Source organism: Ruegeria sp. BHSB056, assembly GCF_059613305.1.
Genome location: NZ_JBXWSG010000020.1, coordinates 1 through 51,286, shown reverse-complemented (window position 1 = coordinate 51,286; position 51,286 = coordinate 1). Strand labels below are relative to the sequence as shown.

The following is a 51,286-nucleotide window of genomic DNA, read 5'->3' as shown; positions in this document are numbered from 1 at the left end:
CGGCTTTATGATCAGTGCCGAGGGGCGCATGCTTTATGTTTCAGGTGATACCGACATCATGGCCGACATGGACTGGATGGGGGATTACTACAAACCTGATATCGGCATCCTGTCAGCGGGCGGGCATTTCACCATGGATATGAAAGCTGCCGCCTACGCCGCCAAAAGATACTTCAACTTCAAGACGATAATTCCCTGCCACTACAAGACCTTCCCGATTCTTGAGCAATCCGCTCAGGCGCTGGCAGGTGCTTTGCCGGGTGTAGACGTCATCGAACCGCAGGTTATGCAGGCGATAAAGCTGTAGGGATGATATGACCAGCGACATTGTCCCTTCACCGGAACTGATCGCAGTTGTTCGGCGATGGAATCAAGCCGTTCATGATAAGGATCGGGCTGTGCTGGTCAACATGCTGTCATCCTCGGAACACCTGCGGTATCAGGGCTCGGCGGATGAAGAGGCATGGTCCGGGCAGGTGTTTCGCCGTGGCTTCACGGATCACACCAAGGAAATCCCGGACTATGACTGGCAGGAACATTCGCTGGAAGCCTTTGAATGTGGGGATGTGGGCTGGGCATTTTGCGAAGCAACGCTGACCTTTCATTCGAACGACAATTCAGCCTGGCACCGCTTTACATTTGTTCTGCATCTGGAAGACGGCGTCTGGAAAATGGTGCAGCTGCATGTGTCTAACCCGACCTCGAACATGGAAAAGATCGGCATCGAGCATTCGGTGTTGAATGCACTGATCGAAGCCGCAAAACAGGAGTTCACACAGGATCAGACCGAGGGAACCGCTTCGGTCATGTTCACTGACATTGTCGGGTCGTCAGATATCACCCGGCACTTGGGTGACAAAAAATGGGCCCAGCTTATTTCCGGTCATTTTGATCTGGCTGAACACCTTATCCAAGCCCATCAGGGACGGCTGGTCAAATCCCTTGGGGATGGCACGATGTCGATCTTCCCGACGGTCCAGGATGCGATTCAGGCAGCAATCGAGCTGCAAAGAAAGAACGCATTGGCAAATTCCGAAACACCTCTGGGTCTGCGGATTGGAATTCATACCGGCGACGTCATACAGAAAGATGAGGATTTCTTCGGGTCCGTCGTCAATAAGGCCGCGCGCGTGACAGACGTAAGTGGCCCGAATGAAATTCATGTCACCGACGTGACCAGATTGCTGGTCAGCCCGGAGGGCGGTCTGAGATTTAGCTCGCCAAAATCGGTCGCACTGAAAGGGTTCGGCGGGCAGCAGACAGTGTATCGCCTGGACTGGAACTGACAGTGGCCGTCCTGTCAAATCCCGGTCATTTTTCTATTCGTTTTTCCGCGAAAAAATCCAGCAGCAAGTTTTCACATTCTTTGGCGGCAATGCCGTCATAGACCTCGGGCTTGTGATGTGCTTGCGGGTGGGAAAAAACCCGCGCGCCATGGGCCACGCCGCCGGATTTGGGATCAGAAGCCCCATAGTAAACGCGCCGGATGCGCGCGGCCGCCAGTGCCGCTGCACACATGGCGCAGGGTTCCAGTGTCACATAGATATCATATCCGGGCAGTCTTTCAGATCCGGCATTGGCACAGGCCGCACGCAAAGCCAGGATTTCTGCATGCGCAGTAGGATCGTTCAACTCACGCGTCCGGTTTCCTGCCTCCGCCACAACAGAGCCATCCGGCCCTACAATGACCGCGCCAACGGGCACTTCGCCGCGATCCGCTGCTGCGCGCGCCTCACGCAGTGCCTGTTCCATATGCGATTTGAATACCATGCCCCTGACTGCATCAGAAACCTGCCTTTCGCAAGCGCGCGGGATAGGGTATGGCCCAGACATGAACAAGACCCCTCCTCCCGGCGACCGGATCGCCAAAGTCCTGGCCCGCGCTGGCGTCGCGTCGCGGCGCGAGGCCGAGCGCATGATCGAAGCTGGCCGCGTGGCCGTGAATGGCAAGACCATCGACAGCCCCGCCCTGAACGTGACGGCGAAAGACAAGATCGTGGTCGACGGCAAACCGGTCTCGGAACCGGAACCCTCGCGTTTGTGGCTGTATCACAAGCCTGCTGGGCTGGTTACGACAACCCGCGACGAAAAAGGGCGCGATACGATTTTCGACAAGCTGCCCGAAGACATGCCTCGGGTGATGAGCGTTGGTCGGCTTGACCTGAATTCCGAAGGTCTGCTGCTGCTGACTAATGATGGTGCTATCAAGCGCAAGCTCGAACTGCCCGCGACCGGCTGGTTGCGCAAATACCGTGTGCGGGTAAACGGCCGCCCGAAAGACGAAGATTTCGAACCGTTGCGCAAAGGGCTGGTGATTGAGGGAGAGCGGTTCCAGCCGATGACCGTCACGCTGGATCGCCAGCAAGGGGCCAATGCCTGGCTGACCATCGGTCTGCGCGAAGGAAAGAACCGAGAAATCCGTCGGGCCATGGAAGATATCGGTTTTAATGTGAACCGTTTGTTGCGGGTTTCTTACGGCCCGTTCCAATTGGGCAATCTGAAGCCGGGCGAAGTCGAAGAAATCCGCCGCCGCGTTATGCGCGATCAACTTGGGCTGGATTCGGATGCCAAACCCGAAGCGGCCCCCAAACGCCCGACGCGACCACAAAGAAAACGCCCGCCCATCGGCAAGAATCCCCGCAAGTGATGCAGGTTCGGCAACCTTCCCCCTAGCGCCAAGCCTGCGTATCCCCTAAATTTTCTGTGATTGCTGCTAATTGGGGAGCGTGATGTCCGGAAGCGGAGTGCAAAAATTCGCCTACGCCGTATTGCTGGCGCTCTTGTTTGGCGTGTGCACAGGCGTGCTTGGGGGCTTGTAACGCATGGCAAAGCGATTTGGCGGCAAGTACAGCCCTCAGGATGATACGTCCGGCGACACTCTTCAGCCCCGTGGGCAATTCGATGGCGCGCGGGTCGAACCTGCGGGCGCGCGTGCCAATGTCCTGTTCATACCGGCCATCCCATTGGTATTTCTGTCGCTGAACGACGGCGCGATTGGCATGACCATAGGTCTGATCGCAGCTGGCCTGCTGACGGCAGCTGCGTTCTTGCTGCGCGAAGGTCTGCGGGCCGAAGCCGCGTTTAACGCCCGCAAGACCGCCCGCCGGCCTGCGTTTCCGCGCAAAATCTTTGCCAGCCTTCTGACAGGGCTGGGCGCCGGTCTTGCGTCCTACCGGACCGAGTTTCTGAATGCTGAAGCGGCATCACAAGTCAGCCTGCTTGCCCCTGTCTTGTTCGGCGTGGCAGCAACCGTTCTGCATTCGGCCTCCTTCGGGTTTGATCCGATGAAGGACAAGGGCATGGAAGGAATTGACACCTTTCAGCAAGATCGCGTTGCCAGGGTCGTTGAGGATGCGGAAAACCGTCTTTCCGAGATGACTGACGCCATCAAACGCGCGGGTGATCGCCGGATCGAAGCCCGTTTGGAACGGTTCCAGGACACCGCACGTGACCTTTTCCGAACGGTCGAGGAAGACCCCCGCGATCTGGCGGGCGCGCGGAAATACATGACGGTTTATCTTCAGGGCGCGCGTGATGCGACGGTCAAGTTCGCGGATGTCTATGCCCGGACCCGCGATGCGCAGGCGATGACAGACTACATCGCGCTACTGGATGATCTGGAACAGAATTTCGCCGCGCGTACGCGCAAAATGCTATTGGATGACCGCAGTGATCTGACGGTCGAAATCGACGTGCTGCGCGAAAGACTGCAGCGCGAAGGCGTCCGGTTGGACTGACCGGCCATTATTTGAGCGAGGAACATCCCCATGTCCGATGAGATCAAGAACAAGGCGGCTCAGGCCGAAACACTGGTGCAGGAAGTCACCGCAGTTGCCCTGCCCGAACCAAAGGCCGAGGTAATCTCGCTTGAAGAAGCCGACGAACCTGTGAGTGCCGAGATTCGTAAGCGCATGGACGAGATCGACATGAGCAACACCAATTCGATTGTTGCTTTCGGGTCTTCCGCTCAGGCCGAATTGCAGGAAATCAGTCAAGCCATGCTTGCGGATGTGCGCAACAAGGATGTTGGCCCGGCAGGCGACAGCCTACGCAATATCGTGACCACCATCCGCGGTTTTTCAGTCAGTGAACTGGATGTGCGCCGCGAGCGCAGCTGGTGGGAAAGGCTGCTGGGCAGGGCCGCGCCATTTGCGAAATTTACCGCTCAGTTCGAAGAAGTTCAGGGGCAGATCGACCGCATAACCGACGATCTTCTGGGGCATGAGCATACACTGCTCAAGGACATCAAATCGCTGGACCTGCTTTATGAAAAAACTCTGGGTTTCTACGATGAACTGGCGCTGTACATCGCAGCGGGTGAAGAAAAGCTGACCGAGTTGGACAGCCATGACATCCCCGAAAGGGAAGCCGCCGTTCAGGCCGCGCCAGAAGAAGAACAGGTGATGAAAGCGCAGGAACTGCGGGACATGCGCGCCGCGCGTGACGATCTGGAGCGCCGCGTGCACGATCTGAAACTGACGCGTCAGGTCACGATGCAGTCGCTGCCGTCGATCCGGCTGGTGCAGGAGAACGACAAGTCGCTGGTCACGAAGATCAACTCGACCCTGGTGAACACCGTGCCCCTGTGGGAAACCCAGCTGGCACAGGCCGTCACCATTCAACGCAGTGCCGAAGCTGCCGCCGCGGTGCGCGACGCCAACGACTTGACCAACGAGCTTTTGACTTCGAATGCTGCCAATCTGCGTCAGTCGAACAAGATGATCCGCGAGGAAATGGAACGCGGCGTGTTCGATATCGAAGCTGTCAAAAAGGCCAACGCAGACCTGATCGGCACCATCAACGAAAGCCTTGCCATTGCGGATGAAGGAAAAGCCAAACGTGCTGCCGCCGAGGCCGAGTTGCAGAAGATGGAAGCGGAACTGCGCGACACTCTGGCATCCGCCAAGGCGCGACGAGACGGGACCGGCGACAACGCTGGAACCGCTGTCCCCGGCTGAGGCTGAACTGGGCGTGCGGGATATTACATATCTGAAACTGGGGTTGGGGATGGCGGCGTTTTTGGCTTTGGCCAATTGCGAAGAAACACTGACATCCTCGATTGCACCACAAGCGCGCCCGGCGCCTGTTTCTGTTGCGGCGAATGCCTATGTACCGCCATCTGCCGCAAGTCAGGATCTGGCGCGGTTTTACCAGCGTGTCGAACGCGACCTTCTGGTCCGGGGGTTATTGCGGACAGACGGGGGCGGCCCCGATACGCCTTATGACGCCCAGGATCTGGCGCGAAATTTCGAAGCGATTGCGTTCTACAGCGAATATCCGACCCAAAACGTTTCCATCGGTTCCCGCCAGACAGACGGGCAACTCAGCCGGTGGTCGGGGCCGGTGCGCATCCAGACCGAGTTTGGGCCTTCCGTGCTGCCCGCTGTTCGGGAACAGGATGCGGAACGGGTTCAATCCTTTGCCACGCGCCTGGCGAGGCTGACGGATCATCCGATTTCCGTGGTCTCCCGAAACGCTAACTTCCACGTCTTTTTCGCGGGCAAGGACGACAGCACCTATGTGGTGTCCCGACTGAAACAGCTGATCCCGAATATCAGTCAGGCTTCGCTAGAGCTGGTCGCAAATCCGAGATCGAATTTCGATTGTTTTGTTTTTGCCTCGGCGACAACGGCGTCTCCGTACAAATATGTGCGCGCCGTTGCGTTGATCCGGGCCGAGCTGACCGAACTGGTCCGCCGCAGCTGTATCCACGAAGAAATCGCACAGGGGCTGGGATTGTCGAACGACAGCCCGGCAGCGCGCCCATCGATCTTCAATGATGATGACGAGTTTGCCCTGCTGACGAGCCATGACGAAAAACTGCTGACAATGCTTTATGATAAGCGGCTGGAGCCCGGCGTGACAGTCGATCAGGCCCGCCCCATCGTGCATGTCATTGCCCGGGAAATGATGGGGCAGCCGCTCTGACACCAAGGACAGGAGAACCCAAATGGGAATATTCGATTTTCTGACCGGAGAATTCATTGACGTCATCCATTGGGTAGACGACACTCGCGACACCATGGTCTGGCGGTTCGAGCGTGAAGGCCATGAAATCAAATACGGTGCCAAGCTGACGGTGCGCGAAGGTCAGGCGGCCGTATTTGTGCATGAAGGGCAGTTGGCGGATGTGTTCACGCCAGGTCTCTATATGCTTGAGACCAACAACATGCCGATCCTGACCACGTTGCAGCACTGGGATCATGGCTTTCAGTCGCCGTTCAAGTCCGAGATCTACTTCGTCAACACGACCCGGTTCAACGACCTGAAATGGGGGACCAAGAACCCGATCATGCTGCGCGACCCCGAGTTTGGGCCGACCCGCATTCGTGCCTATGGCACCTATACCGTGCGCGTAAAAGACCCGGCCAGGTTCCTTGTGGAAATCGTTGGAACCGACGGCGAATTCACCATGAACGAGATCAGCTTTCAGGTCCGCAACATCATCGTGCAGGAGTTCAGCCGCGTTATTTCGGGATCTGGCATTCCCGTATTGGACATGGCGGCGAACACGGCTGATCTGGGCAAACTGATCGCGGCCGAAGTTTCCCCGGTGCTGGAAGGCTATGGGTTGGAAATGCCAGAATTCTACATCGAGAATATTTCGCTTCCGCCAGCGGTCGAGGCCGCATTGGACAAGCGGACCTCGATGGGATTGGCCGGAGATCTGGGTAAATTCACACAGTATTCCGCGGCGGAGGCGATGACGGCTGCGGCCAGCAACCCCAACCAAGGCGGTGGCATGGGCGCAGGTCTTGGCATGGGAATGGGCATGGCAATGGCACAGCAGATGTCAAACATCGCAGCAGGCCAGCCAAGCGGCCCGTGGGGAGCACCCGCCCCCGCTGCCCCGCGACCGGCAGCCTATGTGGCCCCGCCGCCGCCACCGGTCGAGCATGTTTGGCATATCGCCGTAGATGGGCAGACCAGCGGCCCGTTTTCCAAAGCTAGGATGGGCAGAATGGTCAGCGAGGGCGATCTGACGCGCGACACCTATGTCTGGACCGCGGGCCAGGACGGCTGGAAGAAGGCCGGAGACGTGCAGGAACTGGCGCAGTTGTTCACCATTCTCCCTCCGCCGCCGCCGGGGGCCTGACCAAAACGCGATACTCCTCCATCTGTCCTGACACTATTGGGTAATGTATGACACACGCCCCTGACCTTGCAGAGCACCGCTTCCCCTGCCAGCAATGCGGCGCAGATTACCGGTTCAGCCCTGGCGATGGTACGCTGACATGTGATCATTGTGGTCATTCCGAACCCATCGGATCGGGTCCCTGGCAAGGTGCCAGCCTGCGCGAACTGGATTTTGACGCGGCCATTGCGGATCGTCTGCCTGACAGCGAGCTGGAACAGACCCGCGTTCTGTCCTGTCCGAACTGCGCGGCGCAGGTTGAATTCGACCCCAATACGCACGCTGCGGAATGCCCGTTCTGTGCCACGCCGGTGGTAACCGACACTGGTGTGAACCGGCATATCAAACCGAAGGGCGTTCTGCCTTTTGCTTTCGACGAGCGCGAGGCGCATAAGGCGATGAGCGATTGGCTGGGGCGGTTATGGTTCGCGCCAAACGGGTTGAAGGATTATGCCCGCAAGGGCCGCAAGATGCAGGGCATCTATGTGCCTTACTGGACCTTTGATGCCGACACCAAGTCCACCTACCGTGGTGAGCGCGGCGTGATTTATTATGAAACCCGCACCGTGATACGGGACGGTAAACGGGTTCAGCAACAGGTGCCAAAAGTGCGCTGGTCGCCCAAATCAGGTCGTGTTGCGCGGTTTTTTGATGACGTTCTGGTGCTGGCCTCGCAGTCGCTGCCCAAGGCTTACACTGACGCGTTACAGCCTTGGGATCTGCCGGCACTTGAACCTTACCAGCCAGAATACCTCGCCGGGTTTCGCGCCGAGGCGTATACGGTTGAACTCAATGAGGGCTATACCGAGGCCCGCGCGCATATGGCGCGCGTGATCGAACGGGATGTTCGTTTCGATATTGGGGGCGACAAGCAGCGTATCCACACGGTAGACACCGAGGTACGAGACGTCACGTTCAAGCATATTCTGCTGCCGATCTGGATGGCGGCTTACAAATATCGCGGGCAGACCTATCGATTTGTGGTGAACGGTCGAACCGGGCGGGTTCAGGGGGAACGTCCCTGGTCAGCCATCAAGATCACGATTGCCGTTGTTCTGGGCCTGCTTGTTGCCGGGGTTGTCGGGTATCTGGCAGCCAACGGGCAGCAATAGCAACTGCTTGTACATCTCGCGCGGCATGATCATCCTGAGGGTCGGAACATAACAACGAGGCGCTAGTGTCATTCGCAGAACTGAATAACCTTCTGGAGAAACGCCAATCCTGCCGGGCCTTCCTGCCCGACCCTGTACCAAAGGAGCAGATCGAACAAATCGTGGCCAGCGCGGCCCGGGTCCCAAGCTGGTGTAACGCGCAGCCGTGGCAATTGGTGATCACAAGCGGCGCAGAGACCGACAGGTTCCGCGCGGCGATGCAAAACGAAGCTGAAACAGGCGCACCGGCCCCCGATCTTCCGTTTCCCGCGTCATATTCAGGCGTCTATCAAGACCGCCGCCGCGCGTGCGGTTGGGCGCTCTATGAAGCAGTCGGTGTGGAACGCGGGGACCGGGCAGGATCGGCCCAACAAATGATGCGCAATTTCGCTCTGTTCGATGCACCGCATTGCGCCATCGTCTCAAGCCCGGCGGAACTTGGGCCATATGGCGCAATGGATTGCGGAGGGTTTGTTACGGCTTTTTCGTTGGCAGCGCAGGCGTTGGGAGTGGCAACCATTCCTCAGGCCGCATTAGCCGCGTATGGCCCTTTCCTGCACAGATATTTTCGGATCCCGGAAGACCGCCTGATCCTGTGCGCGATTTCCTTTGGGTATTCGGACAGAAAGCACCCCGCAAATAACTTTCGCACAGATCGTGCCGCGCTGGGTGACTTTGTCGACTGGCGCGGCTAAACCATCGCTCAGGCAAGATAATCGCCAAGAGGGGGGAACCACGTGCGCGCGTTGCTGCAAAGAGTTTCGCAAGCCAAAGTATCGGTCGATGGCAACGTCATTGGCGCATCCGGTCCGGGGCTTTTGATTCTTGTCTGCGCCATGCAGGGGGACGATGAGGCTCAGGCTGAAAAACTGGCCCGGAAAACCGCCAGACTCAGGATCTTCAAGGACGACGCGGGCAAGATGAACCGCTCGCTTCTGGATGTAAAAGGGTCAGCCTTGGTGATCAGCCAGTTTACATTGGCGGCAGATACAACAAGCGGTAACAGGCCGGGGTTTTCAACTGCAGCACCGCCCGAACTGGGCGAGCATCTGTATAACACCTTCGCAGACCACCTTGCTGCGCAAGGTGTAGCGGTGGAAACTGGACAATTCGGGGCCGACATGGCCGTTGAACTTGTCAACGACGGACCGGTCACAATCTGGGTGGAGACTTGATGGATACTGAAAAGCAAGCCGTTCAACTTTGGCGCGCCGGAGTTGAGGCCGTTGACGGATACACCGCCACCGAGGCCGCCCTGCACGACATCCCGAAACCGGATCGTATTCTGGCCGTTGGCAAGCCTGCCGCCGCCATGGCACGGGCGGCGTTGGAGCAGTTCGGCGCGGTGCCCACGCTTGTCGTGACCAAGGACGATCACGGTCGGGACTTGCCTGACACTGTCGAGGTGATCGAAGCCTCGCACCCGGTTCCGGACAACCGCAGCCTTGCAGGCGGGCGCGCTCTGCGTGCTGCGCTGGAGCAGATGGAACCCGGATCACATGTGCTGCTTCTGGTGTCGGGTGGCGCGTCTTCGTTGGCCGAGGACCTTTTGCCCGGAAAATCACTGAGCGATCTTGAAGCGTTGAACCGCAAGTTACTGTCAGAGGGAATGGACATCGGCGCTATGAACGCTGAGCGGCGCAAACTGTCCCGCATCAAAGGCGGGGGTTTACTGTCGCACTTTGCGGGCGCGCGCGCGACCGTTCTGGCCATCTCGGACGTACCGGGCGACGACCTCAATATCATTGGATCGGGTATCGGCGCTTTGCCTTCCAGCCACACATTTGGGGCCACCACTCGGATCGTGGCCTCAAACGCCCATGCCCGCAATGCGGTTGCGCAAGCCGCCGAAGCAACTGGGCTAAAGGTTTGGGCCAATGAAGAGGCGCTGCATGATGACTATCTGAAGGTCGCCGCACATCTTGGCCAACTGCTACGCGGCATGGAGAAGGGCGTGATGGTCTTCGGTGGGGAACCGACTGTGGTCTTGCCGGATCACCCTGGGCGCGGTGGACGAAACCAGGCATTGGCACTTGCACTGGCGCGGGAAATCTCCGGGCAATCAAACCTGACAGTTGTTGTCGGCGGCACGGACGGCACAGACGGACCGACCAATGCGGCAGGGGGAATCATTACCGGTGCAACATGGAACGAAAGCGGTATAGCCGCCCTAAAAAAAGCTGACAGCGGCTCGTTTCTTGAAAAAGCCCAAGCCTTGCTGACAACCGGGCCAACTGGCACCAATGTCATGGACTTGGTTGTCGCAATACGTGGATGATTTGGCGTATTTCATGCCGCCCCGGACCGTAAAGGCTCGGAAACTGGTCTGAAACACGATTGTATCATAGTATTCTTGTGGAAAGGGCCTCGCACCGAACAAGGTTACTTGCGCTTCGGCCTTCGGCATTGAGGAGAAATACCCTTGCCCGGCCCGCTGAAATAAGCCAACGTTGACTCATGCGTCAACAAAAACCCGAAAAGGGTTAAAACCACTCGATAGGGAGAATACTCGATGAACGAACAAATCACGCATATGGCCGGTCAGGTCACAGCCGGAAAAATGACCCGCCGCGAATTCATGGGGAAAGCCGCGGCTTTGGGTGTTTCGGCTGCGATGGCCAGCACAATGTTCGCAGACGCCGCTCGGGCTGCTGGCCCGAAAAAGGGCGGTGATTTGAAATTTGGTCTTCAGGGTGGTGAATCCACTAACTCTCTGGACCCGGCGACCTACGCAAGCTCTGTTCCCTTCCAGAACGGCAAACAATTTGGTGACCAGCTTGTCGAAGTTGCACCGGACGGCTCGATCGAGCCTCGTCTGGCGGAAAGTGTTGAAGGCAGTGCTGATGCCAAAGTTTGGACTTTCAAGCTGCGTCAGGGTGTCGAATTCCACAACGGCAAGACCATGACCAGCGAAGACGTGCTGAAAACCATGCAGCGCCACTCGAACGAAGACTCCAAGTCCGGTGCCCTAGGCATCATGAAGGGCATCGAGTCAATGAAAGCTGACGGTGACAACTTCCAGGTCACCCTGACCGAGGCAAACGCCGACCTGCCTTATCTTATGGCCGACTACCACCTGATCATTCAGCCTGATGGCGGTATGGATAATCCTGGAGCGGGTATCGGAACTGGACCGTACAAACTGGAAGTTGACGAACCCGGCGTGCGTCACTTGTTTACAAAGAACGAGAACCACTGGAATTCTGATTTCGGCAACTTCGACAGTGTCGAAGTCGTCGTCATCAATGACGCAACCGCGCGAACCGCGGCGCTGCAATCCGGACAAGTTCACGCGATCAACCGGGTCGAGCCGAAAGTCGCCGATCTGCTTGGTCGTGCGCCAAATCTAACGGTTCATTCAACCGCTGGCCGCGGTCACTATGTCTTTATCATGCATTGTGATACCGCGCCGTTTGACAACAACGAACTACGCACTGCGTTGAAATACGCCATCAACCGCACAGAACTCGTAGACAAGGTTCTGCGCGGCTATGGCTCGATCGGGAACGATATGCCAATCAACGCGGCCTATCCACTGTTCGACTCAACCATTGAACAGCGTGAGTTCAGCATCGAAAAAGCAGCCGAGCACTACAAAAGGTCCGGCCATGATGGTTCGCCGATCATCCTTCGTGTCGCAGATGGCGCGTTTCCAGGAGCCGTTGATGCCGCTGCCCTGTTCCAGCAGACGGCCGCGCAGGCCGGTATCCCGCTGGAAATCAAGCGCGAACCCAATGATGGCTACTGGTCCGAAGTCTGGAACGTGCAACCCTTCTGCGCTTCTTATTGGGGTGGCCGCCCGGTGCAAGATCAAATGTACTCGACCGCATACCTGTCGACTGCGGACTGGAACGATACACGGTTCAAAGTTCAGGCCTTTGACGACTTGCTGTTCGCGGCACGTGCAGAACTGGATGTCGAGAAACGCAAAGGCATCTATAGCCAGATGGGCCAAATGGTCCGCGACGAAGGCGGCTTGATTTGCCCGATGTTCAACGACTTCGTCGAAGGTATCAGCAACCAGCTGGAAGGTTGGGAAAGCGATCCAACACAAGAGATGATGAACGGCAACGTGTCGCGTAAGATGTGGTTCGCGTAAAACAGGCCACGGATCATGCATCCTATCATCAAACTGGTTTCCCAGCGCCTCGCGCTGGGACTCCTATTGCTGTTTGGCGCTTCGGCTCTGATTTTTGGCCTGACCGAAGCCCTTCCCGGAGACGCAGCGCAAGCCGTCCTGGGGCAGTCCGCAACCCCAGAGGCCCTTGCAAACCTGCGCGAAGAAATGGGCCTGAACCGGCCTGCCCTGACCCGCTATTTCGAATGGCTGGGTGGTATCGTTCAGGGTGATCTGGGTCAGTCCCTGACCAACAAGCTCGACATTGCTGAAAGCATTGGCAAACGGTTGGGCAACACATTGTTTCTGGCATGTGCCGCAGCCGTGGTTTCGGTTCCGCTTGCCATCTTTCTGGGCCTGCTGGCGGTCCGCTACCGCAACCGCTGGCCAGACAAGCTGATCTCTGCCATCACATTGACAACGGTTTCGATCCCCGAATTTCTGATCGGTTACGTGGTGATCTACTATGTCTCGGTAAAGCTGGGCTGGTTTTCCTCGCTTGCGATGATCAATGACTCGATGTCATTCGGGCAAAAACTCAATGCGATCGCGTTGCCCGCATTCGTGCTAACACTGGTGGTTCTGGCGCAGATGATGCGCATGACCCGCGCAGCGATCCTCAACCTGATGCAGTCGGCCTATATCGAAACGGCGGAACTAAAGGGGTTGTCGAACTTTCAGGTCATTGCGCGACATGCCTTTCCGAACGCGATCTCACCCATTGTAAACGTGGTGATGCTAAACTTGGCCTATCTGGTTGTGGGTGTTGTCGTAGTCGAAGTGGTGTTCGTTTATCCCGGCATGGGACAATACCTGGTGGACTCGGTGACCAAGCGTGACGTGCCGGTCGTGCTGGCGTGTGGTGTGGTCTTTGCCGCCGTCTATATCGGGCTGAACATGGTGGCCGATATCGTATCGATCCTGGCCAACCCAAGACTGAGGCATCCGAAATGATGAAGAATATTCCAATTTCGGCGATGATCGGTCTGTTTTTCACAGGTCTCTATTTCTTTGTCGCCTTGGCCGCACCTTTGATTGCACCATACGGTATGGCCGAAGTGGTTGGCGATGTGTGGGAGCCATCAAGCGCCGAACACCTGTTGGGCACCGACAATATCGGTCGGGATCTACTGACACGCATGATCTATGGCGGGCGCACCACCATCTTCATTGCTGCTGCGGCTACGATCCTCAGCTTTGTAACCGGCACGTCGCTGGGTTTGCTGGCTGCGGTTCTGGGCGGTTGGGCCGATCAGGTGCTCAGCCGGGCAGTTGATCTGGTCATGTCGATCCCGACGCTGATCCTGGCGCTGGTCATTCTGGCCATCGTCCCGGTGACGGTCCCGATCCTGATCCTGGTGATGGGGCTTCTGGACGCGACACGTCCGTATCGCCTGTCGCGGTCGGTTGCTGTCGACATCAACGTGATGGATTATGTCGAGGCGGCCAAATTGCGCGGCGAGGGCCGTGCCTGGATCATCTTCCGCGAAATCCTGCCAAACGCCCTGTCACCGCTAGTGGCCGAGTTTGGGCTGCGGTTCATCTTTATGGTTCTCTTCATCTCGACCCTTTCGTTTCTGGGGCTGGGCGTTCAGCCACCGCTGGCCGACTGGGGCGGCATCGTGAAGGAAAACAAGGACGGCATCGTGTATGGCATTGGCGCAGCGCTCTACCCCGCCGTGGCCATCGCGACGCTCGCGATTTCGGTCAACCTTGTGGCTGACTGGATCCTGAACCGAACCACATCGCTGAAAGGAGGCCGGGGATGAGTGATACCCTTCTCAAGGTCCGTGACCTCAAGATCGGTGCGACCGTTTACCCACCGGGTGAGAAACCCCATGACATCGAAATCGTGCACGGGGTCAGCTTTGACCTTGAACGCGGCAAAGTGCTGGGGCTGATCGGAGAATCCGGTGCCGGGAAATCCACCATCGGCCTCGCTTCCATGGCCTACGGCCGGGGTGGTGTTGAAATCACCGGCGGCGAGGTTTGGGTAAATGGGCGCGATATCCTGAAATCATCCCATGGCGATATCCGCAATCTGCGCGGGGGTGAGGTTGCGTATGTGTCGCAATCCGCTGCCGCGTCGTTCAACCCGGCCAAGAAGATCATGGATCAGGTTGTAGAAGCTGCGGTCGAGCACAAGAAGTTTTCGCGAAAAGAGGCCGAAGGCCGCGCGCGGGAACTGTTCGCCAAACTAGGTCTACCCGACCCGGATAATATCGGTGACCGCTACCCGCACCAGGTTTCAGGCGGACAGTTGCAGCGATGCATGACGGCGCTGGCGCTGTGCCCTGAACCCGATCTGGTGGTGTTCGATGAACCCACCACGGCGCTGGATGTGACCACGCAAATCGACGTGCTGATGGCGATCAAAGAAGCCATTCGCGATACCGGTGTTGCTGCTCTCTACATCACGCACGACCTTGCGGTCGTGGCGCAGGTCAGCGACGAAATCATGGTTCTGAGGATGGGAAATACGGTTGAATACGGGTCAACCGATCAGATCATCAACAACCCGCAGGAAGAGTACACGCAGGCTCTGGTCTCGGTTCGTTCGATCGAGCACGAGGAAAAACAGCCCACAGCGGAACCGCTGCTAAGCGTTGACGGTATCACCGCGCGCTACAAGGGGCTGAATTTCGACGTGCTGCACAACGTCAATGTCGAGCTTCATCCAGGTCAGACGCTGGCGGTTGTGGGTGAATCCGGGTCAGGTAAGTCGACACTTGCCCGGGTGATCACTGGCCTGTTGCCGCCCCGCGATGGCGTGATTACGTTTGCCGGGCGCAAACTTTCGCCTGATCTTGCCGGACGATCCCGCGAGGACCTGCGCGAGTTGCAGATGATCTATCAGATGGCTGACGTGGCAATGAACCCGCGACAGACCGTGGGCACGATCATCGGGCGCCCGCTGGAGTTCTACTTCAACATGCGCGGTGCCGAAAAGCGCAAACGGATCGTCGAGCTGCTGGACGAGATCGAGTTGGGAGAGAAGTTCATTGACCGTTATCCGGCCGAGTTGTCCGGTGGCCAGAAGCAACGCGTGTGTATCGCGCGGTCTTTGGCGGCCAAGCCCAAGATGATCATTTGTGACGAGGTGACATCGGCGCTCGACCCGCTGGTGGCGGACGGTATCCTCAAGCTGCTACTGGATTTGCAGAAGATCGAGGATGTGGCCTATCTGTTTATCACCCACGATCTGGCGACGGTTCGGGCGATCAGCGACAGCATCGCGGTGATGTATCAGGGACGCGTGGCGCGCTATGGCCCAAAGAGCCAGGTGCTCAGCCCGCCATTCGACGACTATACAGACCTTCTGCTGAGCTCGGTGCCCGAGATGCATCTGGGTTGGCTGGAGGAGGTCGTTGCCCATCGCAAAATGGAAAGCGCGGGGAACTGATCTCTGCGCCTGTAACATCACTTTGAAGAAATGGATTCCCGGCGTTTTGCATCTTGGCTGACGTCGGGAATTTATTATTTGGGACGCGATTTGGCAGGCGCATGGTTTTAACTCGCGTATCGTCCGCATGAAATACCCAGATCAAGGGGCCGAACCATGGACCGTAAACTACTATTGATCATCCTGGACGGAGTACCATACCGGAATTTCCGCCGGCTGTTTGGCAACCTGGAAGGCTGGGTCGACAGCGGCGAAGCTCGGGTGTGGAAGCACCGCGCAGTGCTGCCTTCAACTTCGGCCAGTTGCTATGCATCGATCCATACGGGCGTAACCCCGCAAGAACACGGTTGCACCGGAAACGGCAACGTTTTTCGCCTGAGCCATAAGGATATCTTTAGCCAGGTACGTGAGGCCGGCGGTGTGACCGGGGCTGTCACACACAGTTTCTGGTCGCAGTTCTTCAACCGTCACCCGTTCGACTATGTCCGCGACGTCGAATATGACGAGCCTGAGAGCCAGACCATCAATCACGGTCGCTTTCACAGCATGACCGGCTACGGCAAAGACAATCAGATGACCCCGTCCGACGTCGATCTATTTGCGACCCTGACCAATCTGTGTCTGCGCTTTGGGTTGGACTATGGCATCCTGCACACCTGCACATTGGACAGCATGGGTCACCGTTTCTATCACGACTGCGGGGAAATGGATCATGCCTGTTTTGTTGCAGACGAGATGCTGGCCCCGTTCATCCCTCGCTGGCGCCAATTGGGGTATGAGGTGATCGTCACCGCCGATCACGGCCAAGACGAGCGCGGACACCACGGAGGGCGCAGCCCCCTGCAACAGGAAACTGCGCTGTATTACTTCGGCGATGCCGACGGGCCTGACATGGAAACCGTAATCGACCAGATCCAGTTGGCCCCGACAATTCTAAGCCGCATGGGTGCGCCCCTTGCAGAGACGATGAAGGCTAAGCCGTTCCTGAAGTAACTGGCTGGCTTCAGTCGTAGGGCCAGATCTCTTGCCCTAGTGCTTCGATTGCGACCGAGATCCGTTCGAAACTGTCTGCCGCACGCCTTACCGAGGTTCGCGCACGCAGGTACCCATGAACAAGGCCGGGTTCGTTGATCCAATGGGCCTGACCACCAGCCGCGCTGATCCGCTCGCAATAGACCTTCCCGTCATCGCGGAGCGGGTCACAGTCAGCGGTAATCACAACAGTAGGCGGCAGTTTCGAAAAATCATCGCCCTGTAGCGGCGCATAAGTCGGATCGCCTTGCGGCTGGGCGTCTGTGTATCGGACTGTTTCATAGAACTTGATATCGTCCAGTGTCAGTAAAGGAGCATGGGCGTGCTCAAGATATGAGCCGCGCGATTGATCTCCGCCAAGGCCGGGGTAGATCAGGACTTGCCCCAGAATATTGTCCAGCCGCCCGCGCGCATGGTGGGCAATAGCTGCTGACAAATTTCCTCCCGCGCTGTCCCCGGCCAGAACAAGCGGGTCGCCATACTCGACCGCCGCCCATTTCACAGCTGTCCAGCAATCCTGGAACTGCGCTGGATGCACATGTTCAGGACACAGCCTGTAGTCGACTGAAACGACGCGGTATCCCGTCTGCGCACAAAACTCGGCACAGACATCATCGTGGCTGTCCAACCCGCCAACGACAAAGCCACCACCATGAAAATAGACAACCGTTCGGGTCGGATGCCCGGCGGTATAATGGCGGACCGGCACGCCATCGGCGTACAGGTCCTGGGTTTCGACACCGGCAGGGCGCGGTTGGCGAAACTGCTTGCACATCGTGTCATAGACCCGACGCTGGTCCTCGATGGACAAATCGACCGCATCATCCGGATAGCTTTCGGCCGTGCGGCGTATGAACGCCCAGGTTTCTTCGTCGATCAGGCGTTCATAGTCCATTGTTCCTCCGGCTTATTTGGACCACTCCCAGGGCCGGGTATATGCGCCCAGCACTTTCGAGACATCGTCTTCCGAAGATCCGTTCGCGTCAAGCTGCGCGACAAGGCCACGCTTTTTATCGTCGATCACAAGAACAACCCGCGCAGCAAGCCCCGCAGCGTCAAGAGCACCGTTGTAAATGCGGGTGATGGCCTGTTTGCGCAGGTCCGGCTTGAACACCTTACCGACGGCAGTTTTCGGCAACTCGTCAAGAATGGTTATATGCTTGGGTTGTGCAGCACGCTCATGCACGTGAACCTTGCAATACTCCAGCAGCTCGTTTTCAGTGACCGACGCTCCATCGACCAATTCTACAAAGGCGCAGGGCACTTCGCCCGAATGCGCGTCCGGCTGACCGATCGCCCCCGCGAAGGCAACTGCATTGTGACCCAGCAGCGCCTCTTCGATTTCAGCAGGATCGATATTGTGACCACCGCGAATGATCAGGTCCTTGGCGCGACCCGTGATCCAAAGGTAGCCGTCTTCGTCAAACCGCCCCAGATCGCCCGTACGCAGGTATTTGTCAAAGTGGTAAAGACCAATGTTCTTGTCAGCCTCAGTATACGTGTTGCCTGCATACACACCGGGGTTCGAGATGCAGATCTCACCAATCTGATCAGTGCCGCACTCTGTCGGTCCATCCGGCCCATCCAGCAGGATTTTGACATCCGTATAGGGGAACGGAATACCGATCGAACCGATCTTTTTCTCGCCATCCACGGGGTTGCACGAGACCAGACAGGTGGCCTCGGTCAGGCCGTAGCCTTCGACGATGGTGACGCCCGTCGCCTCTTCGAAGCGGCGGAACAACTCCACTGGCAGCGGCGCCGAACCCGAAAAGGCGGTTTTCACGCTTGAGATATCGGCATCCACCGGGCGTTGCATCTTGGCTGAAATCGCGGTTGGAACAGTGATGATAAAGCTCACTCTCCAGCGCTCGATCAGCTTCCAGAAATTGTCGAACACACCGTCACCGCGATAACCTGCAGGTGTCGGGAAAATTACATGCGCACCTGACGACACGGCGGCCATCACGATCACATGCACGGCAAAGACGTGGAACATCGGCAGCGGGCACATGATGACGTCATTTTCATCAAACAACAGCGTTTTGCCCAGCCAGCCGTTGTAGATCAGGCCCGAGTATTTATGCTGCGCTACCTTCGGCATCCCGGTGGTCCCACCGGTGTGGAAATAACAAGCAACGCGATCTTCCTTGCTGTCCTCGAATGTCAGCGTCGTCGGTTGCTTGGCAAGTTCCTTGTTGAAGTTTTTGTAATCCGCATGCGCCAGCTTTTCCTTTTCGCCCATCTTGGGGCGCAGGAAGGGAACCAGCCACGACTTGGGCGGCGTCAGGTACCGGTTCAGGTCGATTTCCAGAATGGTGTTGACCTTGGGCGCGTGGCGCACCGCCTCTTCCACTTTCTGGGCAACATCCGTTTTCGGGAAGGACTTTAACGTAACAACCACCTTGGCGCCTGTCTCACGCAGGATCGCCGCAATCTGCTCGGGCTCCAGCAGCGGGTTGATGGGGTTCACGATTCCCGCAACTGCACCGCCCATCATGGTAATCAGCGTTTCGTTACAGTTTGGCAGCACATACGCCACCACGTCTTTTTCACCAACACCCAGCGAGCGGAACAGGTTTGCTGCCTGATTGACCTTACCCAGAAGTTCCGACCAGGTCAGCGATTCAGCCTTGTCTGTAGGCCCGGAAAACAGCTGAAAACTGATGGCGTTGTGGTCGGGAAATTTCTCTGCCGTGCGCGACAGGAGCTGATGGAAGGTGACAGGCAAATCCCGATCCTCCCACGACATCTCCTGTTCTATGCGCGTCTTGTCTTCCAATCCCACAAAGGCCATGTGGTTCCTCCCGTTTTTCTCCCGTGTTTTTGCACGAGCTTGTTGTTCGCATCCAAGATGGAAGCAAAACAACCCTCGCGCAAGCGAGGCCTTAGCTTTGAAAGAGAGGAAACTGTAGAATGACGCTACGGCGAATTCACAAATGCCCGAGCGTCACTCCTATTCTGCGGCTACGCCATCGGTGAACTGCAGTCGTGCGAGGCGCGCATATAGCCCATCTTGGGACACCAGATCATCATGGCTGCCCTGCGCCACGATACGGCCTTCTTCCAGCACAACAATGCGGTCGGCTTTCTTTACGGTGGCCAATCTGTGCGCAACAATCAGGGTCGTGCGACCGGCACGCATCTGATCCACAGCGCCCTGCACTGCGCGTTCACTTTCCGCATCAAGGGCCGAGGTTGCCTCGTCCAGCAGCAGCACGGGTGCGTCGCGCAATATGGCGCGAGCGATTGCGATACGCTGCTTCTGCCCACCCGACAGCATGACCCCCCGCTCGCCGACAAAACTGTCATACCCGTCGGGCAAGGACGCGATAAAGTCATGCGCAATAGCGGCACGGGCTGCGGCTTCTACTTCGGCATCTGTTGCATCCAGACGACCGAAGCGAATATTTTCGCGGGCTGAGGCGGCAAAGATCACCGGATCCTGCGGCACCAAAGACATGTACTTACGGAAATCTGTGCGATCCAGTTCCCGCAGATCATGGCCATCCAGCATCACTCGGCCCGAATTTGGGTCATAGAACCGTTGAATCAATTGAATGATCGTCGTCTTGCCCGCCCCTGACGGCCCGACAAAGGCAACGGTCTCGCCCGGGTTTACCTGAAGCGACAAGTGATCCAGCGCGATTGTATCGGGGCGCGCGGGATAACGGAAACTGACATCTTCGAACCGGATTTCGCCCCGGACGTCCTTTGGCAAAGGAGCGGGTTTGGCGGGGTCCGAAACCGTATCTTCGGCATTCAGCAACTCGACAAGACGCTCGGTGGCTCCGGCGGCGCGCTGAAGCTCGCTCCAAATCTCAGACAGGGCCGCGACTGAACCCGCCATGATGATCGAGTAGATCACGAATTGAATCAGAACGCCTTCGGTCATCACACCGTTGCGTACATCATTTGCGCCCATCCACAGAACGCCAACGATGCCTGAAAAAACCAGAAAGATCACAATCACCGTCAGCACCGCGCGCGTCTGAATCCGGCGCAGCGAAACGGTATAGGACATCTCGGTCATCTCATCGAATTGCTGGCGGCTGGCCTGTTCGTGGGTAAAGGCCTGCACCGTCTGTACCGCCCCCAATGCCTCGCCCGCGTTTCCGGAAGACGCCGCAATCCAATCCTGGTTTTCGCGGCTGATCACGCGCAAACGCCGCCCCAGAATCAATATCGGCACCACCACCACGGGGATAAGCAGCAAGACAAGCCCGGTCAGCTTGGCCGAAGTCAACAGCATCAGAACCAGCCCGCCGACAAACATCAGCATGTTGCGCAGCGCGATGGAAACCGATGAGCCAAGAACCGATTGGATGAGTGTGGTGTCAGTGGTGATCCTGCTCAGCACTTCACCGGTCATGATGCGTTCGTAGAATTCGGGGCTCATGCCGATCACACGATCAAAAACAGCCTTGCGGATATCGGCTACCACACGTTCCCCCAACCGTGTGACCAACGCATATCGGACACCGGTTCCCGCAGCCAGAACAGCGGCAATGCCCAACGCTGCCAAAAAGTACCAGTCCAGCAATTCACCGTCCTGAATGCGGAAATTGTCAACGACCCGCCGCACGGCCAATGGCAGGGTCAACGTCATACTGGCCGTCAGGATCAGCGCCAGTGTCGCCCCGATCATCAATAGCCTGTAGGGTTTCATGAAAGGCCAGAGCGACCCCAGCACCCCGATTTTCCTTGAGCGGGCCCGCTCTTCGCTAGCGCCAGGAGCCGCTGATTGTGCTGGTTTATTGGCGGTCTGTCTTGCCATGTCCGGCCCTTGTGAATTGAACACTACAAAGTGAACGCTTTCTTGGCGCCAGTCGCCGTTCCGGTCAAGCATTCCTGCCAGAAACAGCCAACCATAAGGGCCATTTGACGCAGAAATCAGTGGGGATTGGAGCGGGTAGACGGAATCGAACCGACATAGCCTGCTTGGAAGGCAGGGGCTTTACCATTAAGCTATACCCGCACATGGTTTGCGCTGGTTAAGTCATGCGCCCGGGCGCGTCAAGCGGGAAGTGTGAAAATTAGCGCGGCCAAAAACGTGATATTTCCCGGTGGATGTACGGCCTTCAATCGTGACTGCGAAATATCCGCGTCGAGGAGAAAAACCGCTCGAGTTCCTCGATGCGTTCCTTGCTTTCTTCCCATCGGGCCTCTTGCACTTCAGAGATCAGGGTTTCCGAAATCAGCTGTAGCGCTATTGTTGAATCCCAGCTGGAGGGTGCCTCGACCAGTGCATGAAACGTGTAATTGGCGGTCTTGCCAATCGGTGATCCCCACTGGTCGGTGAACAGGATAACCGTCACGCCGCGGCTGGATGCGACCTGCGCCAGTTTCTCGAGATAGGCCTCGTATCGGCGTATATCAAAAATCACCAGAACCGAGGTTTCATCCATATCAAGCAGGTACTGCGGCCAAACGTTTGCCGAATTGCCCAGCATCGTCACATTGGGTCGAATAATCTGCATGTGATTGAACAGATAATCCGCATTTGAACGCGTGATACGCCCGCCCACGACGTAAAGATGGCGATCCGTGTTTGCCAGAAGCTGGGCAACGGTATCGAACATCTCTTTGTCCAGTCGTTCCAGCGTGTGGCGCATATTTGTCCAAACGGCCTGTGCAAACCGCGTTGTGGGATGTTCCGCCTCGTCATCCACAACCCAGGTATCCCGTTTCGAGATCGGCTTTTTGATCTGTGCCGCCACCTCCTCTCGCAGGGCGTCCTGCAGGGCGGGAAAACCGTCAAAACCCAGCTTGCGTGCCATACGTATGACCGTCGGGGTCGAGACCTGCGCCGCAGCGGCCAGCTTGGTGATCGATTGCAAGCCGGTCATTGGATAATCCTGCAAGAGTACCGAGGCCAGTTGCCGTTCTGACCGTGTCAGATCGTCAAGCTCTTCCTGGATCCGCTGTTTGACAAGTTTCGCAACGGTGGCCATCGGCACCTTCGTTTCTCAAATTTTTTACAGAATATGTTCGTTTGTAATTTTGTCTACAGTAATTTTCTTGACAGGCCTGAGGTTGCTGTAACAAATGCTACTTATGCGCCACGATTCCGAGACACCAATGCTTCTACCAACCGAAGCTCCGGCAGCCCGCGTGCAGAATGCCAGCGGTCGGGCACAGTGCGTTTTGGTATGCGAACATGCTAGCCGACTCATCCCGGCGTCACTGAACGGATTGGGCCTGACTGAAGACGCTGCATTGTCTCATGCAGCATGGGATATTGGTGCATTGGCGCTTTCAGTCGAACTGATGAAGGCTTTGGACGCGCCGCTGGTTCATTCCTGCATCAGCCGACTTGTTTACGACTGCAACCGCTCGCCTGAACGTGCAGATGCAATGCCGCAGGTAAGCGAAGTGTTTTCCATCCCCGGCAACGAAAACCTGACGGACGCTCAACGCGCTCAAAGGGTCCGCGAGGTTTATGAGCCATTCAAACAATTGTTGTCGTCTACTCTGGACGCGCGGGATCGGCCGCCTGTCGTTGTCACGATGCACAGTTTCACTCCCGTCTACAACGGTAAGACCCGATCAGTCGAATTGGGCATTCTTCATGACGAAGACGACCGGGCAGCCCAACTTATGCTGCGCTTCGCCAAGGACTCGGGTCTGAAAGCCGCGTTGAACGAACCTTACTCTGCCACGGATGGCGTCACGCATACGTTGCAGGAACATGCGATCAGTCGAGGGCTTCCGAATGTCATGGTCGAAGTTCGAAACGATCTTATTGACACACCAACGGGAGTAGACCGTATTGCCGGGATTCTGACGCCGATCCTGCAAACGGTAATTGATGCGTATTCGCACACAGAGGCGAAACAATGAGAGCTGGGGTATCGAGATGAAGTTCTTGCGGGGCTACGTGGCGGTCATTGATCGAACGAACCGCTGGATCGGGCGCGTCGTCATGTACGGCATATTCGTCATGATGGGTATTCTGTTCTGGTCTTCGGTCTCGAAAACCTTTTTCGTGCCGTCGCTCTGGACGCTCGAGATGGCTCAGTTCGCCATGGTGGCCTACTACATGCTTGGTGGCCCTTATTCGATCCAGATGGGGTCAAACGTGCGAATGGACCTGCTTTATGGCGAATGGTCTCATCGCCGCAAGGCCTGGACGGATGCCTTCACAGTCGTATTCCTGATCATCTATCTGGTCATCTTGCTGTGGGGGGGATGGGACAGCCTGATGTATTCCTTCCAATATGGTGGTGAGCGCAGCGCGACGATCTGGCGACCCTACCTTTGGCCGGTCAAGCTGATCATGGTTATCGGTATCTTCCTGATGCTGCTGCAAGCCATATCAGAATTGTTCAAAGATATTCTGCGCCTGTGCGGCGACGATATCCCGCGCGAGGTAATCTGATGTCATACGAGATGATTGCCTTGCTGATGTTCGCATCAATGATGCTTATGATGCTGACCGGCCAGCGCGTCTTTGGTGCAATCGGCTGTGTCGCTGTGGTTTCGGCCTTGTTCCTATGGGGGGATCGGGGCGGCTACGATCTGGGTTTTGCCGCTGCGATCAAGGTCATGAAGTGGTACCCGCTGCTGACACTGCCCATGTTCATTTTCATGGGATACATCCTTTCCGAAAGTCGGATCGCAGATGACCTTTACAAGATGTTCCATGTCTGGATGGGCGGCTTGTCCGGTGGTCTGGCTGTCGGAACCATCGGGCTGATGGTTCTGATATCGGCAATGAACGGGTTGTCCGTTGCAGGTATGGCAATCGGCGCTACGATCGCCTTGCCGGAATTGCTGCGCCGGAACTATGACAAGCGCATGGTGACCGGCGTCATTCAGGCCGGATCATCCCTTGGGATTCTGGTGCCACCATCCGTTGTTCTGGTTCTTTATGCGATGATTGCGCGGCAACCCGTCGGCCAGTTATGGCTCGCCGGAGTGATACCCGGGCTGATGATGGCAGCCATGTTCATCATCTACATTATCATCCGTTGCCGCATCAACCCATCGCTCGGCCCGGTCCTGCCCGCGGAAGATCGCGACATTCCGTTGCGAGAAAAGCTGCTGCTGTTGCAAGCCGGATTGTTACCTTTGGGCATTTTCATGGTGATGATGGTCCCTTTTGTTAACGGCTGGACTTCGTTGGTGGAATCTTCCGCCATCGGAGCCACAACGGCCATGCTGGCGGCCTTTCTGAAAGGACGGCTGACACGCACGGTTTTCGAGAATTCTATTCGGCACACCCTGGGCATCTCGTGCATGTTCATGTGGATCATTCTGGCGGCTCTGGCTTTTGGCGCTGTCTTCGACGGGTTGGGTGCGGTCAAGGCAATCGAAAGCCTGTTTACCGAAAAACTGGGTCTTTCCCCGTGGATGATCCTGGTTCTCATGCAGCTCAGCTTTATCCTGATGGGTACGTTTCTGGACGATACTGCCATGCTGGTTATCGTCGCGCCGCTTTACGTTCCGCTGGTGGGTGCGCTTGGATTTGATCTTATCTGGTACGGCGTGCTTTATACGATCACCACGCAGATCGCATATATGACGCCGCCATTCGGCTATAACCTGTTCTTGATGCGCGCGATGGCCCCCCCGGAAATTTCGCTGCGCGATATCTACAGCTCGATCGTTCCTTTTGTTCTGGTGATGGTCTGCGCCTTGGCCATAATCATCATCTTTCCTGAAATCGCGCTATGGCTGCCGAATTATGTCTATGGAAATTAAGTCACAAGACCCCGGAAAGGGGCGAAGTTCAGCAAGACTAAACAGAGGAGAAAGACAATGACTACAAGACGCAGATTTCTAAGCTCCGCCGGTCTGGCGGGGGCCGCCACACTGGCCTCTCCTGCGATCGTCAAAGCGCAATCCGCCATCAAGTGGAGGTTCCAGACCTATGCCGGTGGCGCATTGGGCGAGCATGTGACCAAGCCAGCCATCGATTACATCAACGCCAATGCCAATGGCGAACTTGAGATCGAACTGTTCTATGCGGACCAGATCGTTCCGACAGGCGAACTGTTCCAGGCCCTGCAACGCGGCACGATTGACGGTGTGCATTCGGACGACGATTCCATGGCTTCGCCTACTCCGCTGCGTCAATTCGGTGGTTATTTCCCCTTCGCGACCAAGCATATTCTGGACGTTCCGGTGCTGTTCAACCAATACGGTCTGGCTGATATCTGGCGCTCGGAATATGAGAAGGTTGGTGTGACGTGGCTATCGGCAGCGGGTCAGGACCCCTGCAACTTCAACACCAAAAAGGAAATCAAAAGCCTTGGCGACCTGGATGGGCTGAAGCTCTACACCTTCCCGACGGCCGGGCGTTTTCTGGCCAAGTTTGGTGTTGTACCAGTCAATATCCCCTACGAAGACGCGGAAGTTGCCGTGCAAACCGGTGAGTTGGACGGAATGGCCTGGTCGGGCATCACTGAAGATTACACTGTTGGCTGGGCCAATGTGACCGACTATTTCCTGACTAACAACATCTCAGGCGCGTGGATCGGGTCCTGGTTTGCAAACCAGGAACGCTGGGCCGAGCTGCCCGACCACCTGAAATCTGTTGTGATGGCAGGTGTCGAAGCAGGCCACACCTATCGTAACCAGTGGTATTGGGGCGGCGAAGCGGCCTTGCGCGCGAATGGTGACAAACTGCAGCTGCGACAGGTTCCGGCGGCAGAATGGAAAGAAGTGGAAAATGCCGCTATCGAATTCTGGGACGAGGTCGCACAGGAGGGCGAAATTCACCAGAAGATCGTTGGCATCTTCCGTGAGTATAACTCGGTCATTAACCAGGCCGGCGCTCCTTACACATTCGATTGATATCAAAACAGGGGCGCTGTCATGCGGCGCCCCTACTCAACGCATGAGGTTTGTTTCATGACCGCAACTCTGACTTTCGAAACCCTGAAATCGCTTGTCGCAGACGGCGCGATCGACACAGTATTGGTTTGCATGGTTGACATGCAGGGTCGGTTGATGGGCAAGCGTTTTCATGCAGGTCATTTTGTGGCTGGCGCGTGGGAAGAGACGCATTGCTGTAACTACCTGCTTGCCACGGATCTCGAGATGGCGACGCCGGATGGGTATGCCTCAACCAGTTGGGAGCGGGGTTATGGCGACTATGTGATGAAGCCAGACCTGAGCACATTGCGCCCGGTGCCCTGGCTGGAAGGTACCGCGATGGTCATGTGCGATGTGCTGGATCACCACACCCATGAGGAAGTGCCACATGCGCCGCGCTCGATCCTGAAAAAGCAGGTGAACCGCCTGAAGGCGATGGGGTATGAGGCGATGTGCGCCACCGAACTGGAATTCTTCCTGTTTGCGAAAAGTTTTGATGCAATCCGCAAGGAAGGGTTCCGCGATCTGGAACCGATCTCGGGTTATAACGAAGATTATCACATTCTGCAGACCACCAAGGAAGAGCATGTGATGCGCCCGATCCGGAACCACCTGTGGGATGCGGGCATTCCGGTTGAGAACACCAAAGGTGAGGCCGAGGCCGGGCAGGAAGAACTGAACATCAAATATGCGCCTGCGATGGACACGGCAGAGTATCACTCGATCGCCAAGAACGCGGTGAAAGAGATCGCCTGGCAGCAGGGTCATGCGGCGACCTTCCTGCCAAAATGGCATCATGAAAGGGTGGGCAGCTCGTCTCATGTGCATCAGTCGCTTTGGAAGGATGGGCAACCGGCGTTCTATGACGCGGCGGATGAGCTGGGCATGTCGGCGTTGATGAAAAGCTATATGGCCGGCCTGCTGAAATACGCCGCTGATTACACGTATTTCATGGCACCGTACATCAACAGCTACAAGCGGTTCATGAAGGGCACCTTTGCACCGACACGGATCATCTGGTCGGTGGACAACCGCACGGCCGGGTACCGCCTGTGCGGGGATGGAACCAAGGCGATACGGGTCGAGTGCCGTATACCGGGATCGGATATGAACCCCTATCTGGCGGTTGCAGGGATGCTGGCGGCCGGGATCGCAGGGATCGAAGAAGGGCTGGAGTTGCAGCCGCCGACGAAGGGCGATGTCTATCAGGGCGAGACGGGAATGATCCCCGGCACGCTGCGTGCGGCACGAAACGCCCTGCAAGGTTCGGCCATGTTACGCGCGGCCATGGGCGATGACGTTGTCGATCACTATACCCGCGCGGCTGAGGTCGAAATCGAGGAATTCGAACGCGTGGTAACCGATTGGGAAATTGCCCGCGGCTTTGAGCGGGCTTGAGATGGAGGAAGCGAGGGGCCAGCCCCTCGCGCACCCCGGGATATTTATGGCCAGATGAAGCAGGGATCCTGCTCTCTTTAGAGATGGAGTGGATATGGGGCAGATGTTGCAATGTGTCTCGCCGATTGATGGATCGGTTTATGCGGAACGCGAGGTGCTGTCGCGGGAGGCTGCGTTTGAGGTCGCGGCGCGGGCGCGGGCAGCGCAGGGGGCCTGGGCTGCGCGGTCGTTGCAGGAGCGGATTGATCTGGTGATAGCGGGTGTCGCGGCTGTTGGCGCGATGAATGATGAGATCGTTCCGGAACTGGCCCATATGATGGGCCGCCCAGTGCGCTATGGCGGCGAGTTTGGGGGATTCAACGAACGCGCCAGCCATATGGCAAAGATCGCCGAGACGTCACTGGCCGATATTGCCGTGGGCGAAGACGAGACTTTCAAACGCTATATCAAGCGCATTCCGCATGGGGTGGTCTTTGTGGTTGCACCCTGGAACTATCCTTACATGACGGCGATCAACACGGTGGCGCCCGCGCTGATCGCGGGCAACACGGTTGTTCTGAAACACGCGACCCAGACCCTGTTGGTCGGTGAACGCATGGCGCAGGCGTTCCATTCGGCAGGGGTGCCCGAAGACGTGTTCCAGAATGTGTTCCTCAGCCACGACGTGACCAATGACCTCATCGCGGGCAACGCGTTCGACTTTGTGAACTTCACCGGTTCGGTCGGCGGCGGTCAGGCGATGGAGCGTGCGGCGGCGGGTACCTTTACTGGCGTGGGCACCGAACTGGGCGGCAAGGATCCGGGTTACGTTATGGACGACGCCGATCTGGACGCGGCGGTTGATACGCTGATCGACGGCGCGATGTTCAATTCGGGCCAGTGTTGCTGCGGGATCGAGCGGATTTACGTTCACGAAAGCCTTTACGATGACTTTGTCGCCAAGGCGGTAGAGATCGTGAAGGGTTATAAGCTGGGCAATCCGCTGGACGCCGAAACAACCATAGGTCCTATGGCCAATGTGCGTTTCGCTGACGAGGTGCGCGCGCAGATTGCCGAAGCGGTTGAGGCCGGCGCGGTCGCGCATATCGACCCCTTCCCCGAGGATGATGGCGGCGCGTATCTGACGCCGCAGATCCTGACCAATGTCACCCATGATATGCGGGTGATGCGGGACGAAAGCTTTGGCCCCGTAGTTGGCATCATGAAAGTGTCCTCGGATGCCGAGGCCATCGCGCTGATGAACGACAGCGAGTTTGGTCTGACAGCCAGCCTTTGGACCCGCGATGTGGACCGCGCGGCGCGTGTGGGCGACCAGATCGAGACCGGCACCGTCTTTATGAACCGGGCCGACTATCTGGACCCTGGCCTGTGCTGGACCGGTTGCAAGAATACCGGGCGCGGCGGAGGTCTTTCGGTCATCGGCTATCACAATCTCACCCGTCCAAAATCCTACCACCTGAAGAAGGTCACGGGCTAAGGACGGCCTGCTCGGGGCTGCTCCCCTCGCCCGAGCAGGTCTCAAATCACAAAGGAAACCTGACATGTCACTTGTTGGAAACTGGTCCTATCCGACCGCGATCAAATTTGGTGCCGGGCGCATCAAGGAACTGCCCGCAGCCTGTGCCGCAGCCGGGATGAAGAAACCCCTGCTGGTCACGGACAAGGGGTTGGCCGATCTGCCGATCACATCGGCGACGCTGGATATCATGGAGGCGGCTGGCCTGGGCCGCGGTGTATTCAGTGACGTGGACCCAAACCCGAATGAGAAAAACCTCGACGCGGGCGTTGCGGCATACAAGGCCGGTGGACATGATGGTGTGATTGCCTTTGGCGGCGGCTCGGGGCTGGATCTGGGCAAGATGGTCGCCTTCATGTGCGGCCAGACGCGCCCGGTATGGGACTTTGAGGATATCGGCGACTGGTGGACCCGCGCCGACGCGGATGCAATCGCGCCGATCATTGCGGTTCCAACGACTGCGGGGACCGGGTCCGAGGTTGGCCGCGCCAGCGTCATCACAAATTCCGAGACCCACGCCAAGAAGATCATCTTCCACCCCAAGGTCCTGCCGACGGTGGTGATCTGCGATCCTGAACTGACGGTTGGGATGCCCAAATTCATCACCGCAGGCACCGGTCTGGACGCCTTCGCGCATTGCGTCGAAGCCTATTCGAGCCCGCATTATCACCCGATGAGCCAGGGTATTGCACTGGAAGGTATGCGTTTGGTGAAAGACTATCTGCCGCGCGCCTACGCAGATGGCAGCGACATTGAGGCCCGCGCCCAGATGATGAGCGCGGCGGCCATGGGCGCAACCGCCTTCCAGAAAGGTCTGGGTGCGATCCATGCCATGAGTCACCCGGTCGGCGCGCACTTCAACACCCATCACGGCACCACCAATGCGGTCTGCATGCCTGCTGTGCTGGATTTCAATGCTCCCGCCATAGCAGATCGTTTCCAGCAGGCTGCCGCTTATCTGGGCATCAACGGTGGCTTTGACGGCTTCCGCGCTTTTGTACAGGAATTCAACGACAGCCTTGGCATCCCGCGAAAGCTGGCAGAATTCGGCGTAACCGAGACCTCAATCCCAACCCTCGTCGAAGGCGCAATCATCGACCCTTCATGCGGCGGGAACCCGATTGAGTTGACCAAAGAAAACCTCACTCAGCTGTTCAAAGCAGCGCTATAAAAATGCAAGCGCCCGGCGGGGAACCTGCCGGGCGCGTTAAGAACTGTTCTGAAGAAACCGGATCAATGCCCGGTCAGCACCAGAGTGTTAACGGGCATCAGGATCAGGCGCAAACGCAAACCTGCCGCATGGACCACGCCAATTGTGTCGACCACGTGCAGGAAAGCAGCTTTCCAAAAGCCCAAATCCTCGTGTTCCAGACGGTCATGGTTGTCAGTGTAGACGTTGGCCAGGCAGTTGCTGCCCGGAGGAAGGTCATCGGCCATACCTTCATACAACGGCTCCATATAGACCAGAATCGAGCCGGGATTGGTGTTATTCTGCACATCCCGCAATTCATCTGATGGACGGATCTGACCGGACGGTATGACATCCTGAACCTCGACCACCACAGTTGGAATTACGGTGAATGGCTTGGTCATGCAGCCCAACTCACCGATCATACCTGGTTTGATCACCTGAGCAGACAGCTGGTTGAAAGCAGCCTGAAAACGGTCATGTCCGGTATGCGATGGAACGAGGATGCCAGCAGGACGCAACAACGGGCTCACGTAATCGCCAACCTGCAGGCTAAACTGCTCGACCCGTCCGGTAACACCGGCGACAATCAGCGTTTTGTCCAACTCGGTCTGAGCGGCGTCCAGCTGAGCAATGGCGCTGGCTAGTTGCGCAGGGATCAGCTCTTCGATCTGCTGTTCGACTGCCGCACGTCTGGATTCGGCCGCAACCACCTGCGCCTCACGCTCGGCAACAAGGTTTTCCAGCCGCTCGATCTCGGTCAACCGGACAGCGCTTGAACCTTGGTCGCGCAGGGTCGTATTTCGTTCAAGATCGTCCAGGGACTGCGCCAAAGCCGCCTTGGCACCGGCAACACCGGCATCAGCCTCGGCCAGATCGGTTTCAGCCACTATCAGCGAGGCCTGAACCTGTGCGATCTGTGCATTCGCCGCCTGAACCTGCGCTGTCTGGCTGAAATCTTCGATCCTGAAAATAGGCTGGCCAGCAGTTACCAGTTCATTGTTCTTAACGAAAATTTCCGAAACACGGCCACCTAGCTGCGGCAGGATCGTCACGGTTCGAAAATAGGACGCTGCGGTTTTGCTGGCTGGGTGAAAATAAAACAGCGTGGTGATTACCGTAAGCGCCAGAATGGCACAGGTCGTAAGACCCCAGCGCAACTCGTACCACATGGTGAAAAGGGTGATCTCGTGACCGATACGTTTGCCCTGAACAAACCGGCGGAACAGATAATCGGGCAGCACCGTGATCAGGGCGCAAAGCAGGGTCTCAATCATGTGTTTTGTTCCTGAACGTCGGTGGATTCTGAAACGCCAGGGGTTGGCGCAGGTGCCTCGGGCACCGGTTCCGGAGCAATTGCACGTCCAAGAGAACGAATGGCATCGGCAATGTTTTTAAGCGGGGTTGCAAAATCCGGAAACTGGAACCCTGCGACCAGTACAGCGGCAATCCAGAATATCCCGTTATGAGTAAACAGGGCCAGCAGCGCCAGAATACCCACCAACTGAAATTGCGGATGGTTGTTCTCGTGCGCCATTTTTTCCGGAACCGAATGAAGCGTCAGGTACCCAACACCGATCAGCACCACGAGAATGACAAAGAAGACGACCATAGCCGAAAAAAGGTAATCGCTTCCGTCAGCTGCGACGACGTATCGGGGAATGTGCCCAGTGGCCATTGGATGAAGATCTGCTGCGGTCACCTTGCCCTCCTGTTCGTTTTGATACTTCTTTGACCGGGTTGAAGCCCAAATTCAAGGCTGCATATATTTTGGAGAATCTTCGACATGCCAAATGCTTGACCCAAAAAGCTAAATGAAACCCAGAAAACTTGTGGCGAACCTGCTGCGGAAGGAACACAAATAATGATCGATTTCCTCGTCATCGGGGGCGGAATTGCCGGGTTGAGCGCCGGAGCGCGCTTGTCGGAACATGGAACCGTGATGGTTTTAGAGGCCGAAGACGCCTTGGGGTATCACGCATCGGGTCGCTCGGCAGCCCTGTTTGAAGAAAGCTATGGCCCGCAATCCGTGGTGGCGCTGAACAGGGCTGGGGCCACGTTCCTGCACACACAAAACGGTGGGTACCTAACCCAGCGCGGACTGATGTTGATCGGTTCGTTTGACCAAAGCGAAGTTTTCGAAGCCGACCGCAAAGACCTGAACATGGAAAGAATTCCCATCGATCAGGCGGTTTCGAGCGTTCCGATCCTGAACCCGGCCAAGGTGGGTTTTGCGGCTATCAGCCAAGCTGCTTTTGACATCGATACTGATCGCCTGTTGCAGGATTTCGCGCGAACCATTCGCCAGAACGGGGGAACCGCTGCAACGAAAAGCAAAGTAACCGACATTCGGAAAGAGCGGCATTGGCTGGTCGAGGCCGGGCAGATCTTCGAAGCCCGCAATTTGGTGAATGCGGCCGGTGCATGGGTGGACGAGATTGCCAAGCTTGCCGGGGTACCGCCCATCGGCATCTCTCCTCGCCGCCGTTCAATGGCGCGGCTGCCCGCCCCCGGGGGCCATGATGTATCCGGATGGCCCATGATGTTGGGCACGGGTGAAACATGGTACGCCAAACCGGACGCGGGCAAATTGCTTGTTTCGCCTTGCGAAGCCGACCCCGCACCACCTCAGGACGCCTATGCCGACGACATGGTGTTGGCCGAAGGTCTGGCGCGCTATGAAGAATTGATGACCGAACCAGTAACACGGGTCGAAACGAACTGGGCAGGATTGCGCAGTTTCGCACCGGACGGAACCTTGGTGCTTGGGCCTGACCCGATCGATCCGTCGTTTATCTGGTCTGCGGGTCAAGGCGGGTATGGTTTCCAAACAGCACCGGCAGCTTCGCAGTTGCTGTGTGATCTGGTGGTCGGAAACACGCCGGTGCTGGATCCAGACAGTGTTAAGTCGCTGACCCCAGATAGGTTGAACAGATGATCAAACGCAATCTACCGCCCTCTGCGAGCGTCGCCAACGCGAGTGAGGATGGGAAACTGGTGGCCCCGGCAGCGACGCGAAACTCCGATGCGCTTTGCGCGTTGCTACAAGACTGGGCACCGCGCCGTGGGCACGCGCTGGAGATTGCAAGCGGAACCGGTCAGCATGTCTGTGCGTTTGCTGATTTGCTGCCCGATCTGACGTGGCATCCCACCGAACCTGACCCTGAACGCCGCATTAGCATCGACGCCTATACCAGCGCCTTACCCAACGTGGCAAATGCCGAACATCTGGACGCAACGAATTCGGGCTGGCATGCGCGCTTTCCTTCGCAGGACCTGATCGTCTTGATTAACCTGATACATTTGATCAGTTGGCAGGACACCAGAGCCATTTTCGCCGAAGTCGCGCAGTCCCTAACTGAAAACGGGAGGTTCGTTTTGTACGGCCCATTTAAACGCTCGGGCCAATTGACAAGTGGCGGGGACAAAAAGTTTCACGAGGCTCTGATCGGACAAGATCCCGACATTGGCTACAAGAACGACGAAGATGTCCTTAGCCTGTTCCAGGACGTAGGGTTGCGCGTGCTGAAAACCATCGACATGCCCGCAAACAACCTTGCATTTGTTTCCCAACGCCCGGCCAACTGATCGAGATCAAGGTCAACTTACCACTGCCCGCACATATTCCCGTTATCTTATATGAAAAAGGCACTCAAAATGGCTTGGCAAGAAAAGCTCTCGGCAACACGAACCAGCTTGCGCAACCTCAACGGGGCCATTCCCGACACGTCGCGCGCATTCGGCGCACTTGGGAAGGCTGTGAAGGAAGGCGGAACGCTCGACTATAAAACAAAGGAATTTATTGCGCTGGGTATGTCGGTATCGCTCCGCTGCGAGCCCTGCATTACTCTGCACACCGATGCGTTGGTCAAAGCGGGTGCAACACGCGAAGAGGTGTCCGACGTTTTGGGTATGGCCATTCAGATGGGTGGTGGGCCAGCCATGATGTATGCCGCCAAGGCGTTGGAATGTTTCGACGAACTATCCGCGTAACCAACAGAAAAGGCCCCGGAATTTCCGGGGCCTTTGATTGATCAACCGTCCTTGCGGATGGTTTCGTTTTTCGGATCGTATGGGCTGTCGCAGGTGACAACCGCATCCCACAACTTGTCCTGCATCTTGACCTTCAGCTTGGTGCCTTCGACCGCCAGTTCAGGCTTCACATAGCCCATGCCGATCGACTTCTCGAACGCGACCGAATAACCGCCCGAGGTCAGGCGACCTACACGCTCGCCTTCCGGCGTATACAGCGCCTCGCGGCCCCACGGGTCAGCATCGGCCGGACCGTCGATCAGCAAGGTGCAACACTTGACGCGCACACCGGTCTCTTCCAGCTTGGCCTTGCCGTGGAAGTCTTTCGACAAATCGACAAAGCGCGGCAGGTCGGCTTCCAGCGGGGTCGCGTCGCGGCCCAGTTCGGTGCCAAAGGCGCGATAGGATTTCTCCTGACGCAGCCAGTTCTGGGCACGGGCACCGACCAGCTTCATGCCGTGCTTTTCACCGGCTTTTTCCAACAGGTCGAACAGGTAGTTCTGCATCTCGATCGGATGGTGCAGTTCCCAACCTAGCTCACCGGTATAGGCCACGCGGATCGCGTTGACCGGGCACATGCCCAACTCGATCTGACGCGCCGACAGCCAAGGGAAGCGTTTGTTGGACAGTGCAGTATCCGGGTCGGCGTCCTTGATAACTTCTTTCAGAACGTCACGCGACTTGGGTCCGGCGATGGCGAAGACGCCCCATTGCGTAGTCACGTCCTGGATCTCGATGTAACCGAACTCCTCCATCTTGTCCTCGGCCGCTTTACGCAGGTAATCGGCGTCGTACTCGGTCCATGCACCGGCAGAGACGATGTAGTAGTTGTTCTCGCCATTGCGGACGATGGTGTATTCGGTACGAGTGGTGCCGTGCGCAGTCAGCGCGTAGGTCAGGTTGATGCGACCGACCTTGGGCAGTTTGTTGCAGGTGAACCAATCCAGGAACTGGGTGGCACCGGGGCCTTTGACGACATGCTTGGTGAAGGCCGATGCGTCGATCAGGCCAACGCCTTCGCGGATCGCCTTGGCCTCTTCGACGGCATATTGCCACCAGCCGCCACGACGGAACGAGCGTGCTTCCTTGTCGAAATTCTCGGGCGCGTCCAGCGGGCCGAAATAGTTCGGGCGTTCCCAGCCATTGACCCAGCCGAATTGAGCACCGCGGGCTTTCTGGCGATCATAGGCCGGAACGGTCCGTAGCGGACGGCAGGCTTCACGCTCTTCATCCGGGTGGTGCAGGATGTAGACATGCTCGTAGCATTCTTCATTCTTGCGCGCCGCGAACTCGGTGGTCATCCAGTTGCTGGAATAGCGTTTGGGGTCCAGCGAGGCCATGTCGATCTCGGCTTCGCCATCGACCATCATCTGTGCCAGATAATAACCGGTGCCGCCCGCAGCGGTGATGCCAAAGCTGAAACCCTCGGCCAGCCACATGTTACGCAAACCCGGGGCCGGACCAACCAGCGGGTTGCCATCCGGTGTATAGCAGATCGGGCCGTTGAAATCATCCTTCAGGCCGGATTCGGCACAGGACGGCACGCGCTCGGCCATTGCCATGTACTGCTCGGCGATCCGGTCCAGATCCAGTGGGAACAGGTCGGCGCGGAAGCTGTCCGGAACGCCGAATTCGAACTGCGCAGGGGCGCCGTGTTCGTAGATACCAAGAATCCAGCCACCGCGTTCTTCACGTGCATAGGATTCGTTGTCGGCATCGCGGACAACGGGGTGCTCTGGGTTGCCTGCTTCGCGCCATTTGACCAACTCGGGGTCTTTGTCCATGACGATAAAGGTGTGTTCGACCGGGATTGCGGGCATTTTGATGCCCAGCATCATGGCGGTGCGCTGCGCGTGGTTGCCCGACGCGGTCACAACATGTTCGGCGGTGATTACGACCTGCTCGTCGGAAGGCACCAGGTTGCCGCCCTTTTCGACCATCTTGGTGCAGGTCACTTCCCAGTGCGTGCCGTTCCAGTGAAACGCGTCAGCCTGCATCTTGCGCACGATTTCGACACCACGCTGACGGGCCCCCTTGGCCATCGCCTGAGTCACATCGGCAGGGTTAATATAACCGTCCTCGGTGTGATAGATCGCGCCCTTCAGATCCGATGTCTCGATCAGCGGCCAGCGTTCCTTGATCTGGTCCGGGGTCAGCCATTCGTATTTCACATCACAGGTTTCGGCGGTCGAGGCATAGAGCATGTATTCGTCCATACGCTCTTGCGTCTGTGCCATGCGCAGGTTGCCCACAACCGCGAAGCCTGCATTCAGGCCGGTTTCTTCCTCAAGCGTCTTGTAGAAATCCACCGAATACTTGTGGATATGGGTCGTCGCATAGGACATGTTGAACAGCGGCAACAGGCCCGCGGCGTGCCAGGTGGACCCGGACGTCAGTTCGTCCCTTTCGATCAACATCACATCATCCCAGCCCGCTTTGGCCAGATGATAGGCAATCGAGGTCCCGACGGCGCCGCCGCCTACGACCAATGCTTTGACTTGGGTTTTCATAACCGGGCGTCTCCCCTTGAAATCAGTTGACACCATATGGCGCACTTAAGGGGGAAAGCGCGACATTCATCCGACCAGTGATATGAAAAAAACGACCCGAATATCGAAAGCGGGTCGCAATTCATTCGTCCGGCCGCTGCCCTCAACCACTGGAACGGCAGCGTTTGCTTGTTCCGACTGAGACGCAGACCAATTTGCCGCTTTCGTCCGAGGGACTATTCACCGCCGGTTCCTGTGATGGCGAAGGCTGCGCCTCTGCCGCGAACCAGCCGTCAGAAAGACCAACACGCGAGGACACCGAGGCAAGATATTCTTTCATACCAAAGCCATTTTCCGATGCTTTGGCTTGCTGAACATAGTCCAGCCCTGCAACGGCCAACCCGCAGATGGCTACAAACCCCGCCAGATATTTTGCGCTCATGTCGACCACCTGTCCGTTTTCAGCCCTGCAAAAACAATACTTGTGGGCGTTTTGACGGCACAAAAAGGACCAGAGGGTGAATACGGCTATGTGTCATCCGACAAGATCTTGCCGGGATTCATAATGTTGTCTGGGTCCAGCGCGGCCTTGATCGCAGCCATGTACCGCGTGGCGGCGCCCAGTTCCCTGGTCAGATACGGTCTCTTTCCCTGCCCGATGCCATGTTCACCGGTACATGTGCCTTCCATGGATATCGCCATGTCGTTCAGCCAGCCGACAAACGCCTCGGCCTTGGTAACTTCTTCCACATTTTCCATGTCGATCAGCAGCAGCGTGTGGTAATTGCCGTCCCCCACATGGCCCACGATGGGCGCCAACAAGCCGAGGCCGGCAGCTTTTTTCTGCGTTTCGGTCACACATTCGGCCAAACGCGAGATCGGTACGCAGACATCGGTCGAAATACCCCGCGCACCGGGGCGCAGTTGCAGACACGCCCAATACATATCGTGCCGCGCCTGCCACAGTTTGTTCCGTTCTTCAGTGGTCGACGTTGCCGCAAAGTCTGTGCCACCAAATTCTTCGGCGATCTGACCAAAGGTTTCAGCCTGCTCTACGGCACCACTTTCCGAGCCGTGAAATTCCAGCAACAACAACGGTGTATCCGGCAGACTCAGCCCGGAATAGGCGTTGGCGGCCTGAACCGACAACTCGTCCAGCAACTCGATCCGGGCAACCGGGATGCCATACTGAATCGTCATCATCACCGCACGGCACGCGGCATCGACAGTCGGAAAGGAACACCGGGCCGAACTGATCGCTTCGGGGATACCCTGCAACCGCAATGTCAGCTCGGTGATGATTCCCAGCGTGCCTTCCGCCCCGATCAGAAGACGGGCCAGATCATAGCCGGCCGAAGATTTCTTGGCCCGGTGCCCGGTACGGATGATCTGACCGTCTGGCATCACGGCTTCAAGGCTGAGAACGTTGTCCTTCATCGTCCCATAGCGCACCGCATTGGTGCCCGACGCACGAGTGGCAGCCATCCCACCCAGCGACGCATTCGCCCCGGGATCAATCGGAAAGAACAGGCCCAGATCGCGCAGATGGGTATTCAACGCTTCGCGCGTGACACCGGGCTGCACGACGCAATCCAGATCCTCGGCATGAACTGCAAGCACACTATCCATTTGCGTCAGATCGACCGAGATGCCCCCCGCTGGCGCATTTACATGCCCTTCCAGCGATGTTCCTGTACCGAACGGGATCACTGGCACCCGGTGCGCCGCACAGGTTTTGACGATGTCTGAAACATCCTGCGTCGAATGCGGGAAAACCACGGCATCGGGGACTTGGTTTTCGATCCAGGTCGTGGTGTGCCCATGTTGTTCACGGACAGCGGCACCCGTTTGCAACCTGTCGCCAAAGCGCTGCTTGAGAATGCTAATTACGGTTTCAATACCAGCTTCATTCCTTGGCAATGCGGTTGCCTGCACCATTGTCATCCTCCACTGCCCCAAAAACGTTTCGGGCCTTTCAGCCTATGACTAAAAGGCCCGTTGAAAGCAGGCAATCCCCACAAATACCGAGGGTCTATTCGCCCAGCGCAATTCCTTCGCGGCGCGGGTCGGCACCACCGCTCAGCCCGTCACCGATTTCGATTGCGTGCAGCCCCGAAGTCAGGTCGCGCGCGTTGACTTCGAAACCCAACTGAGCAAGCGCGTCTGTAAATCCTTCTGCCGAAGTCGCAGCCTCGACGTCATATGTTCCGAACCGGTTGACCAAATGAGGCAGGGAAACCGCCTTCTGCACGTCCATTCCCCAATCGGCCCAGGCAATGATGGACTTGGCGACATAGCCGATAATCCGGCTGCCGCCCGGAGACCCGATAGCCAGAACCGGCTCACCATCCTGCAACACGATAGTCGGGCTCATGGATGAGCGCGGACGCTTGCCCGGCTCCAGCCGGTTGGCAATCGGCACGCCGTCGCTGTGTGTCTTGAACGAGAAATCTGTAAGCTCGTTGTTCAGCAGGAACCCGTTTGTCATCAGGCGCGACCCAAAACCATTCTCGATCGTCGTCGTCATCGACAACACATTGCCATAGCTGTCCACGATCGAGATATGCGAGGTTGACGGCAGTTCCAGCGACACGTCGTCTGCCCAAATCAAAGCATGGTCAAATTCCGGTTTACCCGGTGCGACCTCGGACAAGGCCACTTCGCTTTCCAGCAACGCTGCCCGCTGGGTCAAATAACCCGGATCAACCAGCCCCTTGGTGGGCATGGGTATGAAATCGCTATCGGCCATGTACCGCCCACGATCCGCAAAGGCGAGGCGCGAAGCATCGCCGATCAGGCGCCATGCCTCGACGCTCTCAGCGCCCATTGCTGCAAGATCATAGCTGTTCAGCATCCCCAGAATCTGCCCGACGGTCAGGGCACCCGACGACGGCGGACCCATGCCGCAAACCTCGTAGGCGCGGTATTCGGCACAGACCGGTTCACGTTCGATCACCTGGTAGAGCGCCAGATCCACCCCTGCAAGAACGCCGGGATTTCCTGGGGCATTGCGAACAGTTCGCACGATATCCGCAGCGATCTCACCTCCGTAAAAACCGGCAGCGCCATCGCTGGCCAGCACGCGCAATGTTTCGGCATAATCCGGGTTCATCAAACGCTGTCCCTGCTGTAACGGCTGACCATCAGGCAGGAAATATGCAGCTGTTTCGGGAAAGCGCGACATGCGGTCCGCATCGTTTTCTACAAGGCTAGCCAGACGCGGGGAAACAAGAAACCCTTCATCCGCCAATCGGATACCGTCGGCAAACAGTCCGGGCCAAGACGCGCGCCCCCATCTTCGGTGCGCCTCTTCCAGCAGGGCAGGCGTACCCGGTGTACCCACCGACAATCCGCCCACCACCGCATCGAAGAATTTCAGCGGCTCGCCGTTTTCATTCTGAAACAGCGTCGGGGTAGCGGCAAGGGGTGCCGTTTCGCGCCCGTCCAGCGTTGTCATCTGCCCGCTGGCCGCGTCGTACCAAACCAGAAACGCACCCCCGCCCAGACCAGAGGATTGCGGCTCAACCAGCCCCAGCACGACCTGCACGGCAACCATCGCATCCGCGGCAGACCCGCCCGCGCGCAGCACTTTGGCCCCTACCTCCACCGCCAGCGGATTGGCTGCAGCTACCATCCAGTTTTCGGATGTGACCGGAACTCCTTCAAGCTTGGCTTCGAGGGCCGCAATAACCTCGTCGGTCATCGCCTGAACCTGCCCCTCTGTCGCGCCCTCAGGGGCGACGGCGTCGGCTGTTTCCTGCGCGAACCCCGGTGTCGAAATAGTAAGTGCGGTAGTAAGCAGCAGTGCTGAAACATGTCTCATCTGATCTAACCCTCCAATACAATCTTTGTTTTCAATCCTGTAAGGATTTTGCCCCCTCTGCAACGATCAGGCATGGCAGCGTGTTATCACAGCGAAGTTTCGCCATTTCCCCTATGGTTCGGTTTCTTCGGCACAACGATCCTGAACATAGCGGACCATTCCGGCGAATTCCGGCAGCCACGCTTCGCGCCGTTTGGTCCAGCATTCATATGTCGGTGTGAATTGGTCTGGCGCGTCAAGACAGCCCAGATGCACTTCGACTTCGGCACCGCTTCGGGCAAATACCGGAGATCCGCAATCAGGGCAAAAGTACCGGTCAGAATAACCTTTCACATTTCCGGTGATCTTAACCGCATCCGCCGGAAAAATAGCCGCCGCATAAAACAACGCGCCGTGGTGTTTGCGGCAGTCCAGACAATGGCAAATCCCGACGCGAAGAGGACGACCCGAAGCTGAGACACGCAGATTCCCACAGCGGCATCCCCCTTCAAACACGTCCATCCATGATCCTTTCCGACGCGTCAGAGCATCGCAGGCACAACCTGATCCGGTGGGCGGTGGCCATCTTCGAAGGTTTTGATGTTGATGATGACCTTTTCACCCATCTCAACCCGGCCCTCCAGCGTGGCCGACCCCATATGCGGCAGTAGAACCACGTTAGGCAACTGCCGCAAGCGCGGGTTCACACCTGTTCCCTGTTCGTAGACATCCAGCCCTGCGCCCGCAATTTCACCCGCGCGGATCATCCGGGTCAAAGCGTTCTCGTCGAGAACCTCACCCCGCGAAGTATTCACGATCACTGCCGTGGGTTTCATCAGCTTCAGGCGGCGCGCGTTCATCAGGTGGAAGGTCGACGGTGTCGATGGGCAGTTGATAGATATCACATCCATACGTGCCACCATCTGATCCAGGCTTTCCCAATAGGTCGCCTCCAGCTCTTGCTCAATTTCTGGGCGCAATCTGCGGCGGTTGTGATAATGGATCTGCATACCAAACGCCTTGGCGCGGCGGGCCACGGCCTGTCCGATCCGGCCCATGCCCAGAATACCCAGACGCCGCCCGCCAATGCGACCACCCAGAAACGCGGTGGGGGCCCACCCGGTCCAGTCGCCTTGCTGCATGACGCTCAACCCTTCGGGAATGCGCCGTGTGACAGCGAGAATCAGGGCCATGGTCATATCTGCCGTGTCGTCGGTCAGCACACCGGGCGTGTTGGACACCAATATGCCGCGCTGCCGCGCCGTCGCCACATCGATATTGTCGACACCGGCCCCGTAATTGGCGATCAGCCGCAGTTTTTCACCTGCCTGACCCAATAGCCCGCCATCAATGGTATCGGTCACCGTAGGCACCAGAACATCGGCATCCTGCACCGCTGCTACTAATTCTTCACGCGTCATTGGCGTGTCGTCGTCGCGCAGGCGCACGTCAAACAATTCGCTTAACCGGGTTTCTACTGCCTCAGGCAACCGTCGCGTAACGACAACACTTAAACGTTCTCTTGGCACCTCGGCTCTCCCACTGCTTTGCAAACGGACGCGCGCCATGGCATCGTGGCGCAGGATAAGGCGGGGCACAAGAACCCCAATGGCATTGAGTCGACCTTTTTTCAAAACCGGATCAACAGGCATAAGAGCGGGCAGTCAGTGAGTGGTATTCGACCGGTAAAACGCCGATCTTTGGCGGTAGTTTCCGCATTTCTGGTCATGTTCGGTGCCTACGCCGCACATGCCGAAGTCAAACGCGGATCGGTCACCAACCTGCCCCTGCCCCGATATGTGTCGATGAAGGCAGCCGAAGGGAACGTGCGGCGCGGACCATCCCTAACCCACCGAATCGATTGGGTATTCAAAAGGCGTGGCATGCCGCTGCAGGTCACTGCCGAATACGGCAACTGGCGCAAGGTCCAAGACCGCGACGGCGCGGGTGGCTGGGTTCACTATGCCTTGTTGTCTGGCGTCCGAACGGTGCTGATCGAATCCGAGATGCTGCCTGTTTATGCCCGCCCCGACCCGACCTCGCCCGTGAATGCCCATTTCGAGACCGGAGTGGTGGCGCGCCTTGGAGCCTGTTCGCTGGACTGGTGCAGGATCACCGCCGGCGGATACCGTGGCTGGACACTGAAATCGAACCTTTGGGGCGTCGATTCTTCCGAAATTCGGGAATAGGCGAAAGACAATTTCCGGTATCCGCGGTTGCGCATCGCCCCGAAAAAGCGCGACAAGCTGTTTGAGTTACCGGCCCAATCGCCGCTTAACTCGACCTAAACGGAGGACCCTATGCGCGCAGTCACCTATTCAGCCTTCGGAGACGCTGTCGATGTCTTGCGCATACAGGATATTCCCCCAGTTCCGCCTGGACCGGGTGAAGTCACGGTCGAGTTGTCTTATTCCGGCGTAAATCCCTCGGACGTCAAGGCCCGCGCGGGAACCCGACCGGGTGTCACAGAACCTCCGTTTCCGCTGATCGTTCCGCACAGCGACGGGGCTGGAGTCATCACAGCGGTTGGCGATGGCGTACCCGCGACGCGGATTGGTCAGCGCGTGTGGATTTGGAACGGGCAATGGCAACGCGCGTTCGGTACAGCTGCCAGCCACATCACCCTGCCTGAATCTCAGGCTGTAGAACTGCCCGAGACGGTGTCACTTGAAACCGGAGCGATTCTTGGAATTCCGGGCCTTACCGCAAGCCACGCAGTGTTCTCGGGCGGCACGCCGCGCGGGCAAACCATTTTGATCCATGGTGGGGCGGGTACTGTCGGGTATCTGGCTGTCCAGCTTGCCAAATGGGCCGGAGCCAAAGTGATCGCAACGGCCAGCACCCGCAGCTTTGACCGGGTCAAGGCAGATGGTGCAGATGTCGTTCTCGACTACTCCGGTGAACACCTTTCGGATCAGATTCTCGACGCAAATGATGGACGTGCAATTGGTCGAATCGTCGATGTCGAATTTGGACAGAACCTTGACACCAACATTGCCGTCATCGCCGAAAACGGCCGTATCAACGCATATGGATCTGCCCGGAATATGACACCCGTCTTTCCCTTTGGACCCATGATGTTCAAGGCAGTGACACTCGAGGCGGTCCTGATCTACCTGCTGCCCGTAGACTTGCGCGCCGCCGCAATAAAGACACTCCACAAGGCACTGGCTGATGGCGCATTGATCTGCCCCGTACATAAGGTCTTTACACTGGAAGAATGCGCTGCGGCCCATGTGATGGTACAGGAAGGCAACCGTACCGGAGCGGTGTTGATCGATACCAAATGAGGGGCCTTCAAAAAAAAATTACGGCGCTCGCTTTTTTTGCAAAACGCTCTTGAACCCTGCCATCAACAATCGTAGATAGCCGCTCACCGTTGGGGTGTAGCCAAGTGGTAAGGCAGCGGTTTTTGGTACCGTGTATCGTAGGTTCGAATCCTACCACCCCAGCCATGATTTTCCCAAAAATCACACACGGAACAGCAAGCCGCCAGTTCTGTCGAGTTTTCAATGATTTGGCTTTCAGCGGTTCAAGCCGAGACCCGAACGTGACCGCAACAATGGTCGATTTCCAGCCGCGGTCTCAGTTCGTGATTCCGACGGTACGAGTTTAGTGAATTTGGAAGAGTCTGTGGATCAGAGCACAGCGAACTGCTTGCGAATATCTGACCAGATCGCAGGGACTCCAAACTTGATCAGGTATTCCGTGGTCAGGCCGTCAGGTTGTTCGCCTGCAGCGATGGTTTCCGGGATGCGTCAAAAGACAAAGGGATACGCGCCTGCATCCCTAGAAGAAGAAGCCCAAGGCCTCTGCAAAATACGACAAGCGGCGATACAAACGGCGTAACCACATCGAGATCTTGTTCGGCGGCCTCAAGAACTGGCGGCACGCTATGACCGATCCCCAAAGGTTTTCTTCTCGGTCATCGCGCTCGCCGCTCTCGTATTCTATTGGTTATGAACCCTGACCCTAGCTGAGGTGATGCACTTCTTGAAGGCCGTAGATCGGCGTCGGGATACCCTCCATCCGGGCCTTTATTTGCAGCGATAGGAACTGTGAATAGTGCCGGGACTGATGCAGGTTTCCGCCATGCATCCATAGATTTGGAACCTGGGTTGGCTTCCACATATTGCGTTGCTCTCCTTCCCAAGGCCCCGGATCCTTGGTCGTGTCAGACCCCAGACCCCAGCATTTCCCAAGTTGATCTGCCATTTTCTGCCCCATTAGGTCCGCGACCCAGCCGTTCATCGAGTTATACCCGGTCGCATAGACCACCAGATCGGCATCCAGATGCGTGCCGTCATCAAGGATAACTCCGGTTTCATCAAGCGCGGTGACCTGACCGCGTTTCAGCTTGATCTCGCCATCAATGATCAATTGGCTGGCCCCGATATCTATGTAATAACCCGATCCCCGGCGCAGGTATTTCATGAACAACCCGCTATCGTCATCGCCCCAATCCAACCAGAACCCGGCCTTTTCCAGCCCGTCGTAGAACTCTTTGTCCTGTTCTTTCATCGCGGCATAGGCCGGAATCTGGAATTCGTGCAGAATGTGATAGGGCAACGATGCAAAGATCAGATCGGCTTTTTCGGTCGTCATGCCAGACTGAACGGCGCGTTCAGAATACAGATCGCCCAGTCCGATCTCCATCAGGGTGTCCGAGCGGACAATATGGGTTGAGGACCGCTGCACCATTGTTACATCGGCATCGTTTTCCCAAAGTGCCGCGCAGATGTCATGGGCCGAGTTGTTGGACCCCACCACAACGACCTTCTTACCGGCCCATTTGTCGGGACCATCATGTTCCGACGAATGCACCTGTTCGCCTTTGAAAACATCCATACCCGGAAAATCAGGCATGCGTTTCTTGCCGGACATCCCCGTCGCCATGATCAGATGTTTGGGTCGCAGTACAACTTCGTCACCGTCCCGGTCCAATGTTATGGTCCATTCGCCTTTGTCTTCATCGAACGTGGCGGATTTGGCTGCCGTGCGCGTCCAATAGTTCAATTCCATCACCTTGGTGTACATCTCAAGCCAGTCACCGATTTTGTCCTTTGGTGAGAAGACGGGCCAGTTTTCCGGGAACTTGATATAGGGCAGATGGTCATACCAGACCGGATCATGCAGGCAGAGGGATTTGTAACGATTGCGCCAACTGTCGCCGGGCCGGTCATTCCGTTCAACGATGATCGTCGGAACACCCAACTGACGTAGCCGCGCGCCCATGGCAATCCCGCCCTGACCGCCGCCGATGATGACGCAATAGGGCTGTGTTTTGTAGCCCAGTTCGGCCTCTTCTTGGGCTCGTTCTTCAGCCCATGTGGTCCTATGCTTACCCGCACCGTGCTTGGCCCCAAGTGGGCGGTTGAACCCTTTGGGCTCTTCATGGCCTTTCAGCTCGACCATCGTGGTCAGCAAGGTCCATATCTTGCCATCCTTGAGGCGGATCAACCCGTAGCCGCGTGCCACTTCGGTTTCAAACTCGATCCAAGCGGTGGTAATTCCGCCGTCTTCGGTGGGCACCTCACCTTCGGCAACTTTCCAACCGCTCGGCTTGGTCGTGGCCAACTGATGCGAAAGCATATCTGCCACCTGCGCCTTGCCTTCAACCGTTTTGATATTCCAGGTAAAGCTGACCAGATCGCGCCAATAGCAATCGTCTTGGAACATATCGCACGCGGCATCGATATCACCTTTGGACAAAGCCGCACCGAAGTCATCCAGAAACCCCTGCACCTGATCCGAGAGTGTTGTGTCGAGCATGTCATCCTCCCTATCTCTACGGAGCAGAAGGCTGGCAAATCCGTGACCCTTCAGGCAAGCGGATTTGGCGTCTCAACACTTGGTGCGGTCCAAAAACGCTATGGCTTGTTGCGCGCGCAACAAGGGCGCAACAAGGGTACATATGCGTTTAATTGGGCGGTCTAAGCCCGGCCTTTCGCATTCGGCGCAGGATCGTCGATCGGTTCACACCAAGGCGCCTTGCCAGTTGGGACATGTTCCAATCGCAAGCACGCAATAATGCTTCCAGATCGTTTGAGTCCTGATTTTGCGTAGGAGCGAGCGCCGGGGCGGGCAAATCCGTCAAATCGATGATGTTGTCCTGACACAGGGCAACCGAACTGTGCAGTAGATGTTCCAGTTCACGAATATTGCCGCGCCACAAACGCGATTTCAGGTCTGCGCGGGCAGCGGTCGAGAGGCGAATATCATGGCTGGCAAACCGTCGGAGCAGACGATCAATCAGCCAATCCAAATCCGCACGGTGGCGCAAAGGCGGCAGAGACAATGTGGCCCCCGCAATCCGGTGCAGCAGATCTTCACGAAGAGCGCTCTGCAATCCCGCCGGGGACTGCCGACATGAGGCGATGATCCTTAGATCGGTACGCCGCTCCAGCAGCGCCAAAAGAGAGGCCTGCGCAGGCTTGCTAAGTTCTTCAACACCGCGCAGGAACAGAGTACCGGAACCATGAACATGGTCGAAGTCGAAGGTCTCGGTGGCGCAGCAGATTACGACATGAAAGTCCTGTTTTGCAGGGTCGGCCATGTGAATGGCACGCGCCAACTTGGTCTTGCCAACTCCGCTTTCGCCGGTCAGCAAAAGTGGCAGACTTGTTGGCGCAAGACGTGCTGCTTGATTCAACAGTTGCTGAAGACTTGCATCCGGTCCCGCAAAACTGCCAAGGGCACCAGGCAAAACCTGCTCCCGCTTGCGCAAAGCGGCGGTCATCTGGGGTGTCTGAGGGGCAACGGCATGACCATAGAGTGCGCGCCCGTCTTTGAGGTGAAGAACGCGGTCTTCGGACGGTCGACCACGCATGAACTCAGGCATCTCATCGACGCTGATCTCAAACCAATCTTGTAGTTGCGATCCGATCAACTGACCCGAACCGCTGAGGTCTAATGCGTTTCGCGCACCAGACGTCATACCAATAATTTTGCCGCTCCCATCCACCGCCACCGCCGCTTCGGGGTCGACCTCAAGAAACTCGGGACTGGTTGAAAAGCGCAGAACCCAATCCCTGCGGGTCGACGCCATCAGGTTCGCCATCTCGACCCGGCGGGCGGAATTAGTCACCAGCGTCATGGCCAGATTCTGCGACGCCTTAGGAGAGGGGCCGCGCAACAAGGACACATCCAGAACAGCTGCAAGACCACCCTTGGTGTCAAAAATAGGGGCCGCTGTACAAGACAGGGGTGTATGCGTAATCGAAAAATGATCGCCCTGATGTATCGTCACTGGCTGGCCCGTAACAATACACGACCCTACACCGTTCGTCCCTGCCAACTCTTCCGTCCATTTGAAACCCAGGTGAAGACCGGCCTTTCTGAGCTCATCCTCGAAATTCCGATCCCCGAAGAAATCGACGCATACACCGTCCGCGTCCGCAAGTAGCAGGACGTAGTTTTGCCCCGCGACCTGTGCAAACAACGATTGCAGCCCCGAGCGCGCTGTTGCGATCAGACGTTCAGATTGTTCCAAATGTTCACGAAACTGAGTGTCAGGCAGGATATGCGCGGGTTCTTGCCGCGAGGGGTCCATACCATAGGTCTCAACACAGCGTTGCCAGCTATCTGCGACAAGACGGTCACGCCCTGTATCGAACCCGCTTAAGACACGGTCAATCTCTTCTGTGTGTTGGCGATCCAACAGCTTCCCGTCCTACAATTCCTTCTTCAATTTAGCAGGACTAAAGATTCGAGCCTATGTCCAAGTTTCGTCTCGTCAAGTTGTCCTCCGTTGAACGCACAGAATCGGTCAAAGCGGGCTCGTTCCTGACCTTGTCTGCTGAGGAATATGAGCATGATATCCTAGCTCCGCCGATGTCAGTTCTGCAATGGAAGGAGGAACCACTGATGGTTGGTTCGGGGTACCTGTGACCCGGTCGGCTTTACGAACGACTGTATTTTTCAACCCGTCAATATGCACCGCGTGTCCGTGAATGGGTCAAATCGATCTGGCTCGATCCCACATCATTCGGAACCCATTCTATCAAACGAACCAAGGTCGCACACATATTTTGCAAAACCGGTCACGAGCAACCGCTTCTCGTCCAAGAGGTTCCTAAAAGGATGACAGGATACGGATATCGATTAGGACGACGATCAATGGTTTCCACATCAGAGGCACACACGGGTCGACGTGGAAAACAAATTGATACCAATTAATAATCACCGCTGCGTTTAAGACAGTAGGACAGGTATGGCTACCGCTGAAAAAACACCGGGCTTACACAGGAAAACTACGACGCGGCGTCGACGATGATACGTCCATCTTTATCACGCTATCTGAAGAGGCGCCCGAACTGGGTGCTGGTGTCCTCGATGCCGGCTAACCGAAGCATGTGCCAGGCCAACGCTTGGTTGCTCGAAAGGACTGGCACCCCGGTCGCTTCTTCTGCTCGCGCGATGACATCAAGGCATCGTAGATTCGTGCAGGATACAACCACGGCGTCACAGGGTGCTTGCGCGGCAACCTTGTTGATGGCCTCAAAGATTGACGTTTCAGTGATCCGGGCGACGACACGATCATTGCCCTCCTCGAACGAGCCGAAGCCTGCGATCTCGAAACCGGCTTCCTCAAGCTTTGCACGCATTCCGGCAGATACCTCTGGGATGTAAGGCGTTACAAAGCCCAATCGCTTGGCCTCCAGATGCTTACCGGCAGCGATGATTGCCGCCAACGGATTGGTGACGCAAGCGTCTGGGCATACGGTTTTGATGGCGTGAGCCACTTTCTCCGACCCGATCACCGTCGAGGCCGAAGTGCAGCCAAATCCGATGGCGTCAAAGCTGAGCGATGGCGGCAATAGCCGCGCTGATGCTGGCAGGTCTTGTTCCATTCGAGCCAAAGTGTCAGGCCGAATTTCGGGCACCATCGGAATTCTGCTGTGGTAAAGCGCAACCCCGTTGAGGTTCATGATCCGAGAAAACTCGTGCTCCAGAGTTTCGTCCGTCTCAAGGACAATCACACCGAGATTTGCTCGGGTACCGATACCGTCGTCAGTTTGGAAATCAAGCTTCATTGAGAGCCTCAGATGATTGGAAGTTCGGACGCAGCGCGCTCGGTCAGAAGTTCAGCGCCACCAGCGCGTACGACTAGGTTCTCCTCGTGCACCATGATCCGGCCGTCACCGTAGCTAAGCGAAGGTTCAAGGGTCAGCACCATGTTCTCGGTGATCTCGGTCGTGTCCCAAGCGGCGTGCGAAGGCCATTCAGTCAACTGCATGCCAAGCCCATGGCCCAATCTGCCCACGTCACCGCCCTGATCGTCCAGTTCAGCGATCACTTTCTGCATCGCTTGAAACAGATCACGGCAAGTGGCGCCTGGACGGGCAGCGTCAATGCCGGCTTCGGTCGCGCGCCAAAGCACGTCGTAGGCACGGCGAGAGGCGTCATCAGCGCTGCCGATGGCCCAGTTCCGGTCGAAGTCGCAGAAGTATCCATCCCAGTTAGCGCCGGAATCGAGCATCAGGATATCACCTCTGACCAGGGGGCGGCGAGAGGGGGGCGAGATAACGTCATGATAGCCACCGTTGTCTGCACCGCCGACAAGATATGGAACGTCGTCAGCGCCCTGTTCTATCCCTTCAAGCCGGAACGCCCGGAATACGTCTTCAAGTGGCTGACCTTCGTGGGCGATTTCCGGCACCCGAGCGAATGTGCGCGAACCGATGGCACAGATATGCGAGAGCTTTTCGATCTCGGCCTCGGATTTCACCATACGCAAACTGCGAACGATCCCGGTAGCGTCCGCAATCGCGAGCCCCTTGAGACCTGCTATCAGCCGTTCATAATCGCCCAACGGCATCCTCAAGTGGGTTTCATGTCCCTTCATCAGACCGATTGTATCTCCGCGTTTGGCATAGATAGACAGTAGATCGGTCAAAAGCCCGACACCGTCATCTTGAGGTGCCGGGGCACTCCAAGTGCGGATGTCAGAGATCCAGGTGCGGCGCATAAGATCGGCACCAATCTCGGGGATGATCGCAATCGGCTTGCCCGTCGCGGGTATAAACAGGAACCACGGGCGGGTTGGACTCTGCCAAAACAGCGTGTGAAACCCGCTGAAATAGCGCACCTCCGGTTCAGTGGTCAGCAGCATGCCTGCCATTCCAGCTTCGGCCATCTTTGCTTGTGCCGCTGCTGTGCGGGTTGCGTATTCTTTGTTGTCGAAGCCGCGTCGTGGGG

Annotated in this window: 45 protein-coding genes, 2 tRNA genes and 1 pseudogene; 30 read left to right on the top strand and 18 right to left on the bottom strand. The window is 57.2% G+C overall.

What is annotated here, in order from left to right:
• Positions 1 to 307 (top strand): MBL fold metallo-hydrolase (locus tag AC2FND_RS07605; RefSeq protein WP_496768916.1); only part of this gene is annotated, 307 nt, incomplete at its 5' end.
• 7 nt (positions 308 to 314) lie between these two features.
• On the top strand, positions 315 to 1,286 hold the full coding sequence (locus tag AC2FND_RS07600) for an adenylate/guanylate cyclase domain-containing protein (RefSeq protein ID WP_496768914.1): 972 nt from the start codon (positions 315 to 317) through the stop codon (positions 1,284 to 1,286).
• Between the two features lie 25 nt (positions 1,287 to 1,311).
• Here AC2FND_RS07600 and AC2FND_RS07595 read toward each other — a convergent pair whose 3' ends face one another.
• Complete coding sequence (locus tag AC2FND_RS07595; protein ID WP_496768912.1) at positions 1,312 to 1,770, bottom strand: nucleoside deaminase; 459 nt, start codon at positions 1,768 to 1,770, stop codon at positions 1,312 to 1,314.
• A gap of 61 nt (positions 1,771 to 1,831) precedes the next feature.
• On the opposite strand from AC2FND_RS07595, the gene AC2FND_RS07590 reads away from it, so the two are divergent.
• The 14 genes from AC2FND_RS07590 (at position 1,832) to AC2FND_RS07525 (ending at position 16,799) form a co-directional block, all read left to right on the top strand.
• Positions 1,832 to 2,647: a pseudouridine synthase gene (locus tag AC2FND_RS07590; RefSeq protein WP_480506194.1), complete on the top strand. Its 816-nt coding sequence runs from the start codon at positions 1,832 to 1,834 to the stop codon at positions 2,645 to 2,647.
• Between the two features lie 175 nt (positions 2,648 to 2,822).
• On the top strand, positions 2,823 to 3,737 hold the full coding sequence (locus AC2FND_RS07585) for a 5-bromo-4-chloroindolyl phosphate hydrolysis family protein (RefSeq protein ID WP_496768911.1): 915 nt from the start codon (positions 2,823 to 2,825) through the stop codon (positions 3,735 to 3,737).
• A 30-nt stretch (positions 3,738 to 3,767) separates the two neighbouring features.
• Entirely contained in the window at positions 3,768 to 4,958 is a 1,191-nt protein-coding gene (locus AC2FND_RS07580) for a toxic anion resistance protein (protein ID WP_209504635.1), read from the top strand.
• A 13-nt stretch (positions 4,959 to 4,971) separates the two neighbouring features.
• On the top strand, positions 4,972 to 5,928 hold the full coding sequence (locus tag AC2FND_RS07575) for a DUF2927 domain-containing protein (protein WP_496768910.1): 957 nt from the start codon (positions 4,972 to 4,974) through the stop codon (positions 5,926 to 5,928).
• Positions 5,929 to 5,950: 22 nt separating this feature from the next.
• On the top strand, positions 5,951 to 7,096 hold the full coding sequence (locus tag AC2FND_RS07570) for an SPFH domain-containing protein (protein ID WP_480493719.1): 1,146 nt from the start codon (positions 5,951 to 5,953) through the stop codon (positions 7,094 to 7,096).
• A 47-nt stretch (positions 7,097 to 7,143) separates the two neighbouring features.
• The gene (locus tag AC2FND_RS07565; protein WP_496768908.1) at positions 7,144 to 8,247 is read left to right on the top strand and encodes a TFIIB-type zinc finger domain-containing protein; all 1,104 of its coding nucleotides are present in this window, start codon (positions 7,144 to 7,146) and stop codon (positions 8,245 to 8,247) included.
• 65 nt (positions 8,248 to 8,312) lie between these two features.
• On the top strand, positions 8,313 to 8,981 hold the full coding sequence (locus tag AC2FND_RS07560) for a nitroreductase (protein WP_480831461.1): 669 nt from the start codon (positions 8,313 to 8,315) through the stop codon (positions 8,979 to 8,981).
• A gap of 42 nt (positions 8,982 to 9,023) precedes the next feature.
• Positions 9,024 to 9,461, top strand: a complete 438-nt coding sequence (gene dtd, locus AC2FND_RS07555) for a D-aminoacyl-tRNA deacylase (protein WP_480831460.1) — start codon at positions 9,024 to 9,026, stop codon at positions 9,459 to 9,461.
• Positions 9,461 to 10,564, top strand: a complete 1,104-nt coding sequence (locus tag AC2FND_RS07550; protein WP_496768906.1) for a glycerate kinase type-2 family protein — start codon at positions 9,461 to 9,463, stop codon at positions 10,562 to 10,564. The genes dtd and AC2FND_RS07550 overlap by 1 nt, the downstream gene beginning before the upstream one ends.
• Before the next feature lie 234 nt (positions 10,565 to 10,798).
• Positions 10,799 to 12,385, top strand: coding sequence for an ABC transporter substrate-binding protein (locus tag AC2FND_RS07545; RefSeq protein ID WP_496768904.1), 1,587 nt, complete (start codon positions 10,799 to 10,801; stop codon positions 12,383 to 12,385).
• A gap of 15 nt (positions 12,386 to 12,400) precedes the next feature.
• On the top strand, positions 12,401 to 13,357 hold the full coding sequence (locus tag AC2FND_RS07540) for an ABC transporter permease (protein ID WP_209504642.1): 957 nt from the start codon (positions 12,401 to 12,403) through the stop codon (positions 13,355 to 13,357).
• Positions 13,357 to 14,172, top strand: a complete 816-nt coding sequence (locus tag AC2FND_RS07535) for an ABC transporter permease (RefSeq protein WP_209504928.1) — start codon at positions 13,357 to 13,359, stop codon at positions 14,170 to 14,172. Before AC2FND_RS07540 ends, AC2FND_RS07535 begins: the two co-directional genes overlap by 1 nt.
• Complete coding sequence (locus AC2FND_RS07530; protein WP_496768902.1) at positions 14,169 to 15,806, top strand: ABC transporter ATP-binding protein; 1,638 nt, start codon at positions 14,169 to 14,171, stop codon at positions 15,804 to 15,806. The genes AC2FND_RS07535 and AC2FND_RS07530 overlap by 4 nt, the downstream gene beginning before the upstream one ends.
• A gap of 156 nt (positions 15,807 to 15,962) precedes the next feature.
• Positions 15,963 to 16,799, top strand: a complete 837-nt coding sequence (locus AC2FND_RS07525; protein WP_496768901.1) for an alkaline phosphatase family protein — start codon at positions 15,963 to 15,965, stop codon at positions 16,797 to 16,799.
• Positions 16,800 to 16,809: 10 nt separating this feature from the next.
• On the opposite strand, the gene AC2FND_RS07520 is transcribed toward AC2FND_RS07525, so the two are convergent.
• The 5 genes from AC2FND_RS07520 to AC2FND_RS07500 form a co-directional block, all read right to left on the bottom strand.
• A complete protein-coding gene (locus AC2FND_RS07520; RefSeq protein ID WP_209504645.1) occupies positions 16,810 to 17,733 on the bottom strand; it encodes an alpha/beta hydrolase in 924 nt (307 codons plus the stop codon).
• Positions 17,734 to 17,745: 12 nt separating this feature from the next.
• Positions 17,746 to 19,635 carry an acyl-CoA synthetase gene (locus AC2FND_RS07515; RefSeq protein WP_496768900.1) on the bottom strand — a complete coding sequence of 630 codons (1,890 nt, stop codon included), beginning with the start codon at positions 19,633 to 19,635 and terminating at the stop codon, positions 17,746 to 17,748.
• Between the two features lie 159 nt (positions 19,636 to 19,794).
• Positions 19,795 to 21,615, bottom strand: coding sequence for an ABC transporter transmembrane domain-containing protein (locus AC2FND_RS07510; protein ID WP_496768898.1), 1,821 nt, complete (start codon positions 21,613 to 21,615; stop codon positions 19,795 to 19,797).
• 127 nt (positions 21,616 to 21,742) lie between these two features.
• Positions 21,743 to 21,816: transfer RNA gene (locus tag AC2FND_RS07505), tRNA-Gly, on the bottom strand.
• Positions 21,817 to 21,919: 103 nt separating this feature from the next.
• On the bottom strand, positions 21,920 to 22,792 hold the full coding sequence (locus AC2FND_RS07500) for a MurR/RpiR family transcriptional regulator (RefSeq protein WP_496768896.1): 873 nt from the start codon (positions 22,790 to 22,792) through the stop codon (positions 21,920 to 21,922).
• Between the two features lie 127 nt (positions 22,793 to 22,919).
• On the opposite strand from AC2FND_RS07500, the gene AC2FND_RS07495 reads away from it, so the two are divergent.
• The 7 genes from AC2FND_RS07495 to AC2FND_RS07465 all read left to right on the top strand — a co-directional run bounded on the left by AC2FND_RS07495 (position 22,920) and on the right by AC2FND_RS07465 (position 30,745).
• Positions 22,920 to 23,681, top strand: a complete 762-nt coding sequence (locus AC2FND_RS07495; RefSeq protein ID WP_496768894.1) for an N-formylglutamate amidohydrolase — start codon at positions 22,920 to 22,922, stop codon at positions 23,679 to 23,681.
• Between the two features lie 16 nt (positions 23,682 to 23,697).
• Positions 23,698 to 24,219 carry a TRAP transporter small permease subunit gene (locus AC2FND_RS07490; RefSeq protein ID WP_209504650.1) on the top strand — a complete coding sequence of 174 codons (522 nt, stop codon included), beginning with the start codon at positions 23,698 to 23,700 and terminating at the stop codon, positions 24,217 to 24,219.
• Positions 24,219 to 25,544: a TRAP transporter large permease gene (locus AC2FND_RS07485; RefSeq protein WP_496768892.1), complete on the top strand. Its 1,326-nt coding sequence runs from the start codon at positions 24,219 to 24,221 to the stop codon at positions 25,542 to 25,544. The genes AC2FND_RS07490 and AC2FND_RS07485 overlap by 1 nt, the downstream gene beginning before the upstream one ends.
• A 57-nt stretch (positions 25,545 to 25,601) precedes the next feature.
• Positions 25,602 to 26,639, top strand: a complete 1,038-nt coding sequence (locus tag AC2FND_RS07480) for a TRAP transporter substrate-binding protein (protein ID WP_209504652.1) — start codon at positions 25,602 to 25,604, stop codon at positions 26,637 to 26,639.
• A 57-nt stretch (positions 26,640 to 26,696) separates the two neighbouring features.
• Positions 26,697 to 28,058 carry a glutamine synthetase family protein gene (locus AC2FND_RS07475; protein WP_496768890.1) on the top strand — a complete coding sequence of 454 codons (1,362 nt, stop codon included), beginning with the start codon at positions 26,697 to 26,699 and terminating at the stop codon, positions 28,056 to 28,058.
• Between the two features lie 94 nt (positions 28,059 to 28,152).
• Positions 28,153 to 29,535 carry an aldehyde dehydrogenase family protein gene (locus tag AC2FND_RS07470; protein ID WP_496768888.1) on the top strand — a complete coding sequence of 461 codons (1,383 nt, stop codon included), beginning with the start codon at positions 28,153 to 28,155 and terminating at the stop codon, positions 29,533 to 29,535.
• A 64-nt stretch (positions 29,536 to 29,599) separates the two neighbouring features.
• On the top strand, positions 29,600 to 30,745 hold the full coding sequence (locus AC2FND_RS07465; protein WP_496768886.1) for an iron-containing alcohol dehydrogenase: 1,146 nt from the start codon (positions 29,600 to 29,602) through the stop codon (positions 30,743 to 30,745).
• A gap of 62 nt (positions 30,746 to 30,807) precedes the next feature.
• On the opposite strand, the gene AC2FND_RS07460 is transcribed toward AC2FND_RS07465, so the two are convergent.
• A complete protein-coding gene (locus tag AC2FND_RS07460) occupies positions 30,808 to 32,040 on the bottom strand; it encodes an HlyD family secretion protein (protein ID WP_496768884.1) in 1,233 nt (410 codons plus the stop codon).
• Entirely contained in the window at positions 32,037 to 32,441 is a 405-nt protein-coding gene (locus tag AC2FND_RS07455) for a hypothetical protein (RefSeq protein ID WP_480476916.1), read from the bottom strand. The genes AC2FND_RS07460 and AC2FND_RS07455 overlap by 4 nt, the downstream gene beginning before the upstream one ends.
• A gap of 186 nt (positions 32,442 to 32,627) precedes the next feature.
• Here AC2FND_RS07455 and AC2FND_RS07450 point away from each other — a divergent pair, with 186 nt between their 5' ends.
• From AC2FND_RS07450 to AC2FND_RS07440, 3 genes are all read left to right on the top strand, one after another.
• Positions 32,628 to 33,701, top strand: a complete 1,074-nt coding sequence (locus tag AC2FND_RS07450) for an NAD(P)/FAD-dependent oxidoreductase (RefSeq protein WP_496768882.1) — start codon at positions 32,628 to 32,630, stop codon at positions 33,699 to 33,701.
• On the top strand, positions 33,698 to 34,351 hold the full coding sequence (locus tag AC2FND_RS07445; RefSeq protein ID WP_496768881.1) for a DUF938 domain-containing protein: 654 nt from the start codon (positions 33,698 to 33,700) through the stop codon (positions 34,349 to 34,351). Before AC2FND_RS07450 ends, AC2FND_RS07445 begins: the two co-directional genes overlap by 4 nt.
• Positions 34,352 to 34,420: 69 nt before the next feature.
• Positions 34,421 to 34,756 (top strand): carboxymuconolactone decarboxylase family protein, encoded by a 336-nt coding sequence (locus AC2FND_RS07440; protein WP_209504659.1) that lies wholly within the window; start codon positions 34,421 to 34,423, stop codon positions 34,754 to 34,756.
• Positions 34,757 to 34,797: 41 nt separating this feature from the next.
• Here AC2FND_RS07440 and AC2FND_RS07435 read toward each other — a convergent pair whose 3' ends face one another.
• The 6 genes from AC2FND_RS07435 to AC2FND_RS07410 all read right to left on the bottom strand — a co-directional run bounded on the left by AC2FND_RS07435 (position 34,798) and on the right by AC2FND_RS07410 (position 42,615).
• Positions 34,798 to 37,305 carry a GcvT family protein gene (locus AC2FND_RS07435; RefSeq protein ID WP_496768879.1) on the bottom strand — a complete coding sequence of 836 codons (2,508 nt, stop codon included), beginning with the start codon at positions 37,303 to 37,305 and terminating at the stop codon, positions 34,798 to 34,800.
• A gap of 142 nt (positions 37,306 to 37,447) precedes the next feature.
• Positions 37,448 to 37,726, bottom strand: a complete 279-nt coding sequence (locus tag AC2FND_RS07430; RefSeq protein ID WP_496768878.1) for a hypothetical protein — start codon at positions 37,724 to 37,726, stop codon at positions 37,448 to 37,450.
• Positions 37,727 to 37,812: 86 nt separating this feature from the next.
• On the bottom strand, positions 37,813 to 39,222 hold the full coding sequence (locus AC2FND_RS07425) for an FAD-binding oxidoreductase (protein ID WP_496768876.1): 1,410 nt from the start codon (positions 39,220 to 39,222) through the stop codon (positions 37,813 to 37,815).
• A gap of 94 nt (positions 39,223 to 39,316) precedes the next feature.
• On the bottom strand, positions 39,317 to 41,107 hold the full coding sequence (gene ggt, locus AC2FND_RS07420; RefSeq protein WP_496768874.1) for a gamma-glutamyltransferase: 1,791 nt from the start codon (positions 41,105 to 41,107) through the stop codon (positions 39,317 to 39,319).
• Positions 41,108 to 41,218: 111 nt separating this feature from the next.
• Positions 41,219 to 41,608, bottom strand: coding sequence for a GFA family protein (locus AC2FND_RS07415; RefSeq protein ID WP_496768872.1), 390 nt, complete (start codon positions 41,606 to 41,608; stop codon positions 41,219 to 41,221).
• 20 nt (positions 41,609 to 41,628) lie between these two features.
• Positions 41,629 to 42,615, bottom strand: coding sequence for a 2-hydroxyacid dehydrogenase (locus AC2FND_RS07410; RefSeq protein WP_209504665.1), 987 nt, complete (start codon positions 42,613 to 42,615; stop codon positions 41,629 to 41,631).
• Between the two features lie 198 nt (positions 42,616 to 42,813).
• Here AC2FND_RS07410 and AC2FND_RS07405 point away from each other — a divergent pair, with 198 nt between their 5' ends.
• The 4 genes and pseudogenes from AC2FND_RS07405 to AC2FND_RS07390 form a co-directional block, all read left to right on the top strand.
• Entirely contained in the window at positions 42,814 to 43,275 is a 462-nt protein-coding gene (locus AC2FND_RS07405) for an SH3 domain-containing protein (RefSeq protein ID WP_480486491.1), read from the top strand.
• Positions 43,276 to 43,386: 111 nt separating this feature from the next.
• The gene (locus AC2FND_RS07400; protein WP_496768870.1) at positions 43,387 to 44,376 is read left to right on the top strand and encodes an NADPH:quinone reductase; all 990 of its coding nucleotides are present in this window, start codon (positions 43,387 to 43,389) and stop codon (positions 44,374 to 44,376) included.
• Between the two features lie 90 nt (positions 44,377 to 44,466).
• Positions 44,467 to 44,541 (top strand) — tRNA-Gln (locus AC2FND_RS07395).
• A 282-nt stretch (positions 44,542 to 44,823) separates the two neighbouring features.
• Positions 44,824 to 45,049 (top strand): annotated as a pseudogene (locus AC2FND_RS07390) (transposase); the annotation flags it as partial.
• A gap of 9 nt (positions 45,050 to 45,058) precedes the next feature.
• Here AC2FND_RS07390 and AC2FND_RS07385 read toward each other — a convergent pair.
• The 4 genes from AC2FND_RS07385 to AC2FND_RS07370 all read right to left on the bottom strand — a co-directional run.
• A complete protein-coding gene (locus tag AC2FND_RS07385; RefSeq protein ID WP_496768868.1) occupies positions 45,059 to 46,858 on the bottom strand; it encodes an NAD(P)-binding domain-containing protein in 1,800 nt (599 codons plus the stop codon).
• A 148-nt stretch (positions 46,859 to 47,006) separates the two neighbouring features.
• Entirely contained in the window at positions 47,007 to 48,746 is a 1,740-nt protein-coding gene (locus tag AC2FND_RS07380; protein ID WP_496768866.1) for a sigma-54-dependent Fis family transcriptional regulator, read from the bottom strand.
• 634 nt (positions 48,747 to 49,380) lie between these two features.
• Positions 49,381 to 50,121, bottom strand: a complete 741-nt coding sequence (locus tag AC2FND_RS07375; protein WP_496768864.1) for a maleate cis-trans isomerase family protein — start codon at positions 50,119 to 50,121, stop codon at positions 49,381 to 49,383.
• Between the two features lie 8 nt (positions 50,122 to 50,129).
• Positions 50,130 to 51,286 (bottom strand): M24 family metallopeptidase (locus tag AC2FND_RS07370; RefSeq protein WP_496768862.1); only part of this gene is annotated, 1,157 nt, incomplete at its 5' end.

What these genes read in the sequence shown, in the direction of transcription:
- AC2FND_RS07600 (WP_496768914.1), top strand. Translation starts at nt 315, where the DNA reads ATGACCAGCGACATTGTCCCTTCACCGGAACTGATCGCAGTTGTTCGG.
- AC2FND_RS07595 (WP_496768912.1), bottom strand. Translation starts at nt 1,770, where the DNA reads ATGGTATTCAAATCGCATATGGAACAGGCACTGCGTGAGGCGCGCGCA.
- AC2FND_RS07590 (WP_480506194.1), top strand. Translation starts at nt 1,832, where the DNA reads ATGAACAAGACCCCTCCTCCCGGCGACCGGATCGCCAAAGTCCTGGCC.
- AC2FND_RS07585 (WP_496768911.1), top strand. Translation starts at nt 2,823, where the DNA reads ATGGCAAAGCGATTTGGCGGCAAGTACAGCCCTCAGGATGATACGTCC.
- AC2FND_RS07580 (WP_209504635.1), top strand. Translation starts at nt 3,768, where the DNA reads ATGTCCGATGAGATCAAGAACAAGGCGGCTCAGGCCGAAACACTGGTG.
- AC2FND_RS07570 (WP_480493719.1), top strand. Translation starts at nt 5,951, where the DNA reads ATGGGAATATTCGATTTTCTGACCGGAGAATTCATTGACGTCATCCAT.
- AC2FND_RS07565 (WP_496768908.1), top strand. Translation starts at nt 7,144, where the DNA reads ATGACACACGCCCCTGACCTTGCAGAGCACCGCTTCCCCTGCCAGCAA.
- AC2FND_RS07550 (WP_496768906.1), top strand. Translation starts at nt 9,461, where the DNA reads ATGGATACTGAAAAGCAAGCCGTTCAACTTTGGCGCGCCGGAGTTGAG.
- AC2FND_RS07545 (WP_496768904.1), top strand. Translation starts at nt 10,799, where the DNA reads ATGAACGAACAAATCACGCATATGGCCGGTCAGGTCACAGCCGGAAAA.
- AC2FND_RS07540 (WP_209504642.1), top strand. Translation starts at nt 12,401, where the DNA reads ATGCATCCTATCATCAAACTGGTTTCCCAGCGCCTCGCGCTGGGACTC.
- AC2FND_RS07535 (WP_209504928.1), top strand. Translation starts at nt 13,357, where the DNA reads ATGAAGAATATTCCAATTTCGGCGATGATCGGTCTGTTTTTCACAGGT.
- AC2FND_RS07530 (WP_496768902.1), top strand. Translation starts at nt 14,169, where the DNA reads ATGAGTGATACCCTTCTCAAGGTCCGTGACCTCAAGATCGGTGCGACC.
- AC2FND_RS07525 (WP_496768901.1), top strand. Translation starts at nt 15,963, where the DNA reads ATGGACCGTAAACTACTATTGATCATCCTGGACGGAGTACCATACCGG.
- AC2FND_RS07520 (WP_209504645.1), bottom strand. Translation starts at nt 17,733, where the DNA reads ATGGACTATGAACGCCTGATCGACGAAGAAACCTGGGCGTTCATACGC.
- AC2FND_RS07515 (WP_496768900.1), bottom strand. Translation starts at nt 19,635, where the DNA reads ATGGCCTTTGTGGGATTGGAAGACAAGACGCGCATAGAACAGGAGATG.
- AC2FND_RS07510 (WP_496768898.1), bottom strand. Translation starts at nt 21,615, where the DNA reads ATGGCAAGACAGACCGCCAATAAACCAGCACAATCAGCGGCTCCTGGC.
- AC2FND_RS07500 (WP_496768896.1), bottom strand. Translation starts at nt 22,792, where the DNA reads ATGGCCACCGTTGCGAAACTTGTCAAACAGCGGATCCAGGAAGAGCTT.
- AC2FND_RS07495 (WP_496768894.1), top strand. Translation starts at nt 22,920, where the DNA reads ATGCTTCTACCAACCGAAGCTCCGGCAGCCCGCGTGCAGAATGCCAGC.
- AC2FND_RS07490 (WP_209504650.1), top strand. Translation starts at nt 23,698, where the DNA reads ATGAAGTTCTTGCGGGGCTACGTGGCGGTCATTGATCGAACGAACCGC.
- AC2FND_RS07485 (WP_496768892.1), top strand. Translation starts at nt 24,219, where the DNA reads ATGTCATACGAGATGATTGCCTTGCTGATGTTCGCATCAATGATGCTT.
- AC2FND_RS07480 (WP_209504652.1), top strand. Translation starts at nt 25,602, where the DNA reads ATGACTACAAGACGCAGATTTCTAAGCTCCGCCGGTCTGGCGGGGGCC.
- AC2FND_RS07475 (WP_496768890.1), top strand. Translation starts at nt 26,697, where the DNA reads ATGACCGCAACTCTGACTTTCGAAACCCTGAAATCGCTTGTCGCAGAC.
- AC2FND_RS07470 (WP_496768888.1), top strand. Translation starts at nt 28,153, where the DNA reads ATGGGGCAGATGTTGCAATGTGTCTCGCCGATTGATGGATCGGTTTAT.
- AC2FND_RS07465 (WP_496768886.1), top strand. Translation starts at nt 29,600, where the DNA reads ATGTCACTTGTTGGAAACTGGTCCTATCCGACCGCGATCAAATTTGGT.
- AC2FND_RS07460 (WP_496768884.1), bottom strand. Translation starts at nt 32,040, where the DNA reads ATGATTGAGACCCTGCTTTGCGCCCTGATCACGGTGCTGCCCGATTAT.
- AC2FND_RS07455 (WP_480476916.1), bottom strand. Translation starts at nt 32,441, where the DNA reads ATGGCCACTGGGCACATTCCCCGATACGTCGTCGCAGCTGACGGAAGC.
- AC2FND_RS07450 (WP_496768882.1), top strand. Translation starts at nt 32,628, where the DNA reads ATGATCGATTTCCTCGTCATCGGGGGCGGAATTGCCGGGTTGAGCGCC.
- AC2FND_RS07445 (WP_496768881.1), top strand. Translation starts at nt 33,698, where the DNA reads ATGATCAAACGCAATCTACCGCCCTCTGCGAGCGTCGCCAACGCGAGT.
- AC2FND_RS07440 (WP_209504659.1), top strand. Translation starts at nt 34,421, where the DNA reads ATGGCTTGGCAAGAAAAGCTCTCGGCAACACGAACCAGCTTGCGCAAC.
- AC2FND_RS07435 (WP_496768879.1), bottom strand. Translation starts at nt 37,305, where the DNA reads ATGAAAACCCAAGTCAAAGCATTGGTCGTAGGCGGCGGCGCCGTCGGG.
- AC2FND_RS07430 (WP_496768878.1), bottom strand. Translation starts at nt 37,726, where the DNA reads ATGAGCGCAAAATATCTGGCGGGGTTTGTAGCCATCTGCGGGTTGGCC.
- AC2FND_RS07425 (WP_496768876.1), bottom strand. Translation starts at nt 39,222, where the DNA reads ATGGTGCAGGCAACCGCATTGCCAAGGAATGAAGCTGGTATTGAAACC.
- ggt (WP_496768874.1), bottom strand. Translation starts at nt 41,107, where the DNA reads ATGAGACATGTTTCAGCACTGCTGCTTACTACCGCACTTACTATTTCG.
- AC2FND_RS07415 (WP_496768872.1), bottom strand. Translation starts at nt 41,608, where the DNA reads ATGGACGTGTTTGAAGGGGGATGCCGCTGTGGGAATCTGCGTGTCTCA.
- AC2FND_RS07405 (WP_480486491.1), top strand. Translation starts at nt 42,814, where the DNA reads ATGTTCGGTGCCTACGCCGCACATGCCGAAGTCAAACGCGGATCGGTC.
- AC2FND_RS07400 (WP_496768870.1), top strand. Translation starts at nt 43,387, where the DNA reads ATGCGCGCAGTCACCTATTCAGCCTTCGGAGACGCTGTCGATGTCTTG.
- AC2FND_RS07385 (WP_496768868.1), bottom strand. Translation starts at nt 46,858, where the DNA reads ATGCTCGACACAACACTCTCGGATCAGGTGCAGGGGTTTCTGGATGAC.
- AC2FND_RS07375 (WP_496768864.1), bottom strand. Translation starts at nt 50,121, where the DNA reads ATGAAGCTTGATTTCCAAACTGACGACGGTATCGGTACCCGAGCAAAT.